This is a genomic window from Stenotrophomonas sp. (assembly GCF_050737075.1).
Classification (GTDB): domain Bacteria; phylum Pseudomonadota; class Gammaproteobacteria; order Xanthomonadales; family Xanthomonadaceae; genus Stenotrophomonas.
Window position 1 is genome coordinate 1 of sequence record NZ_JBOHXV010000009.1, and the last position, 56,064, is coordinate 56,064.

Annotated in this window: 54 protein-coding genes and 1 pseudogene (1 of these 55 only partly in view); 34 read left to right on the forward strand and 21 right to left on the reverse strand. The window is 66.4% G+C overall.

Translation table 11 applies throughout. From position 1 onward, the window contains the following. Window positions 1-117 precede the first annotated feature (117 nt). From purD to purH, 3 genes are all read right to left on the reverse strand, one after another. Entirely contained in the window at window positions 118-1,404 is a 1,287-nt protein-coding gene (gene purD / locus ACREPD_RS03375) for a phosphoribosylamine--glycine ligase (protein WP_431597981.1), read from the reverse strand. Window positions 1,405-1,476: 72 nt separating this feature from the next. Continuing rightward, the gene (locus ACREPD_RS03380; protein WP_431597982.1) at window positions 1,477-2,334 is read right to left on the reverse strand and encodes a hypothetical protein; all 858 of its coding nucleotides are present in this window, start codon (window positions 2,332-2,334) and stop codon (window positions 1,477-1,479) included. Between the two features lie 18 nt (window positions 2,335-2,352). After that, complete coding sequence (gene purH / locus ACREPD_RS03385) at window positions 2,353-3,936, reverse strand: bifunctional phosphoribosylaminoimidazolecarboxamide formyltransferase/IMP cyclohydrolase (RefSeq protein ID WP_431597983.1); 1,584 nt, start codon at window positions 3,934-3,936, stop codon at window positions 2,353-2,355. Between the two features lie 178 nt (window positions 3,937-4,114). Here purH and ACREPD_RS03390 point away from each other — a divergent pair, with 178 nt between their 5' ends. From ACREPD_RS03390 to ACREPD_RS03420, 7 genes are all read left to right on the forward strand, one after another. Continuing rightward, window positions 4,115-6,640: a tetratricopeptide repeat protein gene (locus ACREPD_RS03390; RefSeq protein WP_431597984.1), complete on the forward strand. Its 2,526-nt coding sequence runs from the start codon at window positions 4,115-4,117 to the stop codon at window positions 6,638-6,640. Between the two features lie 61 nt (window positions 6,641-6,701). Continuing rightward, complete coding sequence (locus ACREPD_RS03395) at window positions 6,702-7,307, forward strand: CDP-alcohol phosphatidyltransferase family protein (protein WP_431597985.1); 606 nt, start codon at window positions 6,702-6,704, stop codon at window positions 7,305-7,307. A 37-nt stretch (window positions 7,308-7,344) separates the two neighbouring features. Beyond that, window positions 7,345-9,102, forward strand: a complete 1,758-nt coding sequence (locus ACREPD_RS03400) for a bifunctional alpha/beta hydrolase/class I SAM-dependent methyltransferase (RefSeq protein ID WP_431597986.1) — start codon at window positions 7,345-7,347, stop codon at window positions 9,100-9,102. Further along, entirely contained in the window at window positions 9,095-10,429 is a 1,335-nt protein-coding gene (locus tag ACREPD_RS03405) for a phosphatase PAP2/dual specificity phosphatase family protein (RefSeq protein ID WP_431597987.1), read from the forward strand. The genes ACREPD_RS03400 and ACREPD_RS03405 overlap by 8 nt, the downstream gene beginning before the upstream one ends. Beyond that, window positions 10,426-10,863: a hypothetical protein gene (locus ACREPD_RS03410; protein WP_431597988.1), complete on the forward strand. Its 438-nt coding sequence runs from the start codon at window positions 10,426-10,428 to the stop codon at window positions 10,861-10,863. Before ACREPD_RS03405 ends, ACREPD_RS03410 begins: the two co-directional genes overlap by 4 nt. Continuing rightward, complete coding sequence (locus tag ACREPD_RS03415; RefSeq protein WP_431597989.1) at window positions 10,853-11,485, forward strand: lysophospholipid acyltransferase family protein; 633 nt, start codon at window positions 10,853-10,855, stop codon at window positions 11,483-11,485. The genes ACREPD_RS03410 and ACREPD_RS03415 overlap by 11 nt, the downstream gene beginning before the upstream one ends. Beyond that, complete coding sequence (locus tag ACREPD_RS03420; RefSeq protein ID WP_431597990.1) at window positions 11,482-12,462, forward strand: phosphatidate cytidylyltransferase; 981 nt, start codon at window positions 11,482-11,484, stop codon at window positions 12,460-12,462. The genes ACREPD_RS03415 and ACREPD_RS03420 overlap by 4 nt, the downstream gene beginning before the upstream one ends. 30 nt (window positions 12,463-12,492) lie before the next feature. On the opposite strand, the gene fis is transcribed toward ACREPD_RS03420, so the two are convergent. The 3 genes from fis to prmA all read right to left on the reverse strand — a co-directional run bounded on the left by fis (window position 12,493) and on the right by prmA (window position 14,659). Next, a complete protein-coding gene (gene fis / locus ACREPD_RS03425; protein WP_038685853.1) occupies window positions 12,493-12,768 on the reverse strand; it encodes a DNA-binding transcriptional regulator Fis in 276 nt (91 codons plus the stop codon). Between the two features lie 112 nt (window positions 12,769-12,880). After that, a complete protein-coding gene (locus tag ACREPD_RS03430; protein ID WP_431597991.1) occupies window positions 12,881-13,708 on the reverse strand; it encodes a DUF3426 domain-containing protein in 828 nt (275 codons plus the stop codon). Window positions 13,709-13,738: 30 nt separating this feature from the next. Next, window positions 13,739-14,659 carry a 50S ribosomal protein L11 methyltransferase gene (prmA, locus tag ACREPD_RS03435; RefSeq protein WP_431597992.1) on the reverse strand — a complete coding sequence of 307 codons (921 nt, stop codon included), beginning with the start codon at window positions 14,657-14,659 and terminating at the stop codon, window positions 13,739-13,741. A gap of 171 nt (window positions 14,660-14,830) precedes the next feature. On the opposite strand from prmA, the gene ACREPD_RS03440 reads away from it, so the two are divergent. The 4 genes from ACREPD_RS03440 (at window position 14,831) to ACREPD_RS03455 (ending at window position 18,960) form a co-directional block, all read left to right on the forward strand. Next, the gene (locus tag ACREPD_RS03440; protein ID WP_431597993.1) at window positions 14,831-15,790 is read left to right on the forward strand and encodes a hypothetical protein; all 960 of its coding nucleotides are present in this window, start codon (window positions 14,831-14,833) and stop codon (window positions 15,788-15,790) included. Beyond that, the gene (locus ACREPD_RS03445) at window positions 15,787-16,158 is read left to right on the forward strand and encodes a hypothetical protein (protein WP_421568043.1); all 372 of its coding nucleotides are present in this window, start codon (window positions 15,787-15,789) and stop codon (window positions 16,156-16,158) included. The genes ACREPD_RS03440 and ACREPD_RS03445 overlap by 4 nt, the downstream gene beginning before the upstream one ends. Continuing rightward, a complete protein-coding gene (locus tag ACREPD_RS03450; protein WP_431597994.1) occupies window positions 16,158-16,880 on the forward strand; it encodes an alpha/beta fold hydrolase in 723 nt (240 codons plus the stop codon). The genes ACREPD_RS03445 and ACREPD_RS03450 overlap by 1 nt, the downstream gene beginning before the upstream one ends. A gap of 133 nt (window positions 16,881-17,013) precedes the next feature. Then, window positions 17,014-18,960, forward strand: a complete 1,947-nt coding sequence (locus tag ACREPD_RS03455) for a hypothetical protein (RefSeq protein ID WP_431597995.1) — start codon at window positions 17,014-17,016, stop codon at window positions 18,958-18,960. A gap of 125 nt (window positions 18,961-19,085) precedes the next feature. Here the strand turns inward: ACREPD_RS03455 and accC are convergent, their stop codons facing one another. The 3 genes from accC to aroQ form a co-directional block, all read right to left on the reverse strand. Continuing rightward, window positions 19,086-20,453 (reverse strand): acetyl-CoA carboxylase biotin carboxylase subunit, encoded by a 1,368-nt coding sequence (gene accC, locus ACREPD_RS03460; RefSeq protein WP_431597996.1) that lies wholly within the window; start codon window positions 20,451-20,453, stop codon window positions 19,086-19,088. A gap of 10 nt (window positions 20,454-20,463) precedes the next feature. Then, window positions 20,464-20,952 (reverse strand): acetyl-CoA carboxylase biotin carboxyl carrier protein, encoded by a 489-nt coding sequence (gene accB / locus ACREPD_RS03465; RefSeq protein ID WP_431597997.1) that lies wholly within the window; start codon window positions 20,950-20,952, stop codon window positions 20,464-20,466. Window positions 20,953-21,015: 63 nt separating this feature from the next. Beyond that, the gene (gene aroQ, locus ACREPD_RS03470; protein ID WP_431597998.1) at window positions 21,016-21,459 is read right to left on the reverse strand and encodes a type II 3-dehydroquinate dehydratase; all 444 of its coding nucleotides are present in this window, start codon (window positions 21,457-21,459) and stop codon (window positions 21,016-21,018) included. A 417-nt stretch (window positions 21,460-21,876) separates the two neighbouring features. On the opposite strand from aroQ, the gene ACREPD_RS03475 reads away from it, so the two are divergent. Together ACREPD_RS03475 and ACREPD_RS03480 are read left to right on the forward strand one after the other, a co-directional pair. Next, window positions 21,877-22,152: a hypothetical protein gene (locus tag ACREPD_RS03475; protein WP_431597999.1), complete on the forward strand. Its 276-nt coding sequence runs from the start codon at window positions 21,877-21,879 to the stop codon at window positions 22,150-22,152. A gap of 24 nt (window positions 22,153-22,176) precedes the next feature. Next, window positions 22,177-22,293, forward strand: a pseudogene (locus tag ACREPD_RS03480) (DUF4411 family protein); the annotation flags it as partial. A gap of 84 nt (window positions 22,294-22,377) precedes the next feature. Here ACREPD_RS03480 and ACREPD_RS03485 read toward each other — a convergent pair. Together ACREPD_RS03485 and ACREPD_RS03490 are read right to left on the reverse strand one after the other, a co-directional pair. Continuing rightward, window positions 22,378-22,953: a metal-dependent hydrolase gene (locus tag ACREPD_RS03485; RefSeq protein ID WP_431598000.1), complete on the reverse strand. Its 576-nt coding sequence runs from the start codon at window positions 22,951-22,953 to the stop codon at window positions 22,378-22,380. 110 nt (window positions 22,954-23,063) lie between these two features. Beyond that, on the reverse strand, window positions 23,064-24,461 hold the full coding sequence (locus ACREPD_RS03490) for a S41 family peptidase (RefSeq protein WP_431598001.1): 1,398 nt from the start codon (window positions 24,459-24,461) through the stop codon (window positions 23,064-23,066). A gap of 249 nt (window positions 24,462-24,710) precedes the next feature. Between ACREPD_RS03490 and ACREPD_RS03495 the strand changes: the two genes are divergently transcribed. Beyond that, on the forward strand, window positions 24,711-25,805 hold the full coding sequence (locus ACREPD_RS03495) for an alpha/beta hydrolase (RefSeq protein ID WP_431598002.1): 1,095 nt from the start codon (window positions 24,711-24,713) through the stop codon (window positions 25,803-25,805). 23 nt (window positions 25,806-25,828) lie between these two features. Here ACREPD_RS03495 and ACREPD_RS03500 read toward each other — a convergent pair whose 3' ends face one another. Beyond that, window positions 25,829-26,722, reverse strand: a complete 894-nt coding sequence (locus ACREPD_RS03500) for a LysR family transcriptional regulator (RefSeq protein ID WP_431598003.1) — start codon at window positions 26,720-26,722, stop codon at window positions 25,829-25,831. A 74-nt stretch (window positions 26,723-26,796) separates the two neighbouring features. On the opposite strand from ACREPD_RS03500, the gene ACREPD_RS03505 reads away from it, so the two are divergent. Genes ACREPD_RS03505 through ACREPD_RS03520 form a run of 4 tightly spaced genes read left to right on the forward strand, consistent with a single transcriptional unit; the run spans window position 26,797 to window position 29,589 of the window. Continuing rightward, window positions 26,797-27,393 carry a flavodoxin gene (locus tag ACREPD_RS03505; RefSeq protein ID WP_431598004.1) on the forward strand — a complete coding sequence of 199 codons (597 nt, stop codon included), beginning with the start codon at window positions 26,797-26,799 and terminating at the stop codon, window positions 27,391-27,393. 10 nt (window positions 27,394-27,403) lie between these two features. Beyond that, on the forward strand, window positions 27,404-28,396 hold the full coding sequence (locus ACREPD_RS03510; RefSeq protein ID WP_431598005.1) for an aldo/keto reductase: 993 nt from the start codon (window positions 27,404-27,406) through the stop codon (window positions 28,394-28,396). A gap of 58 nt (window positions 28,397-28,454) precedes the next feature. Continuing rightward, window positions 28,455-28,886: a DUF4279 domain-containing protein gene (locus ACREPD_RS03515; RefSeq protein WP_431598006.1), complete on the forward strand. Its 432-nt coding sequence runs from the start codon at window positions 28,455-28,457 to the stop codon at window positions 28,884-28,886. Between the two features lie 31 nt (window positions 28,887-28,917). Continuing rightward, a complete protein-coding gene (locus ACREPD_RS03520; protein WP_431598007.1) occupies window positions 28,918-29,589 on the forward strand; it encodes a hypothetical protein in 672 nt (223 codons plus the stop codon). 401 nt (window positions 29,590-29,990) lie between these two features. On the opposite strand, the gene ACREPD_RS03525 is transcribed toward ACREPD_RS03520, so the two are convergent. Further along, complete coding sequence (locus ACREPD_RS03525) at window positions 29,991-30,740, reverse strand: SDR family oxidoreductase (protein WP_431598008.1); 750 nt, start codon at window positions 30,738-30,740, stop codon at window positions 29,991-29,993. Between the two features lie 97 nt (window positions 30,741-30,837). Here ACREPD_RS03525 and ACREPD_RS03530 point away from each other — a divergent pair, with 97 nt between their 5' ends. The 8 genes from ACREPD_RS03530 (at window position 30,838) to ACREPD_RS03565 (ending at window position 37,566) form a co-directional block, all read left to right on the forward strand. Further along, window positions 30,838-31,758: a cupin domain-containing protein gene (locus ACREPD_RS03530; RefSeq protein ID WP_431598009.1), complete on the forward strand. Its 921-nt coding sequence runs from the start codon at window positions 30,838-30,840 to the stop codon at window positions 31,756-31,758. 59 nt (window positions 31,759-31,817) lie between these two features. Beyond that, window positions 31,818-32,249, forward strand: a complete 432-nt coding sequence (locus tag ACREPD_RS03535; protein WP_431598010.1) for a hypothetical protein — start codon at window positions 31,818-31,820, stop codon at window positions 32,247-32,249. 275 nt (window positions 32,250-32,524) lie between these two features. Then, a complete protein-coding gene (locus ACREPD_RS03540; protein WP_431598011.1) occupies window positions 32,525-32,872 on the forward strand; it encodes a SymE family type I addiction module toxin in 348 nt (115 codons plus the stop codon). A gap of 124 nt (window positions 32,873-32,996) precedes the next feature. Next, window positions 32,997-33,596 (forward strand): NAD(P)H-dependent oxidoreductase, encoded by a 600-nt coding sequence (locus tag ACREPD_RS03545; protein WP_431598012.1) that lies wholly within the window; start codon window positions 32,997-32,999, stop codon window positions 33,594-33,596. A 14-nt stretch (window positions 33,597-33,610) separates the two neighbouring features. After that, window positions 33,611-34,207 (forward strand): TetR/AcrR family transcriptional regulator, encoded by a 597-nt coding sequence (locus ACREPD_RS03550; protein ID WP_431598013.1) that lies wholly within the window; start codon window positions 33,611-33,613, stop codon window positions 34,205-34,207. A gap of 130 nt (window positions 34,208-34,337) precedes the next feature. Continuing rightward, window positions 34,338-35,420 carry a helix-turn-helix domain-containing protein gene (locus ACREPD_RS03555; RefSeq protein WP_431598014.1) on the forward strand — a complete coding sequence of 361 codons (1,083 nt, stop codon included), beginning with the start codon at window positions 34,338-34,340 and terminating at the stop codon, window positions 35,418-35,420. Continuing rightward, window positions 35,401-35,889, forward strand: coding sequence for a hypothetical protein (locus ACREPD_RS03560; RefSeq protein WP_431598015.1), 489 nt, complete (start codon window positions 35,401-35,403; stop codon window positions 35,887-35,889). Before ACREPD_RS03555 ends, ACREPD_RS03560 begins: the two co-directional genes overlap by 20 nt. A 501-nt stretch (window positions 35,890-36,390) precedes the next feature. After that, the gene (locus tag ACREPD_RS03565) at window positions 36,391-37,566 is read left to right on the forward strand and encodes a hypothetical protein (RefSeq protein WP_431598016.1); all 1,176 of its coding nucleotides are present in this window, start codon (window positions 36,391-36,393) and stop codon (window positions 37,564-37,566) included. A 54-nt stretch (window positions 37,567-37,620) separates the two neighbouring features. Here ACREPD_RS03565 and ACREPD_RS03570 read toward each other — a convergent pair whose 3' ends face one another. From ACREPD_RS03570 to ACREPD_RS03585, 4 genes are all read right to left on the reverse strand, one after another. Further along, window positions 37,621-38,070 (reverse strand): nuclear transport factor 2 family protein, encoded by a 450-nt coding sequence (locus ACREPD_RS03570; RefSeq protein ID WP_431598017.1) that lies wholly within the window; start codon window positions 38,068-38,070, stop codon window positions 37,621-37,623. A 48-nt stretch (window positions 38,071-38,118) separates the two neighbouring features. After that, window positions 38,119-38,937: a type 1 glutamine amidotransferase domain-containing protein gene (locus ACREPD_RS03575; protein ID WP_431598018.1), complete on the reverse strand. Its 819-nt coding sequence runs from the start codon at window positions 38,935-38,937 to the stop codon at window positions 38,119-38,121. Between the two features lie 90 nt (window positions 38,938-39,027). Beyond that, window positions 39,028-40,044 carry a helix-turn-helix domain-containing protein gene (locus ACREPD_RS03580; protein WP_431598019.1) on the reverse strand — a complete coding sequence of 339 codons (1,017 nt, stop codon included), beginning with the start codon at window positions 40,042-40,044 and terminating at the stop codon, window positions 39,028-39,030. Window positions 40,045-40,196: 152 nt separating this feature from the next. Next, on the reverse strand, window positions 40,197-40,850 hold the full coding sequence (locus tag ACREPD_RS03585; protein WP_431598020.1) for a hydrolase: 654 nt from the start codon (window positions 40,848-40,850) through the stop codon (window positions 40,197-40,199). A gap of 157 nt (window positions 40,851-41,007) precedes the next feature. Between ACREPD_RS03585 and ACREPD_RS03590 the strand changes: the two genes are divergently transcribed. Both ACREPD_RS03590 and arsC read left to right on the forward strand, forming a co-directional pair. Next, entirely contained in the window at window positions 41,008-41,904 is an 897-nt protein-coding gene (locus ACREPD_RS03590; protein ID WP_431598021.1) for a LysR family transcriptional regulator, read from the forward strand. Between the two features lie 43 nt (window positions 41,905-41,947). Continuing rightward, window positions 41,948-42,349, forward strand: a complete 402-nt coding sequence (arsC, locus tag ACREPD_RS03595) for an arsenate reductase (glutaredoxin) (RefSeq protein WP_431598022.1) — start codon at window positions 41,948-41,950, stop codon at window positions 42,347-42,349. 4 nt (window positions 42,350-42,353) lie between these two features. On the opposite strand, the gene ACREPD_RS03600 is transcribed toward arsC, so the two are convergent. Next, a complete protein-coding gene (locus ACREPD_RS03600) occupies window positions 42,354-44,786 on the reverse strand; it encodes a PAS domain-containing protein (RefSeq protein WP_431598023.1) in 2,433 nt (810 codons plus the stop codon). 215 nt (window positions 44,787-45,001) lie between these two features. Further along, window positions 45,002-47,557, reverse strand: a complete 2,556-nt coding sequence (locus ACREPD_RS03605) for a TonB-dependent receptor plug domain-containing protein (protein WP_431598024.1) — start codon at window positions 47,555-47,557, stop codon at window positions 45,002-45,004. A 285-nt stretch (window positions 47,558-47,842) separates the two neighbouring features. Here ACREPD_RS03605 and ACREPD_RS03610 point away from each other — a divergent pair, with 285 nt between their 5' ends. Then, entirely contained in the window at window positions 47,843-48,757 is a 915-nt protein-coding gene (locus ACREPD_RS03610; RefSeq protein WP_431598025.1) for a bifunctional helix-turn-helix transcriptional regulator/GNAT family N-acetyltransferase, read from the forward strand. Between the two features lie 137 nt (window positions 48,758-48,894). Then, a complete protein-coding gene (locus ACREPD_RS03615; RefSeq protein ID WP_431598026.1) occupies window positions 48,895-50,028 on the forward strand; it encodes a DUF1254 domain-containing protein in 1,134 nt (377 codons plus the stop codon). 10 nt (window positions 50,029-50,038) lie between these two features. Here the strand turns inward: ACREPD_RS03615 and ACREPD_RS03620 are convergent, their stop codons facing one another. After that, on the reverse strand, window positions 50,039-50,299 hold the full coding sequence (locus ACREPD_RS03620) for a hypothetical protein (RefSeq protein WP_431598027.1): 261 nt from the start codon (window positions 50,297-50,299) through the stop codon (window positions 50,039-50,041). A 108-nt stretch (window positions 50,300-50,407) separates the two neighbouring features. On the opposite strand from ACREPD_RS03620, the gene ACREPD_RS03625 reads away from it, so the two are divergent. The 3 genes from ACREPD_RS03625 (at window position 50,408) to ACREPD_RS03635 (ending at window position 53,973) form a co-directional block, all read left to right on the forward strand. Continuing rightward, a complete protein-coding gene (locus ACREPD_RS03625) occupies window positions 50,408-52,714 on the forward strand; it encodes a CocE/NonD family hydrolase (RefSeq protein ID WP_431598028.1) in 2,307 nt (768 codons plus the stop codon). A 113-nt stretch (window positions 52,715-52,827) separates the two neighbouring features. After that, a complete protein-coding gene (locus tag ACREPD_RS03630) occupies window positions 52,828-53,304 on the forward strand; it encodes a hypothetical protein (RefSeq protein WP_431598029.1) in 477 nt (158 codons plus the stop codon). Window positions 53,305-53,337: 33 nt separating this feature from the next. After that, complete coding sequence (locus tag ACREPD_RS03635) at window positions 53,338-53,973, forward strand: M23 family metallopeptidase (RefSeq protein WP_431598030.1); 636 nt, start codon at window positions 53,338-53,340, stop codon at window positions 53,971-53,973. A gap of 13 nt (window positions 53,974-53,986) precedes the next feature. Here the strand turns inward: ACREPD_RS03635 and ACREPD_RS03640 are convergent, their stop codons facing one another. Next, window positions 53,987-54,628: a DNA-3-methyladenine glycosylase gene (locus tag ACREPD_RS03640; protein ID WP_431598031.1), complete on the reverse strand. Its 642-nt coding sequence runs from the start codon at window positions 54,626-54,628 to the stop codon at window positions 53,987-53,989. A 245-nt stretch (window positions 54,629-54,873) separates the two neighbouring features. Between ACREPD_RS03640 and ACREPD_RS03645 the strand changes: the two genes are divergently transcribed. Continuing rightward, window positions 54,874-56,064, forward strand: the 5' portion of a protein-coding gene (locus ACREPD_RS03645) for a methyl-accepting chemotaxis protein (protein ID WP_431598032.1). 1,386 nt of this gene lie beyond the right edge of the window; the window shows 1,191 of its 2,577 coding nt (coding positions 1-1,191); the start codon lies at window positions 54,874-54,876; its stop codon lies beyond the right edge, outside the window.

Consider the following 56,064-nt stretch of genomic DNA (forward strand, 5'->3'; position numbering starts at 1 on the left):
GGTTTCCCGGGAAGAGCTGCCGACTAACAGTCGGCTCTACCCCGTCGGTTACCCAGTTACCCAGCCAGTTACCCAGCCGGTTACCCAGTCGGTTACCCAGTCGGCGCTACGCAGTCCTTACGCCTGTTCGCGCGCAATCGCGCGCCAGCCGATATCGTTGCGATGGAACTCGTGCTCCCACGTGATCTTCGCCACCCCCGCATACGCATTGGTCTGCGCATCGCCCACGCTGTCGCCCAGCGCGGCCACGCACAGCACGCGGCCACCGGCACTGAGCACCTGGCCCTGCGCATCCAGCGTGGTGCCCGCATGGAACACCTTGGCCGTGGTCGGCACCTGGTCCAGGCCATGAATGACATCGCCGGTGATCGGCGTTTCCGGGTACGGCGAGGCGGCCATCACCACGCCCAAAGACGGGCGCGGATCCCACTGCGCCTGCACGCTGTCCAGCCGCGCATCGATCGCCGCTTCCACCAGCTCCACCAGGTCCGACTGCAGGCGCAGCATCACCGGCTGGGTTTCCGGGTCGCCGAAGCGCACGTTGAACTCGATCACCTTCGGCGCGCCGCTGGCATCGATCATCAGGCCGGCGTAGAGGAAGCCGGTGAACGGAATGCCATCGGCAATCATGCCCTGCACGGTGGGGTTCACCACCTCGCGCATCACGCGTGCATGCACCTCATCGGTGACCACCGGTGCAGGCGAGTACGCGCCCATGCCGCCCGTGTTCGGGCCGGTGTCCGCGTCGCCCACGCGCTTGTGGTCCTGCGAGGTCGCCATCGGCAGAGCCGTGGTGCCGTCCACCATCGAAATGAAGCTGGCTTCCTCGCCGTCGAGGAATTCCTCGATCACCACGCGCGCGCCCGCATCGCCGAACGCATTGCCCGACAGCATGTCGCGCACCGCATCTTCGGCTTCCTGCTGCGTCATCGCCACGATCACGCCCTTGCCGGCGGCCAGGCCATCGGCCTTGACCACGATCGGCGCGCCTTTCTCGCGAAGGTACGCCAGCGCCGCGTCCACGTCGGTGTGCACCGCGTAGAACGCGGTCGGAATGTTGTGCCGGGCCAGGAAGTCCTTGGCGTAGGCCTTGCTGCCTTCCAGCTGTGCCGCGGCGGCGGTCGGCCCGAAGATGCGGTGCCCGGCCGCACGGAAGCGATCGACGACACCGGCCACCAGCGGCACTTCCGGGCCCACCACGGTCAGCTCGACGCTTTCGGCCTGCACCAGCGCCAGCAGGCCGTCCAGATCGGTGACCTTGACCGGCACGTTGCGGCAGCCCGCCTCGGTCGCCGTACCGGCATTGCCGGGTGCAACCAGCACCTCGGTAACGCGGGACGACTGGGCCAGCTTCCAGGCCAGGGCATGTTCACGGCCGCCGGCGCCTATGACCAGGATCTTCAATGCAGTTCTCGCGGAGGGAAGCGGGGCCTCGGATTTTACGCGGTGCGGGGCGAGCCTGCACCGGGGCCGCCATCACTGGCAGCTTTCGCGCTGCAGCGACTCGGGGAACCGGTAGGCCCAGGTCGTTGGATCCAGCGTGAAACGATGCTCAAGCCGCACCTGCTTACCTCCGCAATCGCTGCCCGACTCCTCGATCAGCAGTGGCCAGGTGCGTGCACTGCGGTCACGGTCGTCGAAGCGCAGGGCGAAGTTGACGGTGAACATATGGGTCCTGCAATCCTCTTCCTGCTCGGGATCGTTGCAGTCGTAGGCGGCGGTATTGTCGATATGGCTGCGTACGCTGCCGGTGTCCACCAGTCCCGTTGGGCCCGGCAGGATGAGGCTCTGCGATTCCAGCGAAGTGCCCTGGCCGTACCAGCCGCTCTCGACGCGGAACCCATAGAAGTCGCTGCCCGCGCGAACGATGCTCACGCTGCCGGGGAAGCCGCTGCTGCCGTAGCTGCTGCCGGTGAGTTCGGCCGCCACCTCGAAGCGCTCAGTGTTGGGGCGCAGTACGTAGAAGTCGATGGTGCCCGGGTCGGCATGGCTTGCATCCACCAGCTCACCGCACACCGCGACCAGCTGTTGCCAACCGTCGCCACTTACCACGGGCTGTTCCGCGCAGATGTGCCAGTCGGTAGGGCGGGCCTGTCCGTCCTGGGTCCAGGGCCCGCGCCAGTTGCCCGAGAGTCGGGCTGGCTTGCCGTAGCGTTCGGTCAGGAATGCCTGCAATTGCGTGGCTCGGCTGATATGGGCGGTTGGCGCGGCCGGCGACGCCGCCGCAGCGGCCGCAGGCGGTGCAGGCGCCGGCTCGGTGGCCGGCGTGCAGCCGGCCACCGTCGCGCTGGTGAGGCACAGCGCGAGCAGAGTTCTAAACGGGGATGCGCACATCCGTGTGGGTCCTTGGCATCAATGCCGGAAGTGACGCACGCCGGTAAACACCATCGCCAGGCCATGCTCGTCGGCGGCGGCAATCACTTCCGCGTCGCGCATCGAACCGCCCGGCTGGATCACCGCCTTGATGCCGGCGGCGGCGGCGGCGTCGATGCCGTCGCGGAACGGGAAGAACGCGTCGGAGGCCATCACCGAACCTTCCACCAACAGGTTCGCGTCGGCGGCCTTGATGCCGGCGATGCGGGCCGAGTACACGCGGCTCATCTGCCCGGCGCCCACACCGATGGTGCGGTTGTCCTTGGCGTAAACGATCGCGTTGGATTTCACGAACTTGGCCACGCTCCAGGCGAACAGCAGGTCGGCGAACTGTTTCTCGGTCGGGGCCAGCTTGCTGACCACCTTGAGTTCATCGCGCGTCATGCCGCGGTTGTCCGCGCTCTGCACCAGCAGGCCCGAGCCGATGCGCTTGGTGTCGTAGCTGTTGCGGCCTTCGCCATGCGGAATGCGTAGCACGCGCACGTTGGCCTTCTTCTGCGCGTATTCCAGCGCGCCTGGCGCGTAATCCGGCGCGATCAGCACTTCCACGAACTGGCGGTCCAGGATCACCTTGGCGGTGGCTTCATCCAGCGGCTGGTTGAAGGCGATGATGCCGCCGAAGGCGCTGGTCGGGTCGGTCGCATAGGCCAGCTCGTAGGCATCGCCGTTGCCGGCGCCCACGGCCACGCCGCACGGGTTGGCATGCTTGACGATCACGCAGGCCGGCGCGTCGAACTGGCGCACGCATTCCCACGCCGCGTCCGCATCGGCCAGGTTGTTGTAGCTCAGCTCCTTGCCCTGCAGCTGCTGGAACGTGGCCAGCGTGCCCGGCACCGGGTGCACGTCGCGGTAGAACGCGCCGGCCTGGTGCGGGTTTTCGCCGTAGCGCAGGTCCATCACCTTCACCACGCTGGAATTCAGCTGGGCCGGGAATTCGGTGCGCACCGGCACGGCGGCATCGCTGGCGGTCACGGCCGAGAGATAGTTGCTGATCGCCGCGTCGTACTGCGCCACGCGGTTGAACGCGGCCACCGAGTACGCGAAACGCTTCGCCGCCGACAGCTTGCCGTCGTTGGCCTCCAGTTCGGCGAGCAGCTCGGCGTACTGCGCCGGGTCGGTGGCCACGGTGACGCGCGCGAAGTTCTTGGCCGCCGAGCGCAGCATGGCCGGACCGCCGATGTCGATGTTCTCCACCGCGTCTTCCAGCGTGCAGTCGGCCTTGGCGGTGACGGACTCGAACGGGTACAGGTTGAGCACCAGCAGGTCGATCGCACCGATGCCGTGTTCGGCCATCACTGCTTCGTCCAGCCCTGCGCGGCCGAGCAGGCCGCCATGCACCAGCGGGTGCAGGGTCTTGACCCGGCCGTCCATCATTTCCGGGAAGCCGGTGACATCGGCCACGTCCTTGACCGGCAGGCCGGCCTCGCGGATCGCCTTGGCGGTGCCGCCGGTGGACAGCAGCTCCACGTTGCGGGCGGCCAGGGCACGGGCCAGGTCGATCAGACCGGTTTTATCGGAGACGGACAGGAGGGCCCGGCGAACGGGCAACAGATCAGCAGTCATGGGGACGGGGCAATCGGCAGCGGAGCGGGGCCAATATTGTAGGCGGTGGGGGCCGGTGGCGGGCGCCGCCCGCCGATATTGCCGCTGGCGGCCCCATCCGGCACATCCTCCAGGCCCCCGCAAGCACGGGGCGCTGGGGTAGGCTGCGCGTTCAGCCAAGGATCTGCAGGTCTTCATCGTGTCGACAGCAACATGGAAGGTGCCGCTGTTTGTCAGCGTCGTGGCGTGGGCCAGCATCGGAACGGCCGTACAGGCACAGGACGCGGCCCGTGTGGTGGCCGATGAGACCGTCATCGTGGACACGGTGGTGGATGCAGCGGCCGCCGCGCCCGTCGCCGGAGACCCCGCAGACGATACGGGCTCCAGCAGCGACGACCTCGAGCAGCAGGCCTACGCCGCCTACGAAGCCGAGGACTGGCCGCAGGCCCGGCGCCTGATCGACGCGGCCATCGACCTGGCGCCGCGCCAGATCAGCCTGTTCCGCCTGAAGGCGTACATCGCCGCCGCCACCGACGACAACGCCGGGGTCGCCGCCGCGACTGCACAGGGATTGCAGGTGGCGCCCGGTGACCCGGAAACCCTGCAGCTGCGCGGTACCGCCCGGGCCAAGCAGGGCGACACGCCCGGCGCGCTGGCCGACTACGCGGCGGCCCTGCAGGCGGGCTGGCATACCAGCAGCCTGTTCCGCAATTACCTGTACCTGCTCAACCAGCAGCACGACAACGCCCGCATGCTGGAGGTGTACGCCGCATACGAGGCGGCGTATCGCACCGACCCTGAAGGCACCGGCCTGCATGCGGACATTCCGTTCCATGCTGCCCAGGCGTACTACCACCTGGACCAGCCCCGGCGCGCAGTGGAACTGCTGGACCAGGCCATCGCGCAATCACCGCAGGTGGCCAGCTACTACGGCAACCGCGCCATGGCACAACACGCGCTGGGCCGGTCCAGCCAGTCCCTGGCCGACGATGCCCAGGCCATGCGGCTGGACCCGAAGGAGCCGCAGTATCCGTACAACCGGGGCGTGACCCGGCTGGACCTGGGCGACCCGGCGGGCGCACTGGCCGACTTCAAGGCGGCGCTGGCACTGGGGCGGGACGATGCCGCCACCTGGCTCAACATCGGCGTGGCCGAAGAGCGGCTGGGGCGCACACGCGAGGCCTTGGCGGCCTATGACCGGGCCTTGCAGAAGGAGCCCGCCAATCCCCAGGTGCTGACCAACCGTCTGTCGCTGCTGCAGCGGACCGGCAAGGGCGCCGCCACGGTAGCGGCGCAGGCCGGCGCACTGCCTGCGGAGAATCAGGCGCAACTGCTGTTCAACCAGGCGCTTGTGCAATCCAAGGCGTCGCAGTGGCAGGCCGCTGCGGACCTGCTGGAGCAGGCTGTACGGCTGGATCCCGGCCTGGATACCGCCTGGCTCAACCTCGGCGTGATGCAGGCCAAGCTGGGGCAGTACCAGCGTGCGCTGGAGACCCTCAACGACTACATCAAACGCGCGCCACTGAAGCCGCTGGGCCTGGTCAACCGTGCCGACGTGCTGCACACGCTGGGCGACGACAGCGCCGCCGAAAAGGACCTGCTGCGGGCCACCCAGCTGGAGCCGGGCAACCTGGATACCCAGCAGCGCCTGGCCCGCCATTACAGCCGCATCGGGCAGACCGACAAGGCGCGGCGCTATTACGCACAACTGGTGACGCTGCCCGGCAACCTCGCGCCCGATGCCTTCATCAACTACACGGCAATGCTGCTGGAACTCGGCGATACCCGCGAAGCCGCCGTGGTGGCGACCAACGGCGTGGCGCGCTTCCCCGACAACTACGGCCTGCGCATCAACCTTGCCAATGCACTGGGCGACAGCGGCCAGCACACCCAGGCGGTGGACGCCTACCGTGCGGCGATGCGGCTGCAGCCCAAGCGCCTGGATGCCCACTACAACCTGGGCAACCTGTACCTGCAGCAGTTGAAGGAGCCACGCAAGGCCGTACAGGAATATCGCACCGCGCTGCAGCTGCAGATGGACCCGGAAGTGGACGCCGACGAGCAGCGCGAGCGGCGCATGAGCATCCATCTGAACCTGGCCAGTGCGCTGGCCGACACCGGCGATACGCGCGCCGCGCGCGCTGCCCTGCAGACCGCCATCGACGACGCACCCGACGACTATCGCCCGTGGTTCAACCGTGCCGCGATGGCGCTGTCGGCGGGTGATCCGGCGGCGGCCCGACCCGACTTCGAAGGCGCGTGGACGCGCCTGGAGGCGCAGCAGCGTGCGCAGCCGCCGCGGGCGCGACCCGACCCGGCGCAGCTGGAACACGCCGGCTACCTGCTGTTCCACCTGGGGCGCACCGGCGAAGCGGCGACCCACATGCAGCAGTTGTTGCAGGCCCAACCGGACAACATCGACGCGCAGCGCAACTACGGTTTCATGCTGCTTGATCTGGGCCGGCCGCAGGATGCGCGGCAACTGTTCGAGCAGGCGTTCACCCGCGAACCGGACGAGGTGGATGGTTGGCTGGGGCTGTTGGCCTGCGCGATGCTGGACAGCGACCCGGCCCGACTGGCCCGGTTGAAGCGCGAGTTCGAGCTGCGCTTCGACGGCCGCTACCCGCTGGCCGCCGACCTGCCCGCGCGGCTGATGCGCAGCGAAGGCTACTGGTACTCCGAGCGCTTCGTGCAGCTCTGGCGGCAATTGGCGGCGGCCGGATAAGCGCGATGCCCCGCAACAGATGTGGTGAACGGTTCAACGAACGTCAGGAGGGCGGTGCGGCATGTCGATCTATGCATTGAAGGGGCGCTTCCAGGATCTGCTGCGACCGGGCGTACGCGGCCTGTACCGGATGGGGATTACCGCCAACACCGTGACCGTTGCGGCCGCCGTGGTATCGCTTGCGGTGGCGGCGGCCGTGTACGTATGGGCCCCGGCGCAGCCTCTGTGGTATCTGGCGCTGCCGGGTTGGATGCTGCTGCGCATGGCGCTAAATGCGGTGGACGGCATGCTGGCGCGCGAGTTCGGCCAACAGTCGCGGCTGGGCGCTTATCTCAACGAGCTTTGCGACCTGTTTGCCGACGCCGCGCTGTACCTCAGCCTGCTCAGCGTGCCCGGGATCAACCCCACCGCCTTATGGGCGCTGGCGTGGTTGGCCGCCGTTTGCGAGTACGCTGGCGTCCTGGGGCTGATGGTGGGGGCGACCCGGCGCTACGACGGTCCGATGGGCAAGAGTGACCGCGCCTTCGTGATCGGCGTGACCGGGGCGCTGCTTGCGCCCGGCTGGATCGGTGGCAGTGTGGTGACCGGCGTGGCGTGGGCCGCAGCGGCGCTGTGCGTGCTGACGGCCTGGCGGCGGATAAGGAATGGATTGGCGGAGGCCGGCTGACCTGGCTTGCCCCGCCGGATGCACAACGGAGTGATGCATGCGCGCACAGGAACACCTGCAGTTTCAGAGTTTCGACGGACAACCGCTGTTCTATCGCCACTGGTCCGCCGCGACGCCGGGTGCCTCGCGGCAGGCGGTCGTGCTGCTGCACCGCGGCCATGAACACTCCGGCCGCGTAGCACACCTGGCCAACGAGCTCGCCCTGCCCGACATCGAGGTGTTTGCCTGGGACGCACGCGGCAACGGCCAGTCGCCCGGCGAACGCGGCGATGCGCCGGGGTTCGAGGCGCTGGTGCGCGACCTGGACACCTTCATCACCCACATCGGCCAGCAGCACGGCATTGCCGTGCAGGACATCGCCATCGTCGCGCAGAGCGTCGGCGCGGTGGTGGCCGCCACCTGGGTGCACGACTATGCGCCGCCGCTGCGCGCGCTGGTGCTCGCTTCGCCCGCGTTCAAGGTGAAGCTCTACGTGCCGCTGGCGGTGCCCGGCCTGAAGCTGATGCAGAAGCTGCGCGGCAACTTCTTCGTCAACAGCTACGTCAAGCCGCAGTGGCTCACCCATGATCCCGAGCGTGTCGAAAGCTATCGCACCGATCCGCTGATTACCCGGCCGATCTCGGTGCGCGTGCTGCTGGGGCTGTACGAAGCGGCGGAGCGGGTGGTGGGCGATGCGCAGGCGATCACCGTGCCGACCCAGTTGTTGGTATCCGGGAGCGACTTCGTGGTGCACCGCGCGCCGCAGGACCGCTTCTACGAGCGACTGTCCTCGCCGCTGAAGGAACGCCACCTGCTGCCCGGGTTCTTCCACGACACCCTGGGTGAGCGCGACCGTGCGCCGGCCATCGCCAGCATCCACCGTTTCCTCGGCGAGCGCTTCGCCCAGCCGCTGGTGCGCCCCAGCCTGCGCGACGCGCATCGCCAGGGCCCCACCTTCAACGAGGCCGAAGTGCTGGCCTGGCCCCCGCAGCGCAACAGCCTGCAGGACCTGTACTGGCGCTTCACCCGCGCCGGACTGCGCTTTGGCGGCAAGCTCTCCGAAGGCATCGCGCTGGGCCTGAGCACCGGTTTCGATTCCGGCAGCACGCTGGATTACATCTACCGCGATGAAGCGCGCGGGCGTGGACCGCTTGGTCGCATGGTCGACCGCAACTACCTCGATGCGATCGGCTGGCGTGGCATCCGCGTGCGTCGCAGCCATGTGCGCGAGCTGCTGCAACTGGGCGCGCAGAAGCTGCAGGGCGAAGGCCGTGCGGTGCGCGTGCTCGACGTTGCCGCCGGCCACGGGCGCTACGCGCTGGACGCGCTGGCGCAGGGCGAGCAGCGCGCCGCGTCCATCCAGCTGCGTGACTTCAGCGAGATCAATGTGGTGCAGGGGCGCGCGCTGATCCAGGCGTTCGGTGCGGGCGACATCGCCACCTTCGAGCAGGGCGATGCCTTCGACGCCGAAGCGCTGGCCGCGTTGGCGGTGGCACCCACGCTGTCCATCGTGTCGGGGCTGTACGAGCTGTTCGCCGACAACGACGCGGTGTCGCGCTCGCTGCACGGCATCGCCGCCGCCATGCGCGACGGGGGTTATCTGGTCTATACCGGACAGCCGTGGCACCCGCAGCTGGAGTTCATCGCCCGCGCGCTGACCAGCCATCGCGAAGGCGCGGCGTGGGTGATGCGGCGCCGCACCCAGCAGGAGATGGATGAACTGGTGCGGCTGGCCGGGTTCGAGAAGGTGACCCAGCGCATCGACCGCTTCGGCATCTTCACCGTCTCGCTCGCGCGCCGGGTGCGGCATGACTGAACTGGGCCGTCCGTGGCGGCGCGCGCTGCTGTGGCTGGCGCTGCTGGGGCCGTTCTTCTTCCTCAGCTACGGCATGGCCAACATGCTGGCCGAACGGCTGCCGTTCGTGCCGTCGGTGGTGTTCGGCTGGGAAGCGAAGATTCCCTTCCAGGCGTGGACCATCGTGCCGTACTGGTCGATCGACCTGTTCTACGTGGCCTCGTTCTTCATCTGCACCCAGCGCGCCGAGCTGGACATGCACGCGCGCCGCCTGTTGACCGCGCAGCTGCTGTCGGTGGCCTGCTTCCTGCTCTGGCCGCTGCGCTTCAGCCTGGAGCGGCCGGAAACGGGCGGCGTGTTCGGCTGGCTGTTCGACGTGCTGCTCGGGTTCGACAAACCCTTCAACCAAGCGCCTTCGCTGCACATCGTGCTGCTGGTGGTGTTGTGGGTGCGTTACCAGCAGCACCTGCAGGGGCTGTGGCGCACGGCGCTGCATGTTTGGTTCGCGTTGATCGGCCTGTCGGTGCTCACCACCTGGCAGCACCACTTCATCGACGTTCCCACCGGCGTCGCGGTGGGCTGGCTGTGCGTGTGGCTGTGGCCGGCGCAGGGGCCTTCGCCGTTGCTGCGGCACTGGCAGTGGGCGCGCGAGCCCGCGCGCTGGACGCTGGCGGGCCTGTATGCAGCGGGCAGTGCAGGGTGCGCGGCCCTGGCCTGGACGTTCGGTGGCTGGGCACTGTGGCTGGGCTGGCCTGCGCTGTCGCTGCTGCTGGTCGCGCTGGCCTATGCCGGCCTGGGCACGGCGGTGTTCCAGAAGCAGGAAGACGGCCGCCTGAGCATGGCCGCCAGTTGGCTGCTGGCTCCCTATCTGTTGGCCGCGTGGGCCAATTCGCGCTGGTGGACGCGGCGCGCGCCGCAGCCGCAGCTGGTGATCGACGGCGTCTGGCTGGGCCGCATGCCCGATGCCAGCGCGCCCCTGCAGGCACCCACGGTGGTGGATGTCTGCGCCGAGCTGCCGTTCCGCGGCCGCGCACGCCACTACCGCCACGTGCCGATGCTGGACCTGGCCACGCCCAGCCCGGAATCGCTGCGCCGCGCCGCCGAGGCGATCGCGCACGGGCACCGCCGCGGTGCGGTGCTGGTGTGCTGCGCGCTGGGCTACTCGCGCAGCGCCGCCGCCGTGGCGACCTGGCTGTGCCACAGCGGCCATGCCGACAGCGCCGATGCCGCCATCACGCTGCTGGCGCAGGACTGCCCCTGGGTAGTGCTGAAGGCACGCCACCGCCGCGCCATCGAACAGGCGGTGCAACTGCAGGCCGCCAACGGACCGTTCAAGGTGAACGCATGAGCCCGATGCTGCAGGTACGCATCATGGCGGCGCTGCTGCGCCAGGGCAGGGTGCCGGCAGTGGTGTCGACGCTGCTGGGCGCCACGGCGCTGGCTCTGCTGTGCCTGCCGCCGATGACGCTGCTGTCCACGCTGTTGGTGGCGCTGTCGCTGCTTGCGGGCGCGATGCAGGCGTACTACGCGGTGCGGGTAGGTTTCGACCGCGCCTTGCTGGAGGCCTTCGCCGCGACGCAGGAAGACGATGCTCCCGCACCGATCGATGCCGCGCTGGATGCGCTGTCGTTGCGCCCTGCAGGCACGGTCAGCCGCGACTGGCCCGCGCGCTGGCGTGGCATGCGCGCGTTGCTGCGCGGCCAGCTGCTGGCGTTGACGGTTCAGGCCATCACGCTGATGCTGGCGCTGTGGCTGCGGTGGAGCTACCCCGATGCTGGCTGATCTGGTGGCACGCGGCTGCAGCGGCGCGATCCGCACCCTCACCGGCGCGCGTGCGCTGTGGCAGGGCTGCGCGCCGTCCAGCGAGCACCGCGTTTATTACGGCAACCACGCCAGCCATGGCGACTTCGTGCTGATCTGGTCGTCGCTGCCGGCCGGTCTGCGCCGGCAGGTGCGGCCGGTTGCCGCGGCCGATTACTGGCAGCGCGATGGCCTGCGCCGCTATCTCATCCACGCCGTGTTCAATGGCGTATTGATCGAGCGCGATCCCGGCGCGCGCCAGCAGGACCCGATCGCGTGTCTGTGCCAGGCAGTGGATGAGGGCAATTCGCTGATCCTGTTCCCCGAAGGCACCCGCAACACCGACGAGGGCGTGCTGCCGTTCAAGAGCGGCATCTACCACCTGGCGCGGCAGCGCCCGGAACTGGAGTTCGTGCCGGTGTGGATCGACAACCTCAAGCGGGTGATGCCCAAGGGCCGCTGGCTGCCGTTGCCGCTGCTGTGCACCACCACCTTCGGCGAGCCGCTGCGGCTCAAGGCCGACGAGGACAAGCAGCACTTCCTCGAACGCGCGCGCGAGGCGCTGCTTGCGCTGGATCCGCAGCCGCGCCGGGGGCGCGCATGAACGCGTTGCAGGGCGTGGCCACGCACGTGGCGGCGCTGTCCACGCACGCGCAGACCCGGCTGCTGTTCGCCTGCATTGCCGGCGTGCTGGTGGTGGCCACGGTCATCGCCGAAACACTGCGCTGGCGGTCGCGGCATGCGCCCAGCAGTGTGCTGGCCAACCTGGTCTCGCGCATCCGCGCGTGGTGGGTGATGGCGGCGGTGGTGGCGGTGGCGTTCTTCTTCGGGCGCACCGGCGTCATCCTCCTGTTTGCCGGCGTATCGCTGTTCGCGCTGCGCGAGTTCATCACCCTGACCCCGACCCGCGCCGGCGATTACTACGCGCTGCTGGCCGCGTTCTATGTGGTGCTGCCGTGGCAGTACTGGCTGGTGTGGACCGACTGGTACGGCATGTACACGCTGCTGATTCCGGTCTACGCGTTCCTGTTCCTGCCGATCCTGGCCACCATTGGCGGTGACACCACCGACTACCTGGAGCGCACGTCCAAGGTGCAGTGGGGGCTGATGATCTGCGTGTTCTGCATCTCGCACGTGCCGGCGCTGCTGAACCTGCGGCTGGAGGGCGTGGAACCGGCGCGCAACCTGCTGTTGTTCGCCTTCCTGGTGATCGTGGTGCAGTCCTCGGACGTGCTGCAGTACATCTGGGGCAAGCTGGTGGGGCGGCGGCTGATCGCGCCGAAGCTGTCGCCGTCCAAGACCGTGGAGGGATTCGTTGGTGGGGTGTTGTCGGCCAGCGCGCTGGGCGCGGCGCTGTGGTGGCTGACCCCGTTCACGCCGTGGCAGGCGTTCGGCATGTCGCTGGCGATCAACCTGATGGGATTCTGGGGTGGCCTGGTGATGTCGGCGATCAAGCGCGACCGCGGCATCAAGGACTGGGGCCACATGATCGAGGGCCATGGCGGCATGCTCGACCGGTTGGATTCGGTGTGTTTCGCCGCGCCGGTGTTTTTCCACCTCGTCCGGTATTTCTGGGGGTAGGTACCGACCGTTGGTCGGTACACCCTGGCATCAGGTCGCGATGCCGTATTCCTTCAGCTTCTTGCGCAGCGTCGCCCGGTGGATGCCCAGCATCGCCGCCGCGCGGCTCTGGTTGCCTTCGCAATGGTTCAGCACTTCCACGAACAGCGGGATCTCCATTTCGCGCAGGACGATCTCGTACACGTCGTCGGCATCGCATCCATCCAGGTCCCGCAGGTAGCGCCGGACCGACTGGGCCACGTGTTCGCGCAGCGGTGGCTTGGGCGCGCCACGACTATTGTCAGGACGAGAAAGGACAGCGTTCAAGGAGGTTCCCGGTGCAGAAGCCAGGGCGGACCACAGCCCTGGCAGAAAATTGGAGGGGGCCAGTCTAGCGCGTGCGCCGCCGGCCCGCCACGCTCGCCGACAGGACGCCGGGTTACAGGAACTCGAAGGTGAATGCGACCGTGGACGCGGCGGGCTCGCGGACACGGAAGGCGATCTGCGCGCTTTGGCCCGGTTCCAGCAACGCTGCCGCGTCTGCGGCCGGGTCCAGGTAGTCGCGTGGTGCGAATACGCTGGTGCCGATCACGCGGCCATCAGGATCGGACAGTGACAGCCTCAGCGACGGCCAGGCCTGCGCCCAGCGTGCATCGTTGCGGAAACTGGCCTGCACCTGCAGCGCGCCCGGTTGCCCGGGTACCGGCCGCACGTCGCGGCTGATCATGTTGAAGGCCGTTGGTTCCTGCCAGGCCGGCAGGCTGCAGCGCAGTACGCCGCACAGGCCGGCGATCCACGGCCGGCTGCCTGCGTCGGCGGCCAGGCGGGCGCGGTCTGCCACCGCGATCTGAAGTGACAACAGCATCACCAGCCCGGCCACCAATCCCCACTGCCAGCGCGGGGTAGGCAACCGTGCGCCGGGCAGGCGCAGGAAGCTGGGTGCCGGCGATGCAGCCGCTTCCTCTGCCGTCGCGGCATTATCGTGGTCGCGTTCGCCGGCAGCGTCGGTCACCGCTGCATCGTCAACGCCGTCGTAGGTTTCTGCGGCCGCGCTTGCCGTGTCGGCGGCGACGTCTGGTTCCGTACCCGCCGCATCCGTCAGTGCCGTGTCCGGCGCGTGTTCCGCTGCCTGCGCGCCGTCGCCTGCATCGTCAGACGGGTCCCGCTGGGGCAACGGCGTGGTTGCCTCCAACGCCGGCGTGTCCTCGGTAGAGGCGCGCAGGAAGGTGGCCAGCGGGCGGCGGGGTGGCGGGGTCGGCTCGGTCATCGCGTCACGCTCGGGCGAGGGTCACGCCATTCAAGCACGACGGACGCCGGTGATGCGCATCCAATCGTCGTCGCGGGCAACCTCAAGCTGCTCGAACCACGGTGCGTAGCGCACCAGCAGCTCGTCTTCCTGCCCGTGCAGGATGCCCGACAGCGCAACGCGACCGCCCGGCGCGACGCGGGCGGCAAGCACCTCGGCCAGCTTGTCCAGTGCCGTGGCCAGGATGTTGGCCACTACGACGGGATACGTCGCCTGCGGTTCGTCGGCGGGCAGGTACACCTGCACGCGGTCCTGCAGGCCGTTGCGCTCGGCGTTGTCGTTGGTGGCGATCACGGCCTGCGGATCGTTGTCCACGCCCACCGCCTGGGCGGCGCCCAGCTTGAGCGCGGCCAGCGCGAGGATGCCCGAGCCGCAACCGAAGTCCAGCACGGTCTGCTCGACCAGCACGCCCTCGGCCGCCAGGCCATCCAGCCAGCGCAGGCACAGCGCGGTGGTCGGGTGGGTACCCGAGCCGAAGGCCAGGCCCGGATCGAGCCGCACCACCGCCGCGTTGGCGGCCTGCGCTGCCTCCGGCAGTTCATGGTTCCACGGCACGATCCAGGTGCGCTCACCGAACGACATCGGCTGGAACTGGTCCAGCCACGCGCGTTCCCAGTCCTCGTCCTGCACCGCACGGAAGCTGGCGTTGCTCCACTCCAGGCCGGGGTCGAATGCTTCCAGCGCGGCCAGCAGGGCCAGCGCGTTGGTCTCGGCCGGGAACAGCGCCGACAGCACCAGGTCGTTCCACAGCGGGGTCTCGCCCACGCCAGGTTCCAGGATGGCGCGCTCGTTGCTGGTATCGGCGTCGGCATCGAGCAGGGTCACCGCCAACGCGCCGACATCGTCCAGCGCATTCTCGTAGCGGGGCTGGGTGGCTTCGGTGCAGTGGAGCGTGAGTTCCAGGAACGGCATGGGCGGAAAGGACCTGCGGAAAACCGTGAATGCTAGACCATTGTGGCGCCGCGCGGCTGCCCCCGTCTCGCAATCCGTTGAGAATCAAGCCTTCCGCCCGTTCAGACAGCCGACAGCGGCGTTGTTAAACTGCGCCACCTGTTGGCGTTTCCCTCTCTTCCGGACCTGCGCATGGCGCTCGCGCCCACCCTCAAAACCTGGCTGCTGGTCGTACCGGCCCTGGCGTTGCTGGGGGTGGTGGGTTACCGCGCCGGTGGTCGTGCCCTGCAAGCGGAGCATCCGGCGGTGGCGATGAATGAGGTGCCGGCCGACAGCGGCACCAGCGCGCCGACACAGCCGCAGCAGCTGGCCCGCCAGTTGCTTGCGCGCGAGCGCAGCGCTGCAGTCCCCTCGGGCCTGCCGCTGGATATCCGCGCCGATATCGAAGGCGACAGCGACCTGTTCGCCTACGCGCAACGGCTGCGCCTGCAGGCCGCCAACGGCAACGCCGAAGCGGGCTGGATGGTCAGCCGCGTGTACGACTACTGCGCCATCTACGCGATGGACCCGGGCGGCTACCAGCTCGACAACAACGTGCTCACCGGCCTGGGCATGAGTGCCTCGTCGCCGATGGTGCTGGCGCGCGAACGCGTTGCCCGGCGTTGCGCCGGCTTCGTGGCCAGCGATGGGCTGGGCCGCCAGCTGATCCTGACCCAGCGCCTGCTGGCGGCCAAGGCCGGCAACCTGGCTGCCGAAGCGGCGTTGTTCGCTGACGGCCAGCCGCTGCATGACACCCCCGATTACCGGCGCGGCCTGGTGGAGCGGGTGCGGGATTCGCGCGATCCGGAAGCCTTCATGGCCCTGTCCACCGCCATGGGGCAACGTGCCAGCGGTGACCGCGCGATGGAAGGCATGATTGCCGGCGACCAGTTCAGCGAACTGGCCTGGCGGCTGGCCGCGTGCGAGCTGGGCATGGCCTGCGGCGCGGACAGCGTGTTGATGAACAATTTCTGCGCGAACGGAGGGATCTGTTCGCAGGACGGTGGGCAGGACTTTGCCACTTTCGTGTATGACGCTGCGGTTTCGCGGCAAGGTGCGGGGAAAATGAAGACGTTGGTTGAACAGTTGATCAAGCGGAGCAATGGGCGATGAATTACCGTCGATTCCTGCATGGCGCCAAGTTCTGGTTCTGGGTGGCCTTGTTCGTGGCGTACTCCGCCGGCGCGGTGGGGCTGGTCATGATCGATACCTATGATGACCGCTACCGGCAGTTGTCCAAGGTGCAGTTGACCTCGGTCAAGGCGCAGGAAGACGTGCGTCGTGCCGGCGCCAGCCAGGTGGCCGCGGTGTACCGCGCGCAGAGCGGCATGCCGTTCGCCTCGCTGCCGGCCGGCAGCACCTTCCAGGTGGTGTGGCCGGACGGCTCCACCGAGACGATGGTGATCGTGGACCCGACCTCCTCGCTTGGCGTGGCGCCGGTCAAGAACACCCAGGTAACCGCGGCCGATGCGCAGCGTTGATGTACAGCCCTGGCGCTGAGCCGCCGGGCGTACCGCATCTGGTGATATTGCCGGGGCTGGATGCCACCGGCACGCAGCACGCGGCGTTCTGTGCCGCGCTGCGCGAACACGGCGTGGCCAGCACGGTCATCGCCTACCCGGTGGACCGCCCACTGGGCTACGCGGCATTGGAAGCCTTCGTGCGCCAGGCATTGCCGGCCACGCAGGACTACGTGCTGCTTGGCGAATCCTTCTCCGGTCCCCTCGCGCTGGCCATCGCCGCGCAACCCCCGCCGCGGCTGCGCGGCATGGTGCTGTCCACCACCTTCGCGCGTTCACCGTGGCGTGCACTGCGCGCGGCGCAGGCGGCGTTGTACCGCGCGCCAGTGCGGCTGCTCCCGATGCCGATACTGTCGTGGTGGCTGCTGGGGCGCTGGAGCACGCCTGCACTGCGCGCAGCACTGGCCGCGGCGCTGGCAAGGGTGGATGCGGACGTATTGCGTACCCGTGCGGCGGCGGTGCTCGGCGTTGACCACACCGTATACGCGACTCGGGTCGTGCTTCCATCGCTGTGCCTGCATGCCCGCAACGATCGCCTGCTGCCCGGCCACTGCCAGCGGCACCTGTCGCGTCTGCTGCCGGCGCAGTGCGTGCGCTGGTTCGACGGGCCGCATCTGCTGCTGCAGACGCGCCCGCAGGTGGCCGCGGCCGAGGTGGCCGCTTTCGTGCATTCGCTGACGTAAACAGCGCGCCCTGATCGGCGACTCGCCTGCTGATCGCACTGGTCAATCGCACCCGCAAAGTTGGTTGAATCCATCGACTGGACAACCTGCCCGGCGTTGCCTCTCATGCGACGGCGTTGACCTGGAGTTCGCCGTGCCCATTTCATCCGATCAGCATCGCGCCGCCGCCGGTGGATTTCCGCGTGCCTGCACTGCGATGGCGCATCGTCGCCACGCTCATTCGCTGTGGCCCCTGGACCCGGGCCGGGTGCGCCGGGTCGATACACGTCTGCAGGCAGCGCTGGTGCTGTTGCTGGTGGCCAATGCCGCCGCCGCACCGGGGCGGCTCTCCCGTGCGGGCCGCAGTGCGGCCACCGTAGCGCCCTCGCCGTATCCGTGCCCGGCCGCACCGGCGCTGACGGTGCCGGTGGCGCTGCACGAGGTCGCCGAATTCGCGCGTGCGCCGATCACATCCGCTTTCGATGCAGGGCGCGAGGCCTACTACCAATACACCGCCCATCGCTGCGCGCCGCAGGAGAGCGTCATTGAGCACGCCTTGCTGCAGGTGGCCGATTCGGCGGTCGGCGTGCTGGAGTCGGTGCTGCTCGGGCCCACCGGCGCGTTGGCGATCCGCGAGGGGGCCAACGCGCTCGATCTGGCCGGTGACGCGATGGAAGGCAAACCACTGGATGCGGCGCTGCTGGTCGACACCCTGCTGGCCCAAGGGGGTATCAAACCAGCCGGTGCCCAGGCCTTGGCGCCGACGGAATCCGCAGCGTTGCCCGCCGCGCGGGCCGACAGCTCTGTCCGCATCTTCGACCGAGCAGCGCAGTTGATCGGCCAGGGGCCCACGGTGCAGCCCGACTGGATCACCGCCGCCCCAGCCGACGCACGTGGCCTGCTGCGCTACCGCAACCCGCTGAGCGGCAAGACGGGGCGCGCGCTGCAGCTGGATGGCCGTTACCACGCCGTGCAGTTGGCCGGTGCGCACCGTCTGGTGACGGCAGGCACTGTGCTGGAGCACCGCGACGGCATCTATTGGCTGCGTGAGCGCGAGCACCCGCAAGCTGCCGATGCCATTGCCGTGGAAGGGGAGGAGAGTGCGCGGCGCTGCAGACGCGATCCGGGCGGTCCGTGCGCGCCATCGACCATCGCCTACTCCAGTGAGCTGGAGGCGTTGCTGCGCACGCATCACGACCAGGGCCTGACCCAGCAACAGGCCAACCAGCGCGGCATCGTGCCCGATCCGCAGCGCCCCGGTTGGCATGTGCGCCTGCATCACGGCCAGCGCAAGGCCTTCCTGCACTTCCAGGGACGTTACTTCCGCGCCCGGTCGTATCGCCTGGGGGATTGCGAGCGCGTGGCGCTGCACGCGGCGCGCATCTCGCACCTGGGCGGCGTCGCGCTGTCACACCCCTTGGGTGGTCAGCGCCTGGTCGACATCGCCGAATCACCCGCCGGCCCCGGGCCACGGTTCATGACCCAGGCCGAGTACAACGTGCGCTTTCGTGGCTTCAACACCCTCAATGCCGCGCAGGTTTACGAACAGGCCGTGCGCAATGCGCCGGTGGTGCACCTGAGCCAGAGCGAACAGGCAGCCATCGTCCGCTACGCGCGCGCCGAGCGCCCGCTGCTGGATGCATTTCTCCAGCACGGCCCGACGCCGGCATCGCAGCTCGACGTGCTGGCGCAACAGGCGCAGGACCTGCGGCGTGGGCTGGCGCAGATCCCGGCGCATGTCGGGCCGGTGTATCGCGGCGCTACGTTGCCCGCGCACGCGCTGGAGGGGCTGGAGGTGGGGCACACCGTGTTCTGCCGCAGCTTCCTGCGCGCGTCCGGCGACCGTGCCGTGGCCGTGCGCGAGCTGGCCGTGCGTGGCAACGAGATTGGCCACGTGCCGCTGCTCATCACCCTGCATATGGTCCGCGCCGCGCATCCGGTCGGGCTGTACACACTGCAGGACGAAGCCGAGGTGTTGATCGACAGCGGCCGTGTGTTCAAGGTCGTCGCCCGGCGCGCGGGCGAGCTCGAACTGGAAGAGGTGGGCGTAACGCGGCAGGCATTCGGCCAACGGGGTGCACGCCCACTCGATCTGTCCTGAGCCGGCGCCACAAACAGAAACGCCCGGTGCAGGCACCGGGCGTTCGTAGCGCCACGCCATGCGTGGCTGGACCGCGACCCCGTAGAGCCACGCCATGCGTGGCTACGCGGTACCCGGTCGATCGATCAGGTCAACGCAATCGACTTCGTCTTGCGTTCGGCCAAACGCTTTTCCAGATAGTGGATGTTCTGCCCACCGGCCTGGAAGCCCTTGTCGCGCATGATCCGCTGCTGCAGTGCCACGTTGGTCTTGATGCCGTCCACCACCATCTCGCTCAGCGCCACGCGCATGCGCGCGATGGCCGTTTCGCGGTCCGGACCGTGCACGATCAGCTTGCCGATCATCGAGTCGTAGTTCGGCGGCACGCGGTAGCCGGCGTAGATGTGCGTATCCACACGCACACCGGGGCCGCCCGGCGGATGGAAGGCCGTGATCTGGCCCGGGCTCGGCACGAAGGTTTCGGCATCTTCGGCGTTGATGCGGCACTCGATCGCGTGACCGTTCAGCACGATGTCGCTCTGCTTGATCGACAGCTTCTGGCCGGCAGCGATCTTCAGCTGCTCCACCACCAGGTCGATACCGGTCACCATCTCGGTTACCGGGTGCTCCACCTGGATACGGGTGTTCATTTCGATGAAGTAGAAGCGGCCGTCCTCGTACAGGAACTCGAACGTACCCGCACCGCGGTAGCCGATGCGCACGCAGGCTTCGGTGCACACCTTGCCGATCTGCTCGCGCTGTTCGGCGCTGATGCCCGGTGCCGGGGCTTCTTCCACCACCTTCTGGTGGCGGCGCTGCATCGAGCAGTCGCGTTCACCGAGGTGGATGGCGTTGCCCTGGCCGTCGGCCAGCACCTGGATTTCCACGTGACGCGGATTCTCCAGGAACTTCTCCATGTAGACCTCGCCATTGCCGAACGCGGCCTTGGCCTCGCTCTTGGTGGTCTCGATGGAGGTCTTCAGCGATGCCTCGGCATGCACCACGCGCATGCCGCGCCCGCCACCGCCACCGGCCGCCTTGATGATGACCGGGTAGCCGATCTCACGGGCGATCTTGGTGTTGGCGACGATGTCTTCGCCCAGCGGGCCGCCCGAACCGGGCACGCACGGCACGCCGGCGGCCTTCATCGCGCGGATCGCTTCCACCTTGTCGCCCATCATGCGGATGGTGTCCGCTTTCGGGCCGATGAAGATGAAGCCGGATTCTTCCACGCGCTCGGCGAAGTCGGCGTTCTCCGACAGGAAACCGTAGCCCGGGTGGATCGCCTGGGCGTCGGTCACTTCCGCGGCAGCAATCAGCGCCGGAATGTTGAGGTAGCTTTCCGGCGACGGCGCCGGACCGATGCAGACCGACTCGTCGGCCATGGCCACGTGCTTGAGGTTGCGGTCGACCGTGGAATGCACGGCCACCGTGCGAATGCCCAGGGTGTGGCACGCGCGCAGAATGCGCAGCGCGATCTCCCCTCGGTTGGCAATAACGACTTTGTCGAGCATGGACGGATCCTTAGCCGATCACGAACAGCGGCTGGTCGAACTCGACCGGCTGGCCGTTTTCACCCAGGATGGCCACGATGGTGCCGGAAGCATCGGCTTCGATCGGGTTGAACATCTTCATCGCTTCGATGATCGCCAACGTTTCGCCGGCCTTGACCTGCTGGCCCACCGACACGAAGGCCGGCTTGTCCGGTGCGGACGAGGTGTAGAAGGTGCCGACCATCGGCGAACGCAGCACGTGGCCTTCCGGCAGTGCCGGGCCCGGCTTCGCGGTGCCGCCGGTGGAGGCTTCGGTCGGCGACTGCATCGGCATGGCCTGCGCGGCCGGCTGTGCCGGTGCCGGCGCCATCATCATCTGCGGCGCGGCCTGCATCATGCCGTAGCCCGACACCGGGGCACGCGACAGGCGCACGGATTCTTCGCCTTCCTTGATTTCGATTTCGGCCAGGTTCGATTCTTCGAGCAGGTCGATCAGTTTCTTGATTTTGCGGAGATCCATAGGGGCCTCTGGGTGTTGATGTCAGTGTGGTGGGAAGCGCAGTGCGCTCGGGTTAAAGGTGTTTCAGGCGGCTGCCAGTCGTGCCAGCGCCGCGTCCATCGCGTAGCGGTAGCTGTCCGCGCCGAAGCCGCAGATCACGCCCACCGCCTTGTCGCTGAAGTAGCTGTGCTGGCGGAACGGTTCGCGCGCATGCGGGTTGGACAGGTGGATTTCGATGAACGGCACATCCACCGCCGCCAGCGCATCGCGCAGGGCCACCGAGGTGTGGGTGAACGCTGCCGGGTTGATCAGGATGAAAGTGGTACCGTCGGTACGGGCGGCCTGCACCCGGTCCACCAGCACGTGTTCGGCGTTGGATTGCAGGCTCTCCACCCCATGCCCGGCGCCTTGCGCCTGGGCCAGCAGGGCCTGGTCGATCTGCGCCAGCGTGGTATGCCCATACACCCCCGGCTCGCGCGTACCGAGCAGGTTGAGGTTGGGGCCATGCAGGACCAGCAGTTTCGCCATGAGGACCACGGAGCGGGAAAGGGCGAAGTCTGGCGGAAGCGGTGGATGGTGTCCAGTTCGGCGAAGTTACGTGCGTTTCAAGCGACCGTTTGAAATTTTGACGGACCGCTTGGGGCGCAGGGGGTACGGCGGGAATCAGGAGGCGTTGCACAGAGCGCCTGATCCATGAAATGTCGCCTGGACCCTTGCCGAACCGTGCGCTATGGTCGGCGGACATTTGAGGAGACCGCGATGCAACGGAGTGCAGTCCTGGTTGTGTGCCTGATGGCTTCGGCTGTGGCGCAAGCCCGTGAGCCTGTGGATGTGGAGCTCCTCCGGTCCGTTCCGCCCACCTGCGTGGCGGAGCGTTTCGGTAGGGTTACGGTCTCACTGGGCTCGAGGGAACCCAACCAGCGTACCGGCATGGGGCCCTTGCCGGTGAGCTACAGCAAAGCGTTCGCAAAGCTTCAGGAAGAAGCCGGCAAGCGCGGTGGGCACGCGGTGGTGCTGCGCGCCCACGAAGCCCAGTTCTATACCAAGAGCACGCGTGTCGCCCAACTGCCAACGTTTGTTCAGTTGAGTGGCGATGCTGTGGTCCTCAAGCGGGACCTGGAAGGGTGCCGCATCGTCGCCCTTGATGCGGAGCAGTTCGCGCAGGATGCGTTGGAGCGCGAAGGCGAGAAGGTGACGTTGCGCACTCCGACAGTCAACTGAGGCGACGAGTCGATTAGCGTCTTCATCCAAGCCAAGAATTTCCACTGCCACTTTGCTTTCTGCGAAGGTTTCTGGGACTGGGTGCACGAAGGCCATGAGAAAGGGCTGATCTTCAGCACCGCCAAGGTTCGCGCAGAGCTGCTTGCAGGGAAGGCAGGCGACGAAGCCAAGCGAAGGCCACCTTCGTCTTCAAGGCCTGATGGGCGCATTCACTCCAAAATGTCTTCATCTGGAAAGGGTCAACGACCAGCAAAGGAAACCTGTCCAGACCGGCGCGATGCATGCCGTCCACACGGCGATCCGCTTGATGGAGGTTCGGCGGCACACTGCTGCACACAGGGCGAACACAGGCAGCAACACGCCCAGCTCGATAAGCAGGTTCCGCCATAGGAAGTAGTTGTCCAGTGCGAGCGCGCCCGCGCTGGGGAGCACGCCCACTGTGGCGGCCACCTCCGCACCGAATGGCCAGAGCAGGGGCACCGGATGTGCGCCTACCAGCAGGTCAAGCACCGGGTGGGAGGCGCTGGCCAGGAACAGCCACAGCAGTGGCAGGCGACTGGCGGTTGCCGCGCGCATTAACCACTGGGCTAGCAGGGCAGTGCTGAGCGCAAACAGGATGCTGTGGGTGAATCGCGGTGTGGCGTTGTACCCGGCCAGCCAGACGGCAACGTAGTCAAGATCCGGGCATGCGGCTAGAAGGATGAATGGCACCACCGCCCAACGCTGGCGGCGGTTGGCCGAGGTGTTGCAGCAAAGCCAGGCGGTGATACCTGCAGCAACGTGACCCGCGACGGATGACATGAGAGGCGCTTGGGAAGGGCAGAGCGGGAAGCGTGCCGGAGGCGAATGTGGTCAGCGAGGAGTCAATGTGTGGCAGGCATGAAATGGGCGCAGGGAGGTGCGCATGTACTTCATTGATCGAGCTGCGTCTGCAGCCAGCGCTTGGCCGCCACCTCATCCCCGTCCGAGAGCGAGGGTGACAAGCTGCGCTCGTCGGGCGGAATGGGACCGCCGTAAACGTGCTGCGCGCGATCAACGAAGGAGGTGGTGGTCAGCTGCAGCACTGTTCCATCCTTGAGCGGGTAGCCTGCGTTTCCTGTCGAGAGACCGCGCGTCGGCATACCGAAACGTCGCGTACCAGGGCGGCCTTGGAACGCGACGACGACCGCCTCGCCAGAGCTGGCCGTCGTGCGCGACGTGAGTACTGCCACTGGAAGCTGACCAAGATCCTTCACTTGTGCCGCGCCGTCGGTTACATCGTTGCGCCAGGCGCGGCGGCTGCCGTCGCGCCGCTGGAACCAGCCCAATGTCTGGTTGCGCAGCAATGGCTCAAGCCCCGCCAGCATCGGCCACATGTTGCCGCCGCCATTGTCGCGAAGGTCCACGACCCAGCCACGGACACCGGCGCGGGTACCTGCTTGCAGTGCATCCGTGATCGATGCGGTATACCGCGCGCGGAGTGCAGGGTCGTTGCCCAGAAAGCCCGGAACCTCAACGTAACCGACGCCCCGCTCAAGCAACTTGAACCGCGCCAGCCTGAACACCGATCGCTCCTGGCGCGGCATGGCGGCCAAGCGATCGGGGTCCAGCAGGAAACTGTGCCCGTCGTCCAAGGCAGTCAGCACCTGGCCAATCGCCTGCCTGGCCTCGCCTGCCGTCGCATCGTCGGCAGGTTGCCAGCGCGCCGCGAAGTTTGGGGGCAGCTTCCCCGCGTTGAGCGCATTGGCTGCAATGACATCCATCGCTTCCAGATACAGATGCTTGCCCGGCGTCATGGCATTTTTCGACGGCAGCAGGGTCATGCCTTGCAGCGAGTACCCACCGCCGCCGCGTACAGAAGTAACAACCTCCACAAGCGTCGCACGTGGTGATACATCAACAGCCAGCTGCAGATCCTTCAGGTTGGCCGGCCCTTCAATCCTTCGGCGTACCCTGTCGAGCCGGCGCCAGCCGTCGTATGCGCTGAGTGACACCAGCACCGTCGACCCGGCATCCACCTTGCCGGATCCCAGCGCAAGCACATACTGCTTGCTGGTGCTGTTCTCCGTCTGGATGGCATACGCATAGCCACAGACCTCGCTGCGCTCCGTGGCAACGCTTACATCCGCGCCCGCTGGAAATCGCGGTGTGCCCGCGAAGCGTTGCGTGCAGTTCTGCCCGACGTTGCGAATCCCCTCACGCCACGGCATCGGAACTGTCCGCGCAATCCAGAAGCCAATGATGAGGGCGGCCAGCGCCAGTACGGCCGCAGTGGCAAGCAGGAGTGGCCGGATAAAGCGATACCGCCTCAATCGTTGCTGCGCGTGCATGCGGCTACCCATTCCATCCTTGGTCCGAACCCGTATTCTAGCGCCGTGACAGAGATGTGTTTGTGGTTCTCTGCCGGAGCCGCCGCGCCACCGGTTGGGTGTGCAGCTTGAAGACGGGGCGGCCGGTCAATCTCATGGCGTAAGCAGGCATATATATATCGCCCATGCATGACTCATATGCCCCTCACGCACTTTTTCAATCATGGCCCGCCGCGTAGATTCTTCTGACTATCGGTCACGGAGTGGTCCATGCAGACCCGCACGATTCCCGGCACGCTGGTGTCCGGCCTGACGTCTACGTTGACCTGCATCGCGGTGCTGCTCTGCACCGTGACCGCCATGGCCAGTGAGCCGCTGCAGATACAGACGCAAGGCAGTCTCATCGCCGGCGGCACGGTGCAGCAGCAGCCGGGCGACTTCGATCCGTTGATACCCGCCAAGCCGGATGGCCAGAGCTACCACGGCGATCATGTCTATGCCTTCTACCAGATACCGGTGAACGCGCGTTCGCTGCCGATCGTCATGTGGCACGGCGCGGGCCAGTCGTCCAAGAGCTGGGAAACGACTGCCGATGGCCGCGAGGGCTTCCAGAATCTGTTCCTGCGTCGCCGCTTCACTACCTACCTGATCGATCAGCCACGGCGCGGGAAAGCAGGGCGAAGCATGGCCGAGACCACGCTGAAGCCCGTCGCGGATGATCAGATGTGGTTCAACCAGTTCCGCATCGGCCTCTGGCCGGACTACTTCAGTGGCAGTCAGTTTCCGAAGGGAGACGCCACCCTTGACCAGTTCTTCCGCTCGGTCACGCCGAATACGGGGCCGTTCGACATCGGGGTGGTCTCTGACGGCGTAGCCGCCCTGTTGCAGAAGACCGGGCCGGCGATCCTCTTTACCCATTCGCAGGCGGGCGGCCCGGGCTGGATGACGGCGATGAAGAGCCCGAATGTTCGCGCCATCGTTGCGTTCGAGCCGGGCAGCAGCTTCGTGTTCGCCAAGGGCGATGCGCCGGCACCGATCCCCAGCGCCTTCGACACCGTCGCACCCGCAGTGGTGTCGGCCGAGGAATTCAAGGCGCTGACGCGCATCCCCATCCTCGTGTTGTATGGGGACAACATTCCCGAAAAGCCCGTGCGCCTGCCCGCGCAGGACAGCTGGCGGGCACGCCTGGAAATGGCCCGGGCCTGGCGCGACGCAGTCAATCGACAGGGCGGCGATGTCACCCTGATCCATCTGCCGGACGTGGGGATTCGCGGCAACAGCCACTTCCTGTTCTCAGACCTCAACAACGTCCAGATCGCCGACCTGGTAAGTGACTTTCTGGAAAGAAAACACCTGGACCGTTGAGCAGGCACCGCTGCGGTTGGCGCTCAGCCTTGGTAGCGCAGTGCATCGCGCAGCAAAGTAAACGCAGGCGAGGATTGCCGCCGGCTCGGGTAGTACAGGTGATAGCCCGGGAACGAAGGGCACCAGTCCTGCAGCACGTGCACCAGGGCCCCTGCCTCCACGTGCGGGCGCACCAGATCCTCGGGCATGTAAGCCAGCCCCAGCCCTTCCAGTGCCGCGCCCAGGCGCAGGGCGATGTTGTTGAACACCAGCTGGCCCTCGACGCGCACCTTCAGCTCCTGGCCCTTCTTCTCGAATTCCCACGCGAAGATGCCGCCGTGGGTGGGCAGGCGGATGGTGATGCAGTTGTGGTGGGTGAGATCGTGCGGCGATTTGGGCTTCGGGCGCTGCCGGAAGTAGGCCGGCGAGCCGACCACCGCCATGCGCAGGTCCGGCCCAACACGCACGGCGATCATGTCCTTGGCCACCTGTTCGCCCATGCGGATGCCGGCATCGAAGCCCTCGGCGACGATATCGGTCAGCCCGTAGTCGACGACGACTTCAATGTTGAGGTCCGGGTGATCGGGCAGCAGCTTGCCCAGCACCGGCTGCATCACGGTGAGCGCGGCATGCTCACCGGCGGTGATGCGCAGGCGCCCCGCGGGTTTGTCGCGGAAGGCGTTGAGCTGGGCCAGCTCGGTGTCGATTTCCTCGAAGCGCGGCGCGATCACCCGCAACAACTGCTCGCCTGCTTCGGTGGGCGAAACGCTGCGCGTAGTACGGGCGAGCAGGCGCACGCCAAGCCGCTCTTCCAGCTGGCGCATCGACCGGCTCAGCGCCGGCTGCGACATCCCCAGCTGGGCCGCGGCGCGGGTGAAGCTGCGCTCGCGCGCCACCAGGGCGAACATCGCCAACTGGTCATAGTTCTCGACGCTCATTGATGCGTTCCGGATATAAGCGATATCCGATTATGCCCCTGCAAGCATGCCTGGTGGGAGCGTAGATTGGGGCCATGACCCTTCCATCTCCCAATCCTGGCCGCCGGGCAATGGTGGCCGCACTGGCATCGCTGCCGCTTGGGTGCGCGGCGGCGGAGCCCGATACGCAGGCATCGGCCTCGCCTTCGAACGCGCGGACGCTGGTTGCCTACTTCTCCCGCTCGGGCAACACACGGGTGATTGCCGGGTTGATCCACCGCAGCATGCCGAGCGAGCTGGTTGAGATCCTGCCGGCGAAGGACTACCCGGCCGACTATCTGGAAACGGTGGCGCAGGCGCGGCAGGAACGCGACGACGGCGTTGAACCTGCATTGCGGGCGACCATTGCCAACATTGCCCGCTACGACACGGTGTACCTGGGCTTTCCGATCTGGGGCGAGACCGCGCCGCCGGTGATCCGCTCGCTGCTGTCACGGCACGACATGAGCGGCAAGACCATCGTGCCGTTCATCACCCATGGCGGCTACGGCGTTGGCAGCAGCCTGCGTGTGCTGGCCCGCCATGCCCCCAAGGCACGCATCCTGGAGGCCTTCACGATGGAGGCCGATCAGGAGCGCAGGACCATGGAGACCGTCAACGCCTGGTTGGCCACTCCACCCACTGTTCGATGAGGACTCCGCAATGAAAACCCGCATTCTTGGTCAAGGCTTCGAAGTCTCCGCCCTCGGCCTGGGCTGCATGGGCATGAGCGCGGCCTATGGGCCCGCCGCAGACAAGGGCGAGATGATCGCCATGCTGCGCACGGCGGTGGAGCGCGGTGTCACCCACTTCGACACCGCTGAAGCCTATGGCCCGTTCGCCAACGAGGAGCTGGTCGGTGAGGCCTTGGCGCCGGTACGCGACCAGGTGGTGATCGCCACCAAGTTCGGCTTCGATATCGACCCGGTGACCGGTGCGCGCGGGCCGGGAACCAACAGCCGGCCGGCGCACATCAAGGCGGTGGTGGACGCCAGCCTCAAGCGGTTGCGCACCGAGCGCATCGACCTGCTCTACCAGCACCGGGTGGACCCGGCGGTGCCGATTGAAGAGGTTGCAGGTGCGGTGAAGGCGTTGATTGCGGAAGGGAAGGTGGGGCACTTCGGGTTGTCCGAAGCAGGGGTGCAGACCATCCGCAGGGCGCACGCGGTGCAGCCGCTGACGGCCGTGCAGAGTGAGTACTCGCTGTTCTGGCGCGAGCCGGAGAAGGAACTGCTGCCACTGCTGGATGAGCTGGGCATTGGCTTTGTGCCGTTCAGTCCGCTGGGCGCGGGGTTCCTGACCGGCAAGATCGACGAGCATACGCAGTTCGATGCGAGCGACTTCCGCAATGTGGTGCCACGCTTCTCGCCGGAGGCGCGCCGGGCCAACATGGCTTTGGTTGACGTGGTCAGGGCGATGGCGACTGAGAAGGGGGCCACGCCGGCGCAGGTCGCGCTGGCCTGGCTGCTGGCGCAGAAGCCGTGGATTACGCCGATTCCGGGTACCACCAAGCTGCATCGTCTCGATGAGAACCTGGGTGCGGTGGATCTGGTTCTGGACGAAGCCGACATGGCCCGCATCGACGAAGAGGTGGCGAATATCCAAATCAGTGGCGAGCGCTTGCCCGAAGCAGCGCTGAAGATGACGGGGAGGTAAGCTGCAGATAATTCCCATCACCGGACCCGGAGATGGTCCAAGGGTCAGGTGAGGTCAAATGGCGGCATTCGATCAATCCTTGGCAGCACTTCGATTCTTCGGGGACGAGCTTGTCCCCGACGAGATAAGTGCCCTGCTGGGAGCCAACCCAACGGTGGCGCATTACAAGGGCCAGGAAATTGTTGGCAGCCATACCGGAGTCACGCGCATTGCCAGGACCGGCAGTTGGCGGCTTAGAGCGGCTGATCGTGCGCCCGAGGACCTGGAGGCTCAGATTTTCGAGATTCTTGAGCAGCTCACTCAGGATCTCACTGTCTGGGCGTCATTGGCGCGGTTCAAGCCCGATTTGTTCTGCGGTCTTTTCATGGGCAGCAGCAATGACGGCATCTCGCCCTCGGCAAAGGCGATGCTCGCCATCGGTCAGCGCGGTATCGAACTCGGGCTGGATATCTATGATTCTGATGAAGAAGAGTCCAGCGCTGGGACCTAGCGGTTCCGACAAATGAATACGATTGGGAAGCGTGAGTATGCAATCTTGGTTCGCGGAAGCGAAGGAGCTTCCTTCGCTACAGGTTGACATCTTCTTTCAGATTCACGAGAGGTTCTTCTACGGGCCTGATCGGATATCTGACATCTCGGATTTTGAGCGACTGACGGAAGAGCTAACCCCACCCGGAATTCGTTCGGCGATGTCGTCGCTGGTAAGTACGTCTGAGGCATTTGGGCATGAAAGAGAGTTGGCGTTGTACTACCAGCAGATCATTCGTATGGCTCGTAAGCACGGACGGCCGATCACTTCAGTTCACAACAACTTCTGGCTACGCCTTCGGTTCTGGAATGGCGAGCATGAGACGCATATTTCATTTCCTTGGTATGACAGCCTTCGTGAGATTGACTCGTTTCTTGAGACGCTCGTCTTGACAGACTCCGGCCTTGTTCACCATGACATCGAGCAAGGATGGGAGCTCGAGACGTACGCTTTCTGCGGCCTCCTCTACTTCATGGGGCGTGACCCCGATGCAGGCACAACGCACTGTGTAATAGCGGTACCGAGGGATGACGTTGTAGCTCAGGTGAAGGAAGTCAGGTGGCGCGCCAATGCAATCATTGAGTACCTTTCGAAGGCGCTCGGTGCGGATGTCTGGACGGATCACGTTCGTACCGAGCCTGCCTTCAAGCTGGAACCGCTGTGACTGGAGATGGGTCTGGACGAGTACTGCAACTCTTGGCAGGTTTACGTCACTCTCGCTATCGAGATCAATGAGGAGACTGGAGACTGCTCGGTCCTGCTTCATTGCATCGGAAGCGAGATTTTGCGCGCGATATACCTGGGTAGCCCCGGTGCCCGCGTCGTTCGGGACATGCGAGGTCAATTAATAGAGGTCGGTGCCCCTGAATCGATCAGCGGCTCCCACGACTCACTCCAGCCGTTCGCACATGGACTACGCGTGTACACGAATCCTTGTCTGCGCATTGAATTGTTCGGCACTAGTGAAGCTGTTTAGGCGTGAGAGTTCAGCGTCCGCCTCTGGCCGGGAGCAGACACGACATGTCGTCGCCCCCCGGCCGGAGGACAACGCCATAGGATGCCGAATCAACCGCGCCCAGCCATCCACGCTTCTGCATCAGCACCGGCAGCAATGCGCATCGGTGCAGCCGGATCGGTTACCGCACGCCACACCGCCTCGGCAACGTCCGGGGCATGCGTGACCGGCCCAGTGGTATCGCGGAAGCTCGCAATCACACCATTCACCAGCGGCCCGTACGCCGGGTGATCCATGCCGCCCAGATGCACCCCGGCATTCGCGCCGAAGCGGGTAGTGGGCGCGCGACCGGGCAGCACCAGCCGCACGCGCACGCCAAACGGTTCGACCTCGATCGCCAGTGACTCGGTAAACGCGTTGACCGCGGCCTTGCTCGCGCTGTACACGCCCACCAGCGGCAGTGCCTTGAGGGTCACCGACGAGGTGACATTGACGATCACGCCTGCACCGCGCCCACGAAGCTGGGGCAGCACGGCCTGGGTCACGGCCAGCGTGCCCAGCGTGTTGGTTTCGAAGAGCGCGCGGGCCGTTTCCATCGGTGTCAGCTCCACCGGCACCGGCGCACCGAAGCCGGCGTTGTTCACCAGTGCATCGACCGGACCGGCCTCGGCTACGGCGCGGGCGATGCTCTGCGCATCGGTGATATCCAGCGCCAGCACGCGCAGGCGCTCGGAGGCGGGTAGCAGGTCGGCGCGCGGGGTGCGCATGGTGGCCACCACGTTCCAGCCACGAGCCAGGAACAGCTCGGCGGTTTCCAACCCGAAGCCGGAAGAGCAGCCGGTAATCATCACAGTCGACATCGCAATACCTTCAACGCGGAGAGGACCTCCATGATCGATGGCGGGCGCAGGACGGGCTACACTCAATCGTCCATATTTCCTCATAGAGCGTCCTGCCGTGGCCGATCCCCTCTCCGAGGTCGTCTCCCTGCTGCAGCCGGCCACCCGGTTCTCCAAGCTGGTGGAAGGCGCGGGCGACTGGCGCGTCTGCCGTGAAGGGCAGGGCGATCCGTTCTATGCCGCCGTGCTGGAAGGTGAGTACCGGTTGAAGGTGGATGATCGGCCTCCGCTCACGCTGCAAGCCGGCGACTTTGTCCTCATCCCCGCCGTGCAGCGGCTCGAGAGTGCCAACGCCCATGCGCCGCCGGACATCGAGCCCAGCATTCCCACGCGCATTGGTGAAGATCATTTCCGCATCGGCCGCCAGGAAGGGGCAGCGGAGGTGCGTGTGCAGTTGGGACATTGCCGCTTCGGGTCGCCCGACGCCGCCCTGCTGGTGTCGCTGCTGCCACAGTTGGTGCATGTGCGCGGCGAGGCGCGGCTGGCCGCGTTGGTGCAGATGGTGGGCGAGGAGGCACGCTCGCGGCGGCCGGCGCGCGAGGTGGTGCTGGAGCGGCTGCTCGAAGTGTTGCTGATTGAAGCCCTGCGCAGCCGCGCCGGCCCTGCAGAAGGCACCGGCCTGGTGAACGGCCTGGCCGACGAGCGCCTGGCTGCCGCGCTGCGCGCGGTGCACGCGCGGCCCGAACAGGCGTGGAGCGTGGAAACGCTGGCCGCTGAGGCCGCGCTCTCGCGCTCCGCATTCTCGGCACGCTTTACCCGCGTGGTGGGCGTTGCACCGATGGAGTACCTGCTCACCTGGCGCATGGCGTTGGCCAAGCGCCTGCTGCGTGATCGCGAACTCAGCCTTGAACAGGTGGCCGAACGCGTGGGGTATGCGAGCGCGGTGACCTTCGGTGTGGCATTCGCGCGGCAGGTGGGTGTGACGCCGGCGCGTTATGCACGTGGGGCAGGAAGCCCGGCGTTTGCTGGCACGGCATAAGATGCGGGCTGGGCGGCGAGAGCGTCGCTGAAGACGTTACATTGCCAAAGGAGCAGCGCATGGGAACCGAGGAAACCACCATTCACGTATTCGTCGGCGCATTTGCCGATCTCGATGCTGCGCTTCTCTACAGCGAGGAGCAGTGGTTGCCCGAGCCGGACGACAGCGCCAGCGAAGCCGAATATAGCGCGTGGGAGGACAGCAACCCGAGCTGGGCGATGGAAGACGAGCTCGGCTTCTACCTGGACAGCGACTTCATCGAGACCATCGGAGGTGAGACCCGCTTCGACTATCTCGCAACGCAAATTTCCGACCAGTCTGCGGTGGATCGCATCCGGCAAGCCTACGCGACGACGACCAGCGTGCTGGTGCTGATTTGGTCGGATGCGCTGGATGGCCTTTCGGTTGAAATGAAATCAACGTCGAAGCTCATCTACTGCGGAACGTACCCACGCCGGCAGACATCCCATGCCACGCTCGGCGCAATTTGATCGGTACGCTGACGTGAATGTCCCAATAGAGATGGTGTCAAACAAAGCCGTCAAATCAACAGAAACATGCGATTTCCCATCCTCCGCGGCCTCCTGCATGGTGGCCACCGGAGTGTAGGAACTCCTTCACATGAGAAAGTTGGACGTCCCTTTGTCGGGAGGGTGGCTAATACAACACCTTCGGGGAAATACGCCCACCGGTTCTCATGTGTCGGTTCCTAACCTCCCGACTCCCTCGCCATCCCGGCGAGGGAGACACCCATCGGAGGTCCCTAATGCAAACGCACTGGGCTGACACGCCCCATATCGACGAATCAATCGACAACCACCATCTCCCGCCGTTCGCCAATGACGTGGTGCGCGCCTCGTCTGCACCACCCTGCATCGCGTGCGATGACGAGCCGATTCCCTACATGCTGCTGCGCGGCCACTGGCTGCGGAAGATGGGCTTCGACATAGGCGCCAAGGTGCGCGTGGACGCCAGCGAAGGCATCATCTGCATCATGATGATCTCGCCCCCGCAGCCCGTGGCAAGGAAGCCGCCCGAGGTAATTCTGCGCGAGGGCGTCGTTGACGAGTGGCCTCTCTCGGAAAGGCAGTCCCGCCCGGAGTACGCGTCATAAGTCCCAGGTACTGATCGGGCGAGCGCGGGCCATGGATGCGCGCCCAGCGTTCCGTTCATGGCACTGGTGTGGCGGAATTGCGATGTTACCTTTGGTAGGTAACGTCATTCGAGACTTCTCCGCCATGCACAGCCTTATCGTAGTTGCCCACCCCGAGCCCGGTTCGCTCACCCATGCGGTAGCGAACCGGATCGGCGACGCCGTCGTGGCCGCCCACGGCAGCAACAGCATCGAAATCGCCGATCTGGCGGCGGAGGGCTTCGACCCCCGCTTCAACGCGGCCGACAATGCCCTGTTCCGCCAGACCGCGCCGCCGCCGGCCGACGTGGCCGCCGAGCACGCCCGCATCGATCGCGCCGACGCACTGGTGCTGGTCTATCCGCTGTACTGGTGGTCGTTCCCGGCGCTGCTGAAAGGCTGGATCGACCGCGTGTTCACGCAGGGCTGGGCGTATGCCGACGGTGCCGATGGCAAAGTGGCCAAGAAACTGCAGCACCTGCAGGTGCACCTGGTGGGCCTGGGCGGTGCGGACGCGGGCATGATCGAGCGGCGCGGCTACGGCGCGGCGATGAAGACCCAGATCGACATGGGCATCTTCGACTACTGCGGCGCACGCGTGCTGTCGTCCACGCTGCTGCTGGAGTCGGACAGCGGCAGCGCCGACGCACACCTGCGCACCGCCGCGGATATCGGACGTACCATTGGGGCCTCCGCCGCTGCGTGACCCTCGCCACTTCAATGCCTGCCCGCCCTGAACCACCCCGCCGCCGCATGCCGCGCGAACAGCGCACCCGCCAACTGCTGGACGTGGCGTGGGCGCTGGTGGGCGAGGAGGGCACCGACGCGCTGTCGCTGGGGCGACTGGCAGAGGCCGCAGGCGTCACCAAGCCGGTGGCGTACGACCACTTCATAACCCGCAATGGCCTGCTGGCAGCGCTGTACCAGGACTACGACCAGCGCCAGACGGCGGTGTTCGAAGAGCGCATCGGCAAGGCGAAAGCACAGCTGAAAGACCGCGCGCATGCGATAGCCGGCGGGTACATCGACTGCGTGTTGTCGCAGGGCAGCGAGATCCAGGGAATTCTTGCGGCGCTGGCTGGCTCGCCGGAACTGCTGGCGGTGAAGCGGCGGTATCAGCAGGAGTTCGTTGAGAAATGCGCCGGATGGTTGGGCGACTTTGCGGCCGCTGGCAATGTGCCGGATGCCGGGTACTGGGCGATGCTGGGCGCCGCTGAATCGCTTTCCGAGGCTGTTGGCGCCGGGCTGGTGGAACAGGCGGTGGCAGAAGCTGAGCTGGAGAGGTTGATTGTTGGCACGGTCAGGCGGGGCCGATAGATCGTCTCTCTTCCTTCTCGTTCGCTGACGCGAAGGCTTACGCCGTAATCCACAACCCCAGTTCATGTAAATCGCCCGCCTCTGGTTTACACTAATCCGCAATCTCCTGCGTCGTGTAAACCGAGGTTCTATGCTGGGTGCCCGCATCAAACAAGGCCGTGTGGCTGCAGGCCTGTCTCTGCGTGAACTGGCGCAGGGCGTTGGCGTAAGCGCCATGGCCATTTCCAAGTACGAGCGTGACCAGATCAAGCCCTCTTCGGAGGCGCTGCTGCGATTGGGCAGCGCGCTGGGCGTGCGTACGGAGTACTTCTTCCGCCAACCCGTCATCGAGCTGACCGGCGTCAACTTCCGCAAGCACGCCAAGCTGTCGCCGCAGGACGAAGCGCAGGCGCTCGACGATGTGCGCGAGCAGCTGGAGCGGTGGCTGGAACTGGAGGCGGTCATTCCCTCCTCGTGGCCCAAAGCCTTCTTGCTGCCGAAGGGGCTGCCGGCGCACGTCCACGCATACGAAGAGATCGAGGCGATTGCTGATCGGATGCGAGCTGCCTGGCATCTCGGCACCGGACCGATAGCCAACCTCATCGACAGGCTGGAAGAGGGGGGCATCAAGGTAATCCTGACCCCACACGATGGCGGGAAAAAGTTCGACGGTATGGTGGCCATTGCAAATGGCAATACCGTGATCGTGGTGGGAGAAAGCTGGCCCGGCGACAGGCAACGTTTCACCTTGGCCCATGAACTTGGCCACCTCGTACTGCGCGGCCGTTTGGCCGAAGGTCTGGATGAAGAACGTGCCTGCCATCGCTTCGCCAGTGCGCTTCTTGTGCCCCGCCAGGAAGCGGTCCGCCTGCTTGGCGCCTCGCGCTCGTGGGTCGAGCCCCGCGAGCTGTACATGCTCAAGCATGAGTGGGGCTTGAGCATGAACGGCTGGCTCTACCGGGCGTTGCATCTTGGCATCCTCACCAAGGCAGCAGCGAAGCGCCACTGGGAGTTCTTCGCTCAGCAGGGCGAGGGCGGCACTACCTGGCGTGAGCAGGAGCCGGGCAAGCCGTACGCGAAGGAGTACCCCCTTCGTTTCACCCAACTGGTGTACCGCGCGTTGGCCGAAGAAATGATCGGCGAATCCAAAGCGGCGGAACTGCTGGGGCTGACGCTGGTGGACTTGCGTTTACGCCGTCGCATGGAAGCGTTCGATGCGCCTGGTTGTCACTGATGCCAACATCATCATCGATCTGGCGGCCGGTGGACTGCTGCAAGACATGTTTCGTCTTCCAGGTTGGGAGTTCTGCGCACCCGACACGCTATACGTAGAAGAGCTGGCCACGCACCATGCCATGCTGCCAGCGCTGGGGCTGAAGGTCCTTCCACAGTCGGCAGAGGCAGTCGCGTACGTGATGGAGCTTCGTCAGAAGTACCGAAGGCCCAGCGTAAATGACCTGTTCGCGCTTGTTCTGGCCCGCGATCTTCACTGCGCGCTGCTGTCGGGCGATGCTCCCTTGCGGAGCGCGGCGGTTGCAGAACAGGTGGAGGTACACGGCACGCTCTGGCTCGTCGAAGCGCTTGTGACCCACGGGGTGATACCTGCGGCACGCATGGCTGAAGCCTATGAAGCCATGCGACGTGATGGAAGCCGTCTGCCTTGGGCCGACGTTCGAGCGCAGATCGGACGACATGGGGCGTGAGATGGACGGCTGAAGGCGCCGTAGCACGGCGCCTTCCTCTCGTACCCTCTGGAGCGAGCAACCGCTTTACGGCGCAGCCGGCTTGCTCGTGCCGGTCCACGACTTGCTGATGATCATCCACGTGCCGTCGATCTTGGCCAGGCCGAGGTAGTCCACGCCATCCCAGCGCGGAGCTGCTGGCGGTGAAGCGGTGGTATCAGCAGGAGTTCGTTGAATATTGCGCCGGATGGCTGGGCGACTTTGCGACCGCTGCCAATGTGCCGGAGGCCGGGTACTGGTCGATCTTGCAATCGCGCCATCTTGACGCGTTCGGTCCCATGTCCTGAGTTGAAGGGCTGTCGGATGTCGTCAGCATCCATGAATTTTTACATAAAGAGATCAACGTCTTAAACAGCAATTTTGGGCGAATGCGTCACTGCGAATCCTCGCCTGAGCATCGAATTACTATCCAATTATTAGTCTGCTTTGTAATTTACAAAGCCGTCCAATAATTGGTGTGTAATGACCGGCAAGTTGCGATTTGAGCGCCCTGAGCTTGCGGCAAAGATGGCTGCCTCCGTGTCGGGTCGCCAGAAGTGGAACAGCGACGCGGACGGGCTGTTCCTCGCGGCACCGAGGCGCACCGGTAAGTCCACCTTTCTCAAGGGCGATTTGCGGCCAGCCCTGGAAGCACTCGGTGCCGAAGTGATCTACCTGGACTTCTGGTCAAATCTGCGCCTTGACCCGGCAGAATTGCTCTACGCCGAGATCAGCCGCGCTCTGCTTGCCAACGCAGGCTTTGTCGCCAGAATGGCCGAGCGCACCGCGCTGACAAAGGTGCAGATCGGTGCTGGCGGCGGATCGCTGGCATTCGACCCGACCAGAATCGGCAAGGCGCCCGGCTCGTCGCTGATGGCAGCCCTGCGCGAGCTTGCGGAGGTGACGGGAAAGGCCATAGCACTGATTCTGGACGAGGCACAACATCTGACGGTCAGCCCGCGTGGGGAGGATGTGCTGAAAGAGCTGAAGGCTGCGCGCGATACGCTCAATCAACCTGACAACATCGTTCTCATGCTTGTCATGTCCGGCTCTGACCGCGACAAACTCGGCCGACTGACCAATTCAAAAGCAGCCGCGTTCTACGGCTCAAAGGTGAAGTTGCTTCCGCTGCTCGACGGCTACTACGTCGGCTGGCTGACCGGCCTGCTCGCGCAAAGCAATCCGAAGCTTGGTGCAATCAACATCGGCGCACTAAGCCATGCATTTGAACTCCTCGGTCATCGGCCGAAAGTGATGGACGATGCCATCAGCAACGCCCTGAATCCCGTCACCTGTGGAGGCCTGGCCTTCGAAGCGGCAGTGCTTGATCACGCGCAGGCAATCATACGGGCCGAGTACGAGCAGTATTCGGATCGCTTCATTGCACGCACCGCGATGCAGAAAGCGATACTGACCGTGCTGATGGAGAGCGGTGACACGTTTAGTCCCTACGGGGCCACTACGCTGAAGGCAATTAGTGATGTAGTGGGAAAGAGGGCGACCGCTACATCGGTGCAAGGCGCACTGGAGGCGTTACGCAAGCTGGACCCGCCCATGGTGTGGAAGTCCAACAGGGGTGAGTATGGGCTTGACGACCTGGGCATGGTCGACTGGTACGAACAGTTGACGACGCGCGGCGAGTGGCCACCCACAGCATGAAGGCGCCATTGGACGGCGCCTTCAGCATCAAGTCCTCTCAGGTGCGCAACCGCCTTACGGCGCAGCCGGCTTGCTCGTGCCGGTCCACGACTTGCTGATGATCATCCACTTGCCGTCGATCTTGGCCAGGCCGAGGTAGTCCACGCCATCCCAGCGCGGGTAGTCCAGGGATACCTTCACCAGTGCGCCGTGCGGGGTCACGTCCAGGATCTCGTACTTGCGGTGGCGCTTGTCCTCATCGGCGGCCGGCGCGCCGGGGAAGCCCTTCGCCCATTCTTCGGCGCTGACCTGCATCATGCCCTTGGTAACTGGCGAGTAGCCGACCACTACGCCGTCTTTCCTGAGTACCTGCAGGATGATCGTGGGGTCGCCGGCTTCGAAGCCGCGCATCATGGTCTGCATTACCTGGTCAACGGCTGCTCGGTCGTTGGTCTGCGCCATGACGGTGGCGGGAAGCAGCGCAAGAGCGGCGGAAAGGCAGAGGGTTCGGATCGCGATGTTCATGGCATTCCTGGTCTTGGTTGGGTTCGAGGGTGTGTGTGTCGTGGCGGATCAGTTGCTGGCCGCGCTGCCTGCGGGCTTTTTGGACGCGTTCTTGCGAAGCACCTCCACCACGGCTTCGGCGACGGGCCTGGCAGAGGCGTAGTTCTGCCCCGTGACCACACGGCCATCAACCTGGACATAGGGGTCTTCGGCGTCGATGGCGCTGAACACGCCGCCGCGCGCGGTGACGGTCTTGCCCATCAGGAACGGAAACTCGCGGAAGTAAGCGGCGTCGCGATCCTCGTGCTGTTCGGGGAAGCCGGTGATGCGCTTGCCAGCCAGCAGGCTCTGGCCGCCGGCCAGGGTGAGGTTCACGATGCCGGCGGTGCCATGGCAGACGGCCGAGACCACGCCGCCGTTGCGCTCATACACATGCAGGGCGATGCGCTGCAGGGCGGCGTTCTCCGGCACCCCGTACATGGCGTTGCTGCCGCCCACGTAATACACGGCGCGGTAGCGGGCGGGCTCGATCTGGTCCGGCGTGGCGGTGTTGCGCAGCCCGGTCATGATGCGGGCGTCCTTCAGGCGCGCCTCCACGTCGTCGCTGACATAGGCGTCCAGGATCGGCACGTCGCCGCCGTCCGGCGAGACGAAGTCCACGGCGTAGCCGGCGGCATGGAAGGTGTCCCAGGCATGCACCACCTCGCCGAAGCTCACGCTGGCCGGCAGCGCCGAGCTGCCGTGGAGCTTGGTGCTGGAGACGACGAAGAGGACGCGCTCCTGGCCGGCACGGCGGGCGTTGGCTGCCGCGTCGGCCTGGCAGACGCCGCCGGTCAGGTTGCCAATCAGCAGGAACAGCAGGGAGAGGATGTAACGGGAGGCGGTCATGGCGCTGGCTCGCAGGGAGGAGCCGCTACGCTAACCAATCGCTTTCAAATCAATATCTTGAAAACCGTTCCCGTACTGCTGGAATCGATTCTAGGAGACTGCCGCGGCCGCCCGGAATGCCGCCGGGGTGATCCCTTCGTGCTTCTTGAACGCGCTGTGGAAGGTGGACATGGACTGGAAGCCGGCCTGCTCGGCGACGAGCTCAAGCGGCTTGGGCGGCACCTGCCGCAGCAGCGCCTTGGCCTCCACCACGCGCAGCTGCGCCAGGTACTGCTTGAACGAGGTCTGGTTGTTGGCGTTGAGCAGCTGCGACAGCCGGGTCTGCGGCATGCCCAGGCGGCGGGCAAGGCGCGGCAGGGTAAGGCTGGCGTCCAGGTACAGCCGTTCCTTCTCCATCAGCTCCGCCAGCGCCTGCAGCTGGGCGGCCGCCTCGGTCTGGGGAATCCGGCGGTCCTGGTAGGGCTCGACCGTTGCCTGGCCGGAGCGTTGGCGCAGGTAGACCACCACGCTCAATGCCAGCACGAAGGTGAAGGACAGGGCGCCCACGATGTAGGAGGTGTAGCCGGCGGTGTAGTACGCGATCCAGATGATCCACACCCCCGCCAGCGCGCCCAGCAGCAGGGGACCCGTGGGCGCCCCCGCCAGCGCGGTGCGGTGGCGGTAGAGCTGGACCGCGGTCAGCAGCAGGTAGCCGAGCCAGACGTAGTTGATGCCCGGGGTGATCACATACCGCCACAGCTCGGGGTAGCCGGTGTAGGGCAGGAACAGGTTTGTCCCGACCGCGACCACCAGCAGCGCGGCCACATGCCAGCGGTCGATGCGCCACCGGCCGGGCGCATCGCTCTGGCACGCGCGCACCAGGAAGAACAGGCACGGGCCGATCAGGAAACAGGCGGTCAGGCCGAACTGCAGGACGATGCGGGGGATGTCGGGCCAGAAATAGAACGCCACCGACTTTCCGGTACGTACGCCCACGGCCAGGATCAGCAGCGACAGCCAGCGCAGTGGCGCCTGGCCCTGCGCGCCCCACCACAGGAACGACGCCAGCCCGATGCCATTGAACGCACCGAGCATGGCAAAGAAAAACAGCAGATGCTGGCTCAGCATGGTCGATCCATCGAAACACTCGGGCCTGGGTCAAGACCATTCTTGCATCCGGAGCGCGGCAGCGCACCTGCGCACCGGATTTCAGCACGGGCGTAACGGTGCTGTCCCGGGCCAGACGCCGGGGACAGCGGTACTACGGAGCGCCAGCGCGATCAGCCAGCGGGGGCGGGCACCGGCGTGTTGAGCAGCTGCTGCTCCCACAGGTAGGCGATACCGCTGCCGGCGGCGTGCTGCTTGAAGACCTCGGTCACTTCGGCCACGTGCTCCGGCCGCGCCCAGTCGCGCTGCCATTCGCCGGCAAGCGCGATCCACGTCATGACGTTCGCGCCGGCGGCGATCATGCGCTGGATGGCAACCGCGTGCGCTTCGACCGACACCGCACCGCAGGCATCGGTGATGACGGTGACGTCCCAGCCTTCGCCCAGCGCCTGGATCACCGGCATGGCCACGCAGATCTCGGTCCACAGGCCCGCGATGATGAGCTGCTTGCGGCCGGTGGCCTTGACCACGTCCACCACGTTCTTGTCTTCCCAGGTGTTGATGAAGGTGCGGTCGATGACCTCCTGGCCGGGGAACACGTCGGTGATGTGCGGGAAGATCAGCCCGCCGCGTTCGGCGATCACGCTGGTGAGGATGGTGGGAACGCCGAAGGCCTTGGCGGTCTTGGCCAGCGCGGTAGCGTTGTTCACCACGGCCTGCGGATCGTGGCTGTTGAGGTTGGCCAGCTGGTACGGCTGGTGGTCGATGAGAACAAGAACGGAATCTTCGGGGCGAAGCAGCGAGGCAAGACCGTTGCGGAACGTCATGGGTTCATCCTGTAGTGGGCGGAGCGAAGCGAAGACAAACCTTGTCATCGCGGCCCGCACGCCGGTAGCCGCGTTCGGCGCCAAGCTGTGTCGCGCAATGCGGAACGCTGAATGGGTGGCAGCTGTGTCAGGCTGTCGGGGTGAAGGGGAGGCCAGAGTGGATATCGAAGACCTGCGCACATTCGTGGAAGTGGCTGATGCCGGCGGCGTGTCACCGGCGGCACGCCGGTTGGGCGTAGCCAAGTCCATCGTCAGCCGCCGGCTCGCGCGGCTGGAGGCGGCGCTGGGCGTGCAGCTGCTCGCACGCACCACGCGTGGCGCGGCGCTCACCGAGGCCGGAGCCACCTTCCGCGACCATGCCGCCCGTGCGTGCGCGGAGATGGACGCTGCCCGGGAAGCCATCCTGCCCAACGGCGACCTGCGTGGCCGGCTGCGCATTGCGGCGCCGCTGACCTTCGGGCCGACGCATTTCGCATCCGTCTTCGCGGACATGGCCCGGCGCCACCCGCAGCTCCACGTGCATGCGGCCTACAGCGACCGCTTCGTCGACATGGTTGCCGAAGGTTTCGATTGCGCCGTGCGCGTGGGCTACCTGCAGGATTCCAATCTGGTCGCGCGCTGTGTCGGGCCGCTCTACGGAAAGCTGGTGGCCAGCCCGGCCTATCTCGATGCGCATGGTTCGCCGGAGACGCCGGACGCGCTGGCCGCACACGAGGCGCTGATGCAGGGAACCGAGCCTTGGCAGTTCCTCGACGGCGATACCGTGCTGACCGTGCATCCGCGTGGGCGCTTCAAGGCCGACAACGGCACAGCGCTGCTGGCGGCAGCACTGTCGGGGCTGGGCATCGCCTGGCTTCCCGATGGGCTGACCCAGCCACATCTGGATACCGGTGCGCTGGTGCATGTCATGCCGCGCTACCCGCCACCGCCTGCCGGCATCTACGTCATCCGCCCCCCGGGACCGCACGCGTCGCTGAAGGTGCGGGCATTGACCGAGCTGCTGATCGCATGTTTCGACCAAGGGCCGAGCGACGACGGCCAGATAAGCTATTGACCACAGGTGCGCACAGCGCCTGCTTCAACGAACAGGAAATGCCATGAACGCCACCATTTATCACAACCCGAGGTGCGGCACCTCGCGCAATACGCTCGCACTGATTCGCCATTCCGGCATCGAGCCGGAGGTGATCGAGTACCTGATTCACCCACCCACTCGCGAGCGCCTGGCCCAGCTCATCGCCGACGCCGGACTGCACGTACGCGATGCGATCAGGCAGAAGGAAGCCCCGTATCTGGCGCTGGGCCTGGACGATGCCGCGCTCAGCGATGACGCGCTGCTGGATGCGATGCTGGCGCAGCCGATCCTGATCCAGCGCCCTCTGGTGCAGACCGAGCGCGGCACGCGTCTGTGCCGCCCGTCGGAAGTGGTGCTGCAGATCCTGCCGCCGCTGGCGACGCCGTTCACCAAGGAAGATGGCGAAGTGGTGGCGCCGCAGTAGCCGCTCAGCCGGGTTCGCCGAGCATGGCGCGCACGCGCGTTGCCAGGGCGTCCAGCGCATACGGCTTGCCGATGAGCTGCACGCCCGGTGCCAGCACACCGTCGTGCTCCAGCGCGTTGCGGCTGTAGCCACTGGTGAACAGCACTTTCAGCGCCGGGCGGCGGCGCAGCGCTTCGTCGGCCAGTTCGCGTCCGTTGACCTCGGGCATCACCACGTCGGTGAACAGCAGCGCGATGTCAGGGTGGGCATCGATCAGCTTCAACGCCGCCGCCGCGCCATCGGCGGCCAGCACCGGGTAGCCAAGCTCGGTGAGCACGTCGATGGACAGCTGCCGCACTGCCGGCTCGTCTTCGACGATGAGGATCAGTTCGCGGTCCTTGGCCCCGCCGCCAGGTCCTGCGCCGGCGCCCGCTGCGCCCGGCACGTCGATGGGACCGGTGTGGCGGGGCAGGTACACCCTCACGGTGGTGCCCTGGCCGACCGTCGAGCAGATCTTCACGTGACCGGACGACTGTTTGACGAAGCCGTATACCTGCGAAAGGCCGAGCCCGGTGCCCTGTCCCACCTGCTTGGTGGTGAAGAACGGTTCGAAGGCCTTGGCGATCACCTCGGGCGGCATGCCGGTACCGGTGTCGGAGACCACCACCGTGACGTACTGGCCGGCGGGAACACCCGGGTGATCTGCGGCACTGGCGGGGGAGACCTCGCAGTTGCCGGTTTCCACGGCCAGCCGGCCGCCGCCGGGCATCGCGTCGCGCGCATTGACGGCCAGGTTGAGGATCACGTTCTCCAGCTGGTTGGCATCGGCGTGGATCCACCACAGCCCCTCGGCCAGCGCGGTTTCCAGGCGCACGCTGCGGCCCAGCGAATGCGCGAGCAGGTCGGACATGCCGGCCACCAGCCGGTTCGCATCCACCGGCACCGGCTGCAACGGCTGCCGGCGTGAGAACGCCAGCAGGCGCTGGGTGAGCTGGGCGGCACGCCGCGCACCGTCCAGCGCCATGTCGATGTAGCGCTTGGTGCGCGGGTCGCTGTCGCCCAGACGCGTGTCGAGCAGGTCCAGCGGCCCCATGATGGTGGTCAGCATGTTGTTGAAGTCGTGCGCGATGCCACCGGTGAGCTGGCCCACCGCCTCCATCTTCTGGCTCTGCCGCAGCGCGTCTTCCACCCGCGAGCGCTCGGCAACTTCTTCCAGCACGCGGCTTTCAAGATGCTCGTTCAACTCCTGCAGGCGTTGTTCACGATCGGCCAGTGCGGCCTCGGCCGCTTTGCGCCCGGACAGATCGAGCATGGCGCCGATCATGCGGAGCGGCTCGCCGCCTGCGCCACGCAGCACGGCACCACGGTCCAGCACGGCGGCATGACTGCCATCGGCGCGCAGGAAACGGTATTCCTCCGACCAGGTGGTCTGGTCGCTGTAGATCACCGCATGGATGCCGTGTTCCACCCGCTCACGATCGTCCGGGTGGATATGGTCCAGCCACCACTGCGCGCTGGTCTCGCTCAGGGCATGGCCGAACAGCGTGGCGAGCGCCTCGTTCCAGATCACCTGGCCGTCGGAGATCCGCCAGTCCCAGATCGCGTCGTTGGTGGCGCGCGCGGCCAGCCGGTAGCGTTCTTCCACTTCCAGGTGGCGTGCTTCGGCGGCCTTGCGGTCGGTGATGTCCAGTGAGGTGCCGACCAGGCCCACGATGTTGCCTTCGGCATCACGCAGCGGGGCCTTGGTCGAGAGCCAGTAGGCACGCCGCCCATCGGGGAAGCTCACTTCCTCTTCCAGCTGCTCGGTCTGGCCGCTGGACATCACCCGTTCGTCGGTGCGCATCACCGCTGCGGCCTGCGCCGGGTCACTCAGCAGCTCGGCGTCGGTACGGCCCACGTACTGCTCCGGCGGCACGCCGATCAGGTCGGTGGTGCCACGGTTGCCGATCAGGATGCGGCCCTGGCGGTCCTTGGCGTAGACCACGCCCGGCGCGGCCTCGACGAAGGAGCGAAGCAGGGTCTGCGCCTGATCGCGCTCGGCCTGGATACGGCGGCGGTCATGGATGTCGATGAGGACGCCGGGGAAATTGACGGCCTTCCCGTCCGCATCCAGGTCGACCCAGCCGATGGCTTCGATCCAGCGGTACTGGCCGTCGCTGCCTCGGGTGCGGTACTGATGCGCGTAGCGGCCACCGTTGCGCAGGGCGTCGGCGATCGCCGCCTGCAGGCCGGCCCGGTCGTCCGGGTGAACCTCCGCCACCAGCGCGTCCAGGCGCAGATCGCCGCGCGCCGCCGTTGGCTCCAGCCCGAAGGCACTGGCCAGGGCGTCGTCGATGGTCACCTGGTCGTGTGCCACATCCCAGAACCAGGTGCCGATGATGGCGCCGGCGGCGAGCGCCATCTTCACGCGTTCGGTGTCGCGCTCGGCGTGGCTGTCTGTCGAATCCGAAGGGTTCAAGAGCTGTACTCGCGGTCGTGGGGTCAGGCCCGGGGGATCCCTCCCCGTGGCCGGCAACGTATGGCAGACGCAATGAAGCGGTGCTGATTATGGCCGCAGCGCGTGGTGGTGGCGTATTTTCCCCTGGCGGCGAAGGCTGAACGGTTTGGCTGCGGCGAAAACGCAAACGGCGGGACCCCCCGGGATCCCGCCGCCTGTGCCCAACAAGTGCTTCCCTAGAACTTCCAGCCCACGCGTGCGTAGTAGAAGCCGCCATTGAAGCCGTACGGCGAGTGCACCGGATACTCGGCACCGGCCACGCCGCCCCAGGGGTTCTTGGCCGGCACACGGTCGAACAGGTTCTGCGCGCCGAGGCTGAAGTACAGCCCCGAATCAAACTTCCAGCCCACTTCGGCATCGACGATCAAGGCGCTGCCGCCGTAGATGGGCAGGCCGCCGTCGTCGGCGGAGATCACCCCGCTGTCCAGGTGGTCTTCGTACCAGGAGCTGTAATAGTTGAAGCGCAGGTTGGCGTGGAAGATCTGCCGCTGGTGGTTGATGCTGAAGTAGCCCTTGGTCTTGGGCAGCGACTTCTCCAGCTTGTACACCCGCGCCTCGTCGATGAAGTCGGGGTTGAAGCGGTCCACCTTGGTACGGTTCCAGTTGGCGGCCAGCGAGTAGGTGGTGGTGCCACCGAAATGGTCGCTGCGGTAGCTGGTGACCAGGTCCACGCCGGTGGTGGTGGTGTCGAACGCATTGCCGAAGTAGGTCACCTGCGAGATCGACGCCGCCTCCGGGTTGCCGCCGGCGACCAGCGCTGCACGTTCTGCGGGGGTGACCGCGAAGCTGGTGCTGAGCGCGATGCGGTCTTCCACCTTGATCTGGTAGCCGTCCAGGGTGAGCAGGTAGTTGCCTTCGGTCCACACCGCGCCGAAGGAAATGTTCTTCGACTCTTCCGGCGTCAACGGGCGGGCGCCCTTGAGCTGGGCGATGGGGTTGGTGGGCGGCAGGGTGGCGATGTCTTCCAGCGCGGTGCCGCCGAATACGGTGCTGATCTGGCTGATGTTGGCCTGGCCCGGCGTGGGGGCGCGGAAGCCGGTGTTGTAGGCACCGCGCAGGGCGAAGTGTTCGTTGAAGTCGAAGCGCCCGGTGACCTTGCCATTGGTGGTGCTGCCAAACGAATCGTAGTCTTCAAAGCGCAGCGCAGCCGCCAGCAGAAGGCGCTCGGTGACCTGCGCTTCCAGGTCGGCATAGGCGGCCCAGTTGCGCCGGTCGAAGGTGCCGGCGGTACGCGCACTGAAGCCGTTGAAGCCGTTGGAGCCCAGTGCGAAGCCCTGCTCGGTCAGCGGGCCGATGGCGGTGGACGGGCCATCGCCGGGGCTGATCTTGAAGCTCTCCTCGCGCCACTCCGCACCGGCCGCCAGGCGCAGCGGTTGGGCGGTGAAGCTGGTGGCGATGTCGCGGCTCACATCGACGTTGACGCTCTTCTCGGTCTGGGTGTTGCCACCCGGGCGGAAGTACAGGCCAGCCGGCTGGTCGGGGCCGAGCGAGGCGTTGACGGTGTTGTAGATGATGAACTCGATATCGTTGCGGCCCCACGAGCCGCTCACGTCCCAGTACCACTCGCCCAGGGTGCCCTTGGCGCCGGCGAACACCGAGGCGTCTTCCAGCTTGCCGCCGAAGCGCGGGGTGAAGCCGCCGGGCAGGCTGGACAGGAAGGTGTAGCAGTTGGCCGGCAGCGCGGCCACCGCGCCGCTCACCGTGGTGTAGGGCAGCAGGGTGCCCGCGCCGTCGCGCAGCGGAATGGTCGGGCACGCCCCGGCGCCGGTGAGGTTGCCCACCAGCAGGGTGTCGCCGCCGTCGTTGGAATACACACCCGAGCGCGACGTGGGGTCGCGGAAGTAGAAGCCGCCGTCGACGTCTCGCTTGGCGTAGTTGCCGAACAGGTACAGGTCCACGCTGTCGGTGGTGAGGCCGAGGTTGGCGACCAGCTTGAGGTCGTCGTCGACCTTGGGCGAACCCCATACCTGGGCCGGCTGGCCCACGCCGGGGTAGCCGGCGGCGATGGCGGCCGCCGCGTCATCGCGCTGCACGCTGCGCGAGGTGTCGTCGGCGTTGCGCCATTCGGCGGTCAGGGTGGCGAAACCGCGTTCGGTCAGCGGCAGGCCGATCTGCGCCGAGTACTGTGTGGTGAGCCCGTCGCCCTTGTAGTACTGGCCGGCGAACGCTTCGAAGGTGCCGCCTTCGCGCAGTTTCTTCAGACCAAAGTTGATGACGCCGGCGATGGCGTCGGAACCGTACTGGGCCGCCGCTCCGTCGCGCAGCACATCCACCTGCTCCAGCGCCAGGGACGGGAACACCGACAGGTCTGGCCCCTGCGCGCCATCGGAAAGACCATGGCCGAGGAAGGTGATCACGGCCGCGCGATGGAAGCGCTTGCCGTTGACCAGCAGCAGGGTGTTGTCCGGCGGCAGGCCGCGCAGGTTGGCCGGGCGGATCAGGCTGGCGGCGTCGTCGATGGGAATGGTGCTGACGTTGAATGAGGGGACCAGCACCTTGAGCTGGTCCAGGGCATCGGTGGCGCCCTGGTTGCGGAATTCCTCACCGCTGATGATGTCGATCGGCACGGCCGACGACGAGACGGTGCGCGGCTTGGTGCGGCTACCCAGCACCGACACCGTATCGAGGGTGGAAGTTTCGGCGCTGCCCGGGGGGCTGCTTTCCTGGGCCGCCGCGATGGAGCTGGTGACCAGCAGTGCGGTGGCCAGGGCCACCTTTACCGCAGATGCCAATGGCGAAAATGCTGTTGGAGCGTGAACACACTTGCCTATGCCGTAGTTCATGCATGCACCTTGCAGTCAGAGTCGAAGTTGTCGTTCGGTTGGTCGTTCTTCCCGTGGGTTCCCTGCGCGCCAGGGGCTTTTTGGTGCGCTGCACGAAGAATTAACAGAACGTAAACCGTACTGCAACGAATCTTTCGTTTTGAAGATATTGCATGGGTTATCGGTCACAAAATCAGCTTGCATCCTTGCTATAAGCAAGTAATAGTTGCTTCAAGCAAACTAATGGTCATTCTCATGTCCGAGCTGCTCAGCACTGCGATCGCGCAGGTTCGCGCGTTCAACCGCTTCTACCCGCATCACATGGGCGCGCTCGAAGCAGACATCCCGGCAGGTTTCTCGCTTACCGAAGTGCGCGTGCTGTTCGCGTTGGCCGACCGGCGGGGCGTGACCGCCGCCGAACTGTGCCGGGGACTGGACCTCAATGCCGGCTACTTGAGCCGGCTGCTGAGCAGCCTGGAAACGCGTGGGCTGGTGACTCGGCAGACCGCCGCCGCCGATGCGCGGGCCAGTGCGTTGGCCCTCACAGAGGCGGGCCGCGCGGCGTTTGAACAGTTGGATGTCGCTGCCAACGCGCGCGTCGGTGGTGTGGTGGCCGCGCTCAGTGGCGCCGCCCAGCAGCGGCTGGCCGATGCACTGCGCGAGGTGCAGTCCCTGCTCGCCGGTGCGCGCACCGACTACGCGCTGCGCGATCCACGCCCGGGCGACATGGGCTGGATCGTGCACAAGCAGGGCGCGCTGTATGCGCGGGAATACGGCTGGAACGCGACATTCGAAGCGCTGGTGGCCGACATCGTGGCGCGCTACATCCGCGAGCACGACCCGCAGACAGAGCGCTGCTGGATTGCGGAACAGGACGGTACGCCGGTCGGCTCCATCTTCGTGGTCCGCCACGATGCGCAGACCGCCAAACTGCGGCTGCTGTACGTGGACGCTACGGCGCGTGGCCAGGGCATCGGCCATCGCTTGGTGGAGGAGGCCATCGGCTTTGCACGTGCGGTGGGCTACAAGCGGATGGTGCTATGGACGAACGCCGCATTGACCGACGCCCGCCGGTTGTTCGAGACCACCGGCTTCGATTTCCTGACCGAACAGCAGGAACAGCTGTTCGGCAAGCCGCAGGCATCGCAGCTGTGGGCGCGGGAGCTGTAACGGCAGCACCGCATGCGCCAGTAGAAATACGGTACTGGTGGCGTTTCCCCGTTGTTACCATCCGGGCGAGGTCCCTGCCGGTGTGGCTGCGTCGGCATTCCACAGATGGCTTGCATCACGCTCTGGAGATCACCGCCGTGAGTACTTCGATGCTGCGTGTTGTCCGTACTGCCCTGGTGTTGTTGACCGCCCTATCGGCGCTGACGGCCTGCCGTCGCGAACCCGAGGCGGCCCCTGCGCCCGCCGCGCAGCCGCCTGCGGCTGCCACCGCGCCGGCACCTGCTGCATCCCCCGCACCGGCAGCGCAGGTGCCCGAGCCCGGCAGCGTGCCGGTGACGGCCGACAATTTTCCGCGCGCGGAGAGTGATGTGTACTTCGCCTCCACGGTCAAGGACGGTGGCCTCGGGAAATTCGTGCATCGCCGCGAGCCTACGGCGATCGACAACCAGAGCGTCATCCGGATGAACCGCGACACGCTCTACTCTGCGGCGGTCTTCGATCTGGACGCTGGGCCGGTGACCATCACGCTGCCGGATGCAGGCAAGCGTTTCATGTCGATGCAGATCATCGATGAAGACCAGTACACCACGCAGGTCGCCTACAAGCCCGGCACCTACACCTTGAGCCGCGGCAAGGACGGAACCCGCTACGTCATCGCCGCCGTGCGCACCCTGGTCGACCCCGCCAACACCGAAGACGTCGCGCAGGTGCATGCGCTGCAGGATGCGATCAAGGTGCAGCAGGCATCCCCGGGCAGCTTCGACGTGCCGAAGTGGGATGCTGTCAGCCAGGGCAAGGTGCGCGAGGCCTTGCTGGCGCTGGCCGCGACCCTGCCCGACACCCGCCGCATGTTCGGCACCCGCGAAACGGTGGACCCCGTGCGCCGGTTGATCGGCTCGGCCTCGGCTTGGGGCGGCAACCCCGACGCCGACGCGATGTACCTCAACGTCACCCCGTCGAAGAACGACGGCAAGACGGTCTACCGCCTGCACGTCGCAGATGTGCCCGTGGATGGCTTCTGGTCGGTCAGTCTCTACAACGGCAAGGGCTACTACGAGAAGAACGCGCAGAACGCCTACACGCTCAACAACGTGACCGCGAAGAAGAATGACGACGGTTCGGTGGACATCCAGTTCGGTGGCTGCGACGGCCAGGTGCCGAACTGCCTGCCGATCATGGAAGGCTGGAATTACCTGGTGCGCCTGTACCGTCCACGGCCAGAGATACTGGACGGCCGATGGACCTTCCCCGAGGCGGTGCCGGTGTCGTAACGCGGGTAGGTCAGTGCGGCAGGTACTTGGCCAGCACCACGCAGGCCACCAGCAGGGCGATGACCACCATTCGGTAACCGTTGAGCGAGAGGAAGCCGAACAGCTGGACGTCCGGCGAGGCGAACTCGTGGTGGCAATAGGGGCAACGCACCTTGAGCGCGACGGTGCGCTTGGAGAACGGCGAGTAGAACGGCGAGACACCGCCACTCAACAGTGCCTTGCGGCCGTCAAACTGCGTCGCGCAGCGGGGACAGGTAGCAGTAGCGGACATGCACGGACCTTGGCTGGGTGAATGACGACGCCGGTTGCCACCCGAGTATGGCATGGCCCTTGGGCAGGGTAAGCTTCGATCCACCCATCGCCTGGCAAGGACTGCACCGTGGTTGCACCTGATCTGCATGCTGCCGTACGCCCGCAGCGGCGCCTGTTTTGGATGTTCCCGCTGGTACTTCTCCTGCTGCTGCCATTGGCCGGCATCGCGGCAGAGGGCGCATCGCTGCGCTGGTCGTTGCCTGCCGACGCCCCGCCGGCAACGCGTGACGCCGCCTTGGCGGCGCTGGCGGGCGAACTGCTGGACCCGCCGTCGGACAGCAGCCTGACCGATGTTCAGCGCAGCCAGCTGCTGCTGGTGGCGGGTCGCCCTGCGCAGGCCACCGCCGCCATCGAGCGCCTGCAGCAGTCGTTCCGAGATGCGGGCGACCCAGCACGGGCGCAGCGCTGGGTGCCGTACCTGCTGTATGCCCAGGCGCGCGCGGATACCGGGGACACTCTTGAAGTCGCCTACGCCCGCGCATTCCGCGCACAGTTCGCACGGCTCGACGATCTGGCGGCGCTGCAGACGCACTATTGGTTCGTGACGAATCTGGCGGGCGCGCAGGCCGAGCTGCGCGACGCGCTGGCCGCGCAGGCCGGAAAATCCAGTATCACGCGCGACGGGGCGCTGGAGGTGCTGCGCCAGGCCGCGTTCGTGCAGACCTACGCCTCTACCACGAACCTGGCACCGTCGTTGATCGAGGAAGACGAGGGGCGCCGTTTCGAGATCGACGATGACGTACGCATTCCCGCCGGGGACGGGGTGGTGCTCTCGGCGCATATGGTGCGCCAGCGTGGCGTGCGCGCTCCCCAGCCGGCGGCCATGATGTTCACCATCTACACCAACCCGCAGAAGAACCGCAGCCAGGCCGCGTTGGCTGCCGCACGGGGCTATGTCGGCGTGGTGGTGGACGCACGCGGCAAGCGCGACGGCACCGGGCAGGTGGCGCCCTATGAAACGGAGGGCGAGGACGCCAACGCGGCCATCGACTGGATCAGCCGCCAGCCCTGGAACGACGGCCAGGTGGTGATGTACGGCGGCAGCTATAGCGGCTTTGCCGCGTGGGCCGCCGCCAAGCACGCGCATCCCGCGCTCAAGGCCATCGCCCCCTACGTGGCGGCGATCCCGGGGCTGGGCCTGCCGATGGAGAACAACGTGTTCCTCTCGGCCAACTATGCTTGGCCGTTCTATGTGGCCAACACCCGCCTGCTCGACAACGATACGTACAACCAGCGCAGCCGCTGGGACGCGCTCACCGAAAACTGGTATCGATCCGGCCGCCCCTACCGACAGATCGACGCAGTGGATGGAACACCCAATCCTTGGCTGCAGCGCTGGCTGGCGCATCCAGATTACGACGCCTACTGGCAGGCGATGGTGCCCTATGGCGACGACTACGCGCGCATCACCATTCCCGTACTCTCCGTCACCGGTTACTACGACGACGGCCAGATCTCGGCGCTGGAATACTTCAAACAGCACACCCGCCGCGTGCCCGGCGCCGACCACCGCCTGCTGATCGGGCCGTACGATCACTTCGGATCACAGGCGTCGGTGAAGGCGATGGAGCTGCGCGGCTATGCCGTGGACCCGGTGGCACAGTTCGACACCCAGGGCATCACCTTCGAATGGTTCGATCATGTGCTGCGCGGCGCGCCGCTGCCTGCGCTGCTCTCGGACCGGGTCAACTACCAGTTGATGGGCGCCAACCGCTGGGAACACGCCCCCTCGCTGGACGCGGCGGCGGGCGCGTACCGCGCGTTCCACCTCACCAGCGCGCGCGACGGCGACCGCTACCGCCTGAGCGAACAGGTGCCGCACCAGCGCGATGCCATCAGCCAGACGGTGGATTTCGCGGATCGCAGCACCCAGCGCCATTCCTACTATCCCTATCCGATTATGCGCGACGGGGCGCCGACCGACGGAGGCCTGGCCTTCGTCAGCGACGCGTTTCCCGCGCCGGTCGACGTGGTCGGCAGCTTCTCCGGCGACCTCAAGATCCGCATCAACAAGCGCGACGTCGACCTGACGGTCACGCTGTACGAGCTGATGCAGGACGGGCGGGTGATGCAGCTGTCCTACTTCGTTGGCCGCGCCAGCTACGCCCGCGACATGACCCATCGTCAGCTTCTCACGCCGGGCCGCTGGACCACGCTGCCGCTGCAGCGCACGCGCATGACCGGGCGGCAACTGGCCGCCGGCAGCCGCCTGCTGGTGATCGTGGACGTGCTCAAGGACGCGCAGCACCAGGTCAACCACGGCACCGGCCGCGACGTGAGCGATGAGTCCGTGGCCGACGCCGGTGTGCCGCTGAAGATCGACTGGCACCCGGACAGCTTGCTGCGCATTCCGCTGCGGGAAGCGACCCCCTAGGCGGCGGTTTGCCAGCGCGCTATTGTCCGCCGTCCGGGGTTGGATGCCGGTAGTGTGCCTGCCGCCGGAAGCTGCGGGCATGTCCTCAGTGTGGGCGAAGCAGGCATGGAACGATGAAACAGAACATTACAGTCAGCCAATTCGCGGAGATGCTGAACCGGGTGCGCCCGCAGAACGCGGAGCCATTTGAGATCGCCATGCTCATCGCAGTCATCCTGCTTGCAGGCTGGCTCGGCAGCTTCTTCTATCCATCCCGCGACATGGCGATCAGTCAGCGCGGGGCCACGGCAAACCTGGTGGGAAGCGTGATCGGAAGTGGACTCTTCCTTTATCTGTGCGGTCACGTACTCAATGCGGGTTACATGTTGTGTCTTCTTCGTAGGAAGAGGAGCTGCGGTTCCGGCTTCTTTGATGTGCATGGGCGCTATCACGGCCAGCATGAAAGGCTTCTGTCCTGGGGGGCGAATCCGATTGGTTTCTGGATCTCGTTCGCCATCCTTGGACTCATCACCATATTTCTGGTCGCATGGTGTGTAAGGTCATGGCGGCACTACCGCGAAATGCAAGCGGACCGCGCTGCGCGTGCATAAGGCGTGCACTGATGGTGTGCGACCATCTTTGCCATGATGACGCTCCCCGACTCCGGTGAAGATTCCGTGCCGGCCACGCAGGCACGACGCCGTTCGCCGGCTCGAACGTTTCGTCGCTGGCTGGGTTGGCTTCTGATTCCTGCGGTGCTTGGCATCGCGGGGGTGGCACTCTGGAACAGTGACTGGCTGAAGGCACCGCGTGCGATGTGGGAACTGTCGCGCATGCCGCCGCCCACATCGCTGCCCGTGCCGGTGGAGGGAGTGGCGGCGCGGCGCATTGCCGATACCTTTGGCGCACCGCGCGGGCGCGACCGTACCCATGCCGGCGTGGATATCTTCGCCAAGCGGGGCACGCCCGTGGTCAGTGCCACGGCAGGCGTGGTGGTGGCGGTGCGGGATACCGGCCTGGGGGGGCGCCAGGTGTGGGTGGTGGGGCCGGCGCGCGAGCGCTATTACTACGCGCACCTGGAGGATTGGCGCGCCAATCTGGTGGAAGGCGAGGTGGTACAGGAAGGAACGGTGCTGGGGTACGTGGGCGACAGTGGTAACGCCGCCGGCACGCCGCCGCACCTGCATTGGGGCATCTATGGGGCCAACGGCGCGTACGATCCGTTGCCGCTGTTGCGGGCGCCGCGCACGACCAACGGTCGTGCGCTACCCGGTGGGTAACAACCGTTGGTCGTTACGCCTGTCGTCCCGACACCGGCCCAGATACATGCGCATGCCCGCGAACGTGCCAGCGCCACGGGAATTCCACCGCACGCCGGATGCCGATGCGCGGCCCGGCCACCGGGTCCGCCGGCGGTGGCAGGCCATCGGACACGATGCGGATGCCACGGTCGTTCTTCACCAGGTCGGCGCCATCGAATGCCTTGGTGATGCCCATCGCCTGGGACAAGCGCCCCGGACCGCTGGCCAGCTCGCGGTCGCGGCGGATCGCCGGGCGCGCAGCACGGATCAGATCCAAGCCGTCCACGGGTTCCAGCGCCCGCAACAGTACGCCCCAGCCCTGGCCGACCTCGCCGCACACCGCGTTGCTGCCCCAATGCATGCCATAGGTGAAATACACATACAGGTGACCGCACTCGCCAAACATGCTGGCGGTACGCGCGGTCATGCCGCGAAAGGAATGCGCCGCCGGGTCCTGGTCGCCCGCATAGGCTTCCACCTCCACGATCCGCCCCGCGCGCCCATCGTCGCGCACCAGCAGCTTGTTGAGCAGCTCCGGCGCCACTTCGGTGGGATGGCGGCGATAGAAGCCGCGCGGCAGCGTTCGCCAGCGCGAGGGCGGCAGCAGCTTGGGTGACGCATCGGTGCGGGTCATGGCGGGGTCCGGGACGGCTGCCTGCAGCATGCCTCCATTGCCGTCGTGATGGCATCAAGCCACCGCCGAGACCCGGCCGACGTCGCCATGCGGGGATTCCCAGCGCGCGCCGCCGTCATCGTGCGGTCGTCTGCGCGGGCTACAACGTGCGCAGTGGATGGCGCTGGGCAGCCGCCTGAAGAAGAGGTCCTAAAGTCTTCGAAAACGCGGCCGATACAGAGGCGTCATTCCGCCTGGAGTCCGTGATGTCGGCCGTCCCCCGCCGCCTGTTGCTGTCCTTCACCCGTCGCGGTGAGCCCCTTCCTGCCGTGCTTGCCGTGTCGCGCGGGCTGTCGGCGCTGCGCCGGCTCAGCGTGGCGCGCAAGCTGAAAATCAGCCTGGTGGCGTGTGCCGCTGGCCTGCTGCTGGTGGCCATCGTGTATGCGTGGACACGGTACAACAGCGAACGCGCCGCCGATACGTTCGCCACCCACCAGCAGGCCACCAGCCTGATGGCGGCGCTGGAAGTGCAGGTGGCCGACGCTCGCCGCCTGCAGACGCGTTACGCAGCCAGTTTCGATGATGCTGACCGCCAGGCACTGCAACAGGCCCGCCAGCGTCTGCAGGGCACGCTGAATGAGCTGCAGCGCGCCGCGGCCGGCAATGGCAGCGCGCCGGCGCTGAAGGCGCTGGCCGCTCGTATCGGCGAATTTGCCGATGGCATTACGGCGTTGAACGCACGTGTGGATGAGATGGGCCGAGGCGACGCGGGACTGCGCGCGCAGGTGGAGGAAGCAGCGGCCGCCATGGAAAGGGAACTGGCCGGTGTGCAGCGCTCTGCGCTGGACGCGCAGTGGCAGGCCATCCGCCGACAGGAGGCCCTGTTGCTGCTGACCGGCGATTCGGCGCATACCGACCGCGCCAGCGAGGCCAAGCTGCCGTTCGACCTGGCCGTCTCCGCGCCCGGCATGCCCGCCGACCGGCAGGAGGCACTGCGTGCCGCGATGGACGCGTATCAGGGTGCCCTGTTGGGCTACACCGCTGCCCGTGTCGGTCTGGATGTGGAGGCCCAGTCGCTGGCGGACACCGCCGACCAGATCGCCCCGAGCCTGGCACAGCTCCAGCAGACGCAGGCGGCGTCCCTAGAGGCGGCCCGCAGTCGCCTTCAGGGCCAGGCGCGGGCGATGACCGCACTGTTCGCGGTGACCCTGCTGCTGGTGGCCACGCTGCTCATCGCGACCCTGCTGCTCACCCTGCATGCGGTGAAGCGCCCGATCGCCGACACCCTGCGCTTTGCCGAGGACATCGCCGACGACCGGCTGGACACGACGCTGACCGTGTACAACCCGCATGACGAGTTCGGTCAGCTGGCGCAGCGCCTGCAGCACATGCAGGAGCGCCTGCGCAGCCGGATCGAGGCCGAGCGTGCCGCCGCGCGTGACAACACCCGTGCCCGC

Bases quoted from the DNA above. Each gene is read 5' to 3' on its own strand.
- ACREPD_RS03405 (WP_431597987.1), top strand. From the start codon at position 9,095: ATGACTGAACTGGGCCGTCCGTGGCGGCGCGCGCTGCTGTGGCTGGCG.
- ACREPD_RS03570 (WP_431598017.1), bottom strand. From the start codon at position 38,070: ATGAACATCGCGATCCGAACCCTCTGCCTTTCCGCCGCTCTTGCGCTG.
- ACREPD_RS03490 (WP_431598001.1), bottom strand. From the start codon at position 24,461: ATGCACGCGCAGCAACGATTGAGGCGGTATCGCTTTATCCGGCCACTC.
- aroQ (WP_431597998.1), bottom strand. From the start codon at position 21,459: ATGGCGAAACTGCTGGTCCTGCATGGCCCCAACCTCAACCTGCTCGGT.
- ACREPD_RS03410 (WP_431597988.1), top strand. From the start codon at position 10,426: ATGAGCCCGATGCTGCAGGTACGCATCATGGCGGCGCTGCTGCGCCAG.
- ACREPD_RS03610 (WP_431598025.1), top strand. From the start codon at position 47,843: ATGTCCGAGCTGCTCAGCACTGCGATCGCGCAGGTTCGCGCGTTCAAC.
- ACREPD_RS03400 (WP_431597986.1), top strand. From the start codon at position 7,345: ATGCGCGCACAGGAACACCTGCAGTTTCAGAGTTTCGACGGACAACCG.
- ACREPD_RS03505 (WP_431598004.1), top strand. From the start codon at position 26,797: ATGACCCTTCCATCTCCCAATCCTGGCCGCCGGGCAATGGTGGCCGCA.
- ACREPD_RS03585 (WP_431598020.1), bottom strand. From the start codon at position 40,850: ATGACGTTCCGCAACGGTCTTGCCTCGCTGCTTCGCCCCGAAGATTCC.
- ACREPD_RS03540 (WP_431598011.1), top strand. From the start codon at position 32,525: ATGCAAACGCACTGGGCTGACACGCCCCATATCGACGAATCAATCGAC.
- accC (WP_431597996.1), bottom strand. From the start codon at position 20,453: ATGCTCGACAAAGTCGTTATTGCCAACCGAGGGGAGATCGCGCTGCGC.
- ACREPD_RS03580 (WP_431598019.1), bottom strand. From the start codon at position 40,044: ATGCTGAGCCAGCATCTGCTGTTTTTCTTTGCCATGCTCGGTGCGTTC.
- purH (WP_431597983.1), bottom strand. From the start codon at position 3,936: ATGACTGCTGATCTGTTGCCCGTTCGCCGGGCCCTCCTGTCCGTCTCC.
- ACREPD_RS03550 (WP_431598013.1), top strand. From the start codon at position 33,611: ATGCCTGCCCGCCCTGAACCACCCCGCCGCCGCATGCCGCGCGAACAG.
- ACREPD_RS03395 (WP_431597985.1), top strand. From the start codon at position 6,702: ATGTCGATCTATGCATTGAAGGGGCGCTTCCAGGATCTGCTGCGACCG.
- ACREPD_RS03565 (WP_431598016.1), top strand. From the start codon at position 36,391: ATGACCGGCAAGTTGCGATTTGAGCGCCCTGAGCTTGCGGCAAAGATG.
- ACREPD_RS03495 (WP_431598002.1), top strand. From the start codon at position 24,711: ATGCAGACCCGCACGATTCCCGGCACGCTGGTGTCCGGCCTGACGTCT.
- ACREPD_RS03510 (WP_431598005.1), top strand. From the start codon at position 27,404: ATGAAAACCCGCATTCTTGGTCAAGGCTTCGAAGTCTCCGCCCTCGGC.
- ACREPD_RS03430 (WP_431597991.1), bottom strand. From the start codon at position 13,708: ATGACCGAGCCGACCCCGCCACCCCGCCGCCCGCTGGCCACCTTCCTG.
- ACREPD_RS03545 (WP_431598012.1), top strand. From the start codon at position 32,997: ATGCACAGCCTTATCGTAGTTGCCCACCCCGAGCCCGGTTCGCTCACC.
- arsC (WP_431598022.1), top strand. From the start codon at position 41,948: ATGAACGCCACCATTTATCACAACCCGAGGTGCGGCACCTCGCGCAAT.
- ACREPD_RS03560 (WP_431598015.1), top strand. From the start codon at position 35,401: ATGCGCCTGGTTGTCACTGATGCCAACATCATCATCGATCTGGCGGCC.
- ACREPD_RS03440 (WP_431597993.1), top strand. From the start codon at position 14,831: ATGGCGCTCGCGCCCACCCTCAAAACCTGGCTGCTGGTCGTACCGGCC.
- ACREPD_RS03630 (WP_431598029.1), top strand. From the start codon at position 52,828: ATGAAACAGAACATTACAGTCAGCCAATTCGCGGAGATGCTGAACCGG.
- ACREPD_RS03525 (WP_431598008.1), bottom strand. From the start codon at position 30,740: ATGTCGACTGTGATGATTACCGGCTGCTCTTCCGGCTTCGGGTTGGAA.
- ACREPD_RS03415 (WP_431597989.1), top strand. From the start codon at position 10,853: ATGCTGGCTGATCTGGTGGCACGCGGCTGCAGCGGCGCGATCCGCACC.
- ACREPD_RS03535 (WP_431598010.1), top strand. From the start codon at position 31,818: ATGGGAACCGAGGAAACCACCATTCACGTATTCGTCGGCGCATTTGCC.
- ACREPD_RS03445 (WP_421568043.1), top strand. From the start codon at position 15,787: ATGAATTACCGTCGATTCCTGCATGGCGCCAAGTTCTGGTTCTGGGTG.
- ACREPD_RS03380 (WP_431597982.1), bottom strand. From the start codon at position 2,334: ATGTGCGCATCCCCGTTTAGAACTCTGCTCGCGCTGTGCCTCACCAGC.
- ACREPD_RS03485 (WP_431598000.1), bottom strand. From the start codon at position 22,953: ATGTCATCCGTCGCGGGTCACGTTGCTGCAGGTATCACCGCCTGGCTT.
- ACREPD_RS03635 (WP_431598030.1), top strand. From the start codon at position 53,338: ATGATGACGCTCCCCGACTCCGGTGAAGATTCCGTGCCGGCCACGCAG.
- ACREPD_RS03500 (WP_431598003.1), bottom strand. From the start codon at position 26,722: ATGAGCGTCGAGAACTATGACCAGTTGGCGATGTTCGCCCTGGTGGCG.
- prmA (WP_431597992.1), bottom strand. From the start codon at position 14,659: ATGCCGTTCCTGGAACTCACGCTCCACTGCACCGAAGCCACCCAGCCC.
- ACREPD_RS03575 (WP_431598018.1), bottom strand. From the start codon at position 38,937: ATGACCGCCTCCCGTTACATCCTCTCCCTGCTGTTCCTGCTGATTGGC.
- ACREPD_RS03640 (WP_431598031.1), bottom strand. From the start codon at position 54,628: ATGACCCGCACCGATGCGTCACCCAAGCTGCTGCCGCCCTCGCGCTGG.
- ACREPD_RS03420 (WP_431597990.1), top strand. From the start codon at position 11,482: ATGAACGCGTTGCAGGGCGTGGCCACGCACGTGGCGGCGCTGTCCACG.
- accB (WP_431597997.1), bottom strand. From the start codon at position 20,952: ATGGATCTCCGCAAAATCAAGAAACTGATCGACCTGCTCGAAGAATCG.
- ACREPD_RS03620 (WP_431598027.1), bottom strand. From the start codon at position 50,299: ATGTCCGCTACTGCTACCTGTCCCCGCTGCGCGACGCAGTTTGACGGC.
- ACREPD_RS03450 (WP_431597994.1), top strand. From the start codon at position 16,158: ATGTACAGCCCTGGCGCTGAGCCGCCGGGCGTACCGCATCTGGTGATA.
- ACREPD_RS03555 (WP_431598014.1), top strand. From the start codon at position 34,338: ATGCTGGGTGCCCGCATCAAACAAGGCCGTGTGGCTGCAGGCCTGTCT.
- ACREPD_RS03515 (WP_431598006.1), top strand. From the start codon at position 28,455: ATGGCGGCATTCGATCAATCCTTGGCAGCACTTCGATTCTTCGGGGAC.